Annotated in this window: 61 protein-coding genes (2 of these 61 running past the window's edge); 26 read left to right on the forward strand and 35 right to left on the reverse strand. The window is 46.3% G+C overall.

Translation table 11 applies throughout. The features are described 5' to 3' along the window. The 4 genes in view from MKQ70_RS32155 to MKQ70_RS32170 are tightly spaced (at most 35 nt apart) and all read right to left on the reverse strand, a layout consistent with a single transcriptional unit that may run on beyond the window. On the reverse strand, positions 1-883 hold the 5' portion of the coding sequence (locus tag MKQ70_RS32155) for a helix-hairpin-helix domain-containing protein (protein WP_248078939.1). 575 nt of this gene lie to the left of the window's left edge; the window shows 883 of its 1,458 coding nt (coding positions 1-883); the start codon lies at positions 881-883; its stop codon lies off the left edge, out of view. Beyond that, a complete protein-coding gene (locus tag MKQ70_RS32160) occupies positions 838-1,857 on the reverse strand; it encodes a DNA polymerase III subunit alpha (protein ID WP_248078942.1) in 1,020 nt (339 codons plus the stop codon). Before MKQ70_RS32160 ends, MKQ70_RS32155 begins: the two co-directional genes overlap by 46 nt. 10 nt (positions 1,858-1,867) lie before the next feature. Continuing rightward, positions 1,868-2,287, reverse strand: coding sequence for a PHP domain-containing protein (locus tag MKQ70_RS32165; RefSeq protein ID WP_248078944.1), 420 nt, complete (start codon positions 2,285-2,287; stop codon positions 1,868-1,870). A gap of 35 nt (positions 2,288-2,322) precedes the next feature. Beyond that, the gene (locus MKQ70_RS32170; RefSeq protein ID WP_248078946.1) at positions 2,323-3,471 is read right to left on the reverse strand and encodes a DNA polymerase Y family protein; all 1,149 of its coding nucleotides are present in this window, start codon (positions 3,469-3,471) and stop codon (positions 2,323-2,325) included. Between the two features lie 177 nt (positions 3,472-3,648). Between MKQ70_RS32170 and MKQ70_RS32175 the strand changes: the two genes are divergently transcribed. The 8 genes from MKQ70_RS32175 to MKQ70_RS32205 all read left to right on the forward strand — a co-directional run bounded on the left by MKQ70_RS32175 (position 3,649) and on the right by MKQ70_RS32205 (position 10,731). Then, positions 3,649-5,094 carry a hypothetical protein gene (locus MKQ70_RS32175; RefSeq protein WP_248078948.1) on the forward strand — a complete coding sequence of 482 codons (1,446 nt, stop codon included), beginning with the start codon at positions 3,649-3,651 and terminating at the stop codon, positions 5,092-5,094. A gap of 1,058 nt (positions 5,095-6,152) precedes the next feature. Continuing rightward, positions 6,153-6,716: an RteC domain-containing protein gene (locus MKQ70_RS40265; RefSeq protein WP_282456911.1), complete on the forward strand. Its 564-nt coding sequence runs from the start codon at positions 6,153-6,155 to the stop codon at positions 6,714-6,716. 8 nt (positions 6,717-6,724) lie between these two features. Further along, positions 6,725-6,943 carry an RteC domain-containing protein gene (locus MKQ70_RS40270; protein WP_308199578.1) on the forward strand — a complete coding sequence of 73 codons (219 nt, stop codon included), beginning with the start codon at positions 6,725-6,727 and terminating at the stop codon, positions 6,941-6,943. A 327-nt stretch (positions 6,944-7,270) separates the two neighbouring features. Beyond that, complete coding sequence (locus tag MKQ70_RS32185; protein ID WP_248078952.1) at positions 7,271-8,413, forward strand: caspase family protein; 1,143 nt, start codon at positions 7,271-7,273, stop codon at positions 8,411-8,413. After that, complete coding sequence (locus MKQ70_RS32190) at positions 8,410-9,657, forward strand: hypothetical protein (RefSeq protein ID WP_248078955.1); 1,248 nt, start codon at positions 8,410-8,412, stop codon at positions 9,655-9,657. The genes MKQ70_RS32185 and MKQ70_RS32190 overlap by 4 nt, the downstream gene beginning before the upstream one ends. Positions 9,658-9,674: 17 nt before the next feature. Next, positions 9,675-10,022, forward strand: a complete 348-nt coding sequence (locus MKQ70_RS32195; protein WP_248078958.1) for a ComEC/Rec2 family competence protein — start codon at positions 9,675-9,677, stop codon at positions 10,020-10,022. Between the two features lie 47 nt (positions 10,023-10,069). Next, positions 10,070-10,279: a hypothetical protein gene (locus MKQ70_RS32200; protein WP_248078961.1), complete on the forward strand. Its 210-nt coding sequence runs from the start codon at positions 10,070-10,072 to the stop codon at positions 10,277-10,279. After that, the gene (locus tag MKQ70_RS32205) at positions 10,267-10,731 is read left to right on the forward strand and encodes a ComEC/Rec2 family competence protein (RefSeq protein ID WP_248078963.1); all 465 of its coding nucleotides are present in this window, start codon (positions 10,267-10,269) and stop codon (positions 10,729-10,731) included. The genes MKQ70_RS32200 and MKQ70_RS32205 overlap by 13 nt, the downstream gene beginning before the upstream one ends. A gap of 69 nt (positions 10,732-10,800) precedes the next feature. On the opposite strand, the gene MKQ70_RS32210 is transcribed toward MKQ70_RS32205, so the two are convergent. The 5 genes from MKQ70_RS32210 to MKQ70_RS32230 are packed head-to-tail and all read right to left on the reverse strand — an operon-like array spanning position 10,801 to position 13,408. Then, complete coding sequence (locus MKQ70_RS32210) at positions 10,801-11,124, reverse strand: LytS family sensor histidine kinase (RefSeq protein ID WP_248078966.1); 324 nt, start codon at positions 11,122-11,124, stop codon at positions 10,801-10,803. Between the two features lie 8 nt (positions 11,125-11,132). Beyond that, entirely contained in the window at positions 11,133-12,050 is a 918-nt protein-coding gene (locus MKQ70_RS32215; protein WP_248078970.1) for a histidine kinase, read from the reverse strand. Then, positions 11,962-12,651 (reverse strand): tetratricopeptide repeat protein, encoded by a 690-nt coding sequence (locus MKQ70_RS32220; RefSeq protein ID WP_248078973.1) that lies wholly within the window; start codon positions 12,649-12,651, stop codon positions 11,962-11,964. Before MKQ70_RS32220 ends, MKQ70_RS32215 begins: the two co-directional genes overlap by 89 nt. Positions 12,652-12,659: 8 nt before the next feature. After that, entirely contained in the window at positions 12,660-12,962 is a 303-nt protein-coding gene (locus tag MKQ70_RS32225) for a LytTR family DNA-binding domain-containing protein (RefSeq protein ID WP_248078977.1), read from the reverse strand. A gap of 11 nt (positions 12,963-12,973) precedes the next feature. Then, positions 12,974-13,408 carry a LytR/AlgR family response regulator transcription factor gene (locus MKQ70_RS32230; protein ID WP_248078980.1) on the reverse strand — a complete coding sequence of 145 codons (435 nt, stop codon included), beginning with the start codon at positions 13,406-13,408 and terminating at the stop codon, positions 12,974-12,976. 553 nt (positions 13,409-13,961) lie between these two features. Between MKQ70_RS32230 and MKQ70_RS32235 the strand changes: the two genes are divergently transcribed. The 8 genes from MKQ70_RS32235 (at position 13,962) to MKQ70_RS32270 (ending at position 22,664) form a co-directional block, all read left to right on the forward strand. Further along, positions 13,962-14,588: an RNA polymerase sigma factor gene (locus MKQ70_RS32235; protein WP_248078982.1), complete on the forward strand. Its 627-nt coding sequence runs from the start codon at positions 13,962-13,964 to the stop codon at positions 14,586-14,588. An 84-nt stretch (positions 14,589-14,672) separates the two neighbouring features. Continuing rightward, entirely contained in the window at positions 14,673-15,026 is a 354-nt protein-coding gene (locus MKQ70_RS32240; RefSeq protein WP_248078985.1) for a hypothetical protein, read from the forward strand. 1,588 nt (positions 15,027-16,614) lie between these two features. Continuing rightward, complete coding sequence (locus tag MKQ70_RS32245; protein WP_248078988.1) at positions 16,615-18,273, forward strand: hypothetical protein; 1,659 nt, start codon at positions 16,615-16,617, stop codon at positions 18,271-18,273. A gap of 82 nt (positions 18,274-18,355) precedes the next feature. Beyond that, positions 18,356-18,835, forward strand: a complete 480-nt coding sequence (locus MKQ70_RS32250; protein ID WP_248078991.1) for a hypothetical protein — start codon at positions 18,356-18,358, stop codon at positions 18,833-18,835. Between the two features lie 126 nt (positions 18,836-18,961). Continuing rightward, the gene (locus tag MKQ70_RS32255; RefSeq protein WP_248078993.1) at positions 18,962-19,321 is read left to right on the forward strand and encodes a hypothetical protein; all 360 of its coding nucleotides are present in this window, start codon (positions 18,962-18,964) and stop codon (positions 19,319-19,321) included. Beyond that, positions 19,303-19,953 carry a hypothetical protein gene (locus MKQ70_RS32260; protein ID WP_248078996.1) on the forward strand — a complete coding sequence of 217 codons (651 nt, stop codon included), beginning with the start codon at positions 19,303-19,305 and terminating at the stop codon, positions 19,951-19,953. The genes MKQ70_RS32255 and MKQ70_RS32260 overlap by 19 nt, the downstream gene beginning before the upstream one ends. A gap of 88 nt (positions 19,954-20,041) precedes the next feature. Beyond that, positions 20,042-20,554, forward strand: a complete 513-nt coding sequence (locus tag MKQ70_RS32265; protein ID WP_248078999.1) for a hypothetical protein — start codon at positions 20,042-20,044, stop codon at positions 20,552-20,554. A 1,558-nt stretch (positions 20,555-22,112) separates the two neighbouring features. Then, entirely contained in the window at positions 22,113-22,664 is a 552-nt protein-coding gene (locus MKQ70_RS32270) for a hypothetical protein (protein ID WP_248079003.1), read from the forward strand. Positions 22,665-23,002: 338 nt separating this feature from the next. Here the strand turns inward: MKQ70_RS32270 and MKQ70_RS32275 are convergent, their stop codons facing one another. Then, complete coding sequence (locus tag MKQ70_RS32275) at positions 23,003-23,542, reverse strand: hypothetical protein (protein ID WP_248079006.1); 540 nt, start codon at positions 23,540-23,542, stop codon at positions 23,003-23,005. 389 nt (positions 23,543-23,931) lie between these two features. On the opposite strand from MKQ70_RS32275, the gene MKQ70_RS42980 reads away from it, so the two are divergent. The 7 genes from MKQ70_RS42980 (at position 23,932) to MKQ70_RS32305 (ending at position 27,417) form a co-directional block, all read left to right on the forward strand. Next, on the forward strand, positions 23,932-24,207 hold the full coding sequence (locus MKQ70_RS42980) for a DUF4365 domain-containing protein (RefSeq protein WP_372490050.1): 276 nt from the start codon (positions 23,932-23,934) through the stop codon (positions 24,205-24,207). Further along, positions 24,168-24,599, forward strand: a complete 432-nt coding sequence (locus tag MKQ70_RS40275; RefSeq protein WP_308199579.1) for a DUF4365 domain-containing protein — start codon at positions 24,168-24,170, stop codon at positions 24,597-24,599. The genes MKQ70_RS42980 and MKQ70_RS40275 overlap by 40 nt, the downstream gene beginning before the upstream one ends. Next, entirely contained in the window at positions 24,599-25,609 is a 1,011-nt protein-coding gene (locus MKQ70_RS32285) for a hypothetical protein (protein WP_248079019.1), read from the forward strand. The genes MKQ70_RS40275 and MKQ70_RS32285 overlap by 1 nt, the downstream gene beginning before the upstream one ends. Positions 25,610-25,627: 18 nt before the next feature. After that, a complete protein-coding gene (locus tag MKQ70_RS32290) occupies positions 25,628-26,224 on the forward strand; it encodes a hypothetical protein (protein WP_248079022.1) in 597 nt (198 codons plus the stop codon). A gap of 11 nt (positions 26,225-26,235) precedes the next feature. Next, positions 26,236-26,802: a hypothetical protein gene (locus MKQ70_RS32295; protein ID WP_248079024.1), complete on the forward strand. Its 567-nt coding sequence runs from the start codon at positions 26,236-26,238 to the stop codon at positions 26,800-26,802. Then, positions 26,796-27,191 (forward strand): uracil-DNA glycosylase family protein, encoded by a 396-nt coding sequence (locus MKQ70_RS32300; protein ID WP_248079027.1) that lies wholly within the window; start codon positions 26,796-26,798, stop codon positions 27,189-27,191. The genes MKQ70_RS32295 and MKQ70_RS32300 overlap by 7 nt, the downstream gene beginning before the upstream one ends. Positions 27,192-27,258: 67 nt before the next feature. Beyond that, positions 27,259-27,417 carry a hypothetical protein gene (locus MKQ70_RS32305; RefSeq protein ID WP_248079030.1) on the forward strand — a complete coding sequence of 53 codons (159 nt, stop codon included), beginning with the start codon at positions 27,259-27,261 and terminating at the stop codon, positions 27,415-27,417. Positions 27,418-27,587: 170 nt separating this feature from the next. Here the strand turns inward: MKQ70_RS32305 and MKQ70_RS32310 are convergent, their stop codons facing one another. From MKQ70_RS32310 to MKQ70_RS32320, 3 genes are all read right to left on the reverse strand, one after another. Further along, positions 27,588-29,261, reverse strand: a complete 1,674-nt coding sequence (locus MKQ70_RS32310; protein ID WP_282456917.1) for a DUF4365 domain-containing protein — start codon at positions 29,259-29,261, stop codon at positions 27,588-27,590. A gap of 156 nt (positions 29,262-29,417) precedes the next feature. Continuing rightward, positions 29,418-30,737, reverse strand: coding sequence for a HEPN/Toprim-associated domain-containing protein (locus tag MKQ70_RS32315; protein ID WP_248079036.1), 1,320 nt, complete (start codon positions 30,735-30,737; stop codon positions 29,418-29,420). A gap of 1,239 nt (positions 30,738-31,976) precedes the next feature. Beyond that, positions 31,977-32,582, reverse strand: coding sequence for a hypothetical protein (locus MKQ70_RS32320; RefSeq protein WP_248079039.1), 606 nt, complete (start codon positions 32,580-32,582; stop codon positions 31,977-31,979). Positions 32,583-32,740: 158 nt separating this feature from the next. Between MKQ70_RS32320 and MKQ70_RS32325 the strand changes: the two genes are divergently transcribed. The 3 genes from MKQ70_RS32325 (at position 32,741) to MKQ70_RS32335 (ending at position 35,585) form a co-directional block, all read left to right on the forward strand. Beyond that, a complete protein-coding gene (locus MKQ70_RS32325) occupies positions 32,741-33,283 on the forward strand; it encodes a hypothetical protein (protein ID WP_248079042.1) in 543 nt (180 codons plus the stop codon). Between the two features lie 8 nt (positions 33,284-33,291). Next, positions 33,292-33,957 (forward strand): protein NO VEIN domain-containing protein, encoded by a 666-nt coding sequence (locus MKQ70_RS32330; RefSeq protein ID WP_248079045.1) that lies wholly within the window; start codon positions 33,292-33,294, stop codon positions 33,955-33,957. A gap of 1,124 nt (positions 33,958-35,081) precedes the next feature. Then, positions 35,082-35,585 (forward strand): hypothetical protein, encoded by a 504-nt coding sequence (locus MKQ70_RS32335; RefSeq protein ID WP_248079047.1) that lies wholly within the window; start codon positions 35,082-35,084, stop codon positions 35,583-35,585. Positions 35,586-35,660: 75 nt separating this feature from the next. Here MKQ70_RS32335 and MKQ70_RS32340 read toward each other — a convergent pair whose 3' ends face one another. The 22 genes from MKQ70_RS32340 to MKQ70_RS32440 form a co-directional block, all read right to left on the reverse strand. Beyond that, the gene (locus MKQ70_RS32340) at positions 35,661-36,965 is read right to left on the reverse strand and encodes a hypothetical protein (protein ID WP_248079051.1); all 1,305 of its coding nucleotides are present in this window, start codon (positions 36,963-36,965) and stop codon (positions 35,661-35,663) included. 202 nt (positions 36,966-37,167) lie between these two features. Then, positions 37,168-37,356 carry a hypothetical protein gene (locus tag MKQ70_RS32345; protein ID WP_248079053.1) on the reverse strand — a complete coding sequence of 63 codons (189 nt, stop codon included), beginning with the start codon at positions 37,354-37,356 and terminating at the stop codon, positions 37,168-37,170. A 312-nt stretch (positions 37,357-37,668) separates the two neighbouring features. Further along, on the reverse strand, positions 37,669-38,490 hold the full coding sequence (locus tag MKQ70_RS32350; protein WP_248079056.1) for a DNA adenine methylase: 822 nt from the start codon (positions 38,488-38,490) through the stop codon (positions 37,669-37,671). Positions 38,491-38,653: 163 nt separating this feature from the next. Beyond that, on the reverse strand, positions 38,654-39,034 hold the full coding sequence (locus MKQ70_RS32355; RefSeq protein WP_248079059.1) for a hypothetical protein: 381 nt from the start codon (positions 39,032-39,034) through the stop codon (positions 38,654-38,656). After that, entirely contained in the window at positions 38,934-39,674 is a 741-nt protein-coding gene (locus MKQ70_RS32360; protein ID WP_248079061.1) for a hypothetical protein, read from the reverse strand. Before MKQ70_RS32360 ends, MKQ70_RS32355 begins: the two co-directional genes overlap by 101 nt. Positions 39,675-39,850: 176 nt before the next feature. After that, positions 39,851-40,369, reverse strand: a complete 519-nt coding sequence (locus MKQ70_RS32365; RefSeq protein WP_248079064.1) for a hypothetical protein — start codon at positions 40,367-40,369, stop codon at positions 39,851-39,853. 409 nt (positions 40,370-40,778) lie between these two features. Continuing rightward, positions 40,779-41,228, reverse strand: a complete 450-nt coding sequence (locus MKQ70_RS32370) for a hypothetical protein (protein WP_248079067.1) — start codon at positions 41,226-41,228, stop codon at positions 40,779-40,781. Between the two features lie 208 nt (positions 41,229-41,436). Then, positions 41,437-42,684, reverse strand: a complete 1,248-nt coding sequence (locus MKQ70_RS32375) for a hypothetical protein (protein ID WP_248079070.1) — start codon at positions 42,682-42,684, stop codon at positions 41,437-41,439. 177 nt (positions 42,685-42,861) lie between these two features. After that, a complete protein-coding gene (locus tag MKQ70_RS32380) occupies positions 42,862-43,728 on the reverse strand; it encodes a hypothetical protein (RefSeq protein WP_248079073.1) in 867 nt (288 codons plus the stop codon). A 100-nt stretch (positions 43,729-43,828) separates the two neighbouring features. Next, positions 43,829-44,203, reverse strand: a complete 375-nt coding sequence (locus MKQ70_RS32385) for a hypothetical protein (RefSeq protein WP_248079076.1) — start codon at positions 44,201-44,203, stop codon at positions 43,829-43,831. Next, positions 44,197-44,652 carry a hypothetical protein gene (locus MKQ70_RS32390; protein WP_248079081.1) on the reverse strand — a complete coding sequence of 152 codons (456 nt, stop codon included), beginning with the start codon at positions 44,650-44,652 and terminating at the stop codon, positions 44,197-44,199. The genes MKQ70_RS32385 and MKQ70_RS32390 overlap by 7 nt, the downstream gene beginning before the upstream one ends. 171 nt (positions 44,653-44,823) lie before the next feature. After that, positions 44,824-46,920, reverse strand: a complete 2,097-nt coding sequence (locus MKQ70_RS32395) for a hypothetical protein (RefSeq protein WP_248079084.1) — start codon at positions 46,918-46,920, stop codon at positions 44,824-44,826. A 1,918-nt stretch (positions 46,921-48,838) separates the two neighbouring features. Next, the gene (locus MKQ70_RS32400; RefSeq protein ID WP_248079087.1) at positions 48,839-49,672 is read right to left on the reverse strand and encodes a hypothetical protein; all 834 of its coding nucleotides are present in this window, start codon (positions 49,670-49,672) and stop codon (positions 48,839-48,841) included. After that, a complete protein-coding gene (locus tag MKQ70_RS32405) occupies positions 49,612-50,814 on the reverse strand; it encodes a hypothetical protein (protein ID WP_248079090.1) in 1,203 nt (400 codons plus the stop codon). Before MKQ70_RS32405 ends, MKQ70_RS32400 begins: the two co-directional genes overlap by 61 nt. 26 nt (positions 50,815-50,840) lie before the next feature. Continuing rightward, positions 50,841-52,442 carry a hypothetical protein gene (locus MKQ70_RS32410; RefSeq protein WP_248079093.1) on the reverse strand — a complete coding sequence of 534 codons (1,602 nt, stop codon included), beginning with the start codon at positions 52,440-52,442 and terminating at the stop codon, positions 50,841-50,843. Next, positions 52,439-52,795 carry a hypothetical protein gene (locus MKQ70_RS32415; protein WP_248079096.1) on the reverse strand — a complete coding sequence of 119 codons (357 nt, stop codon included), beginning with the start codon at positions 52,793-52,795 and terminating at the stop codon, positions 52,439-52,441. Before MKQ70_RS32415 ends, MKQ70_RS32410 begins: the two co-directional genes overlap by 4 nt. 438 nt (positions 52,796-53,233) lie before the next feature. After that, positions 53,234-54,310: a hypothetical protein gene (locus tag MKQ70_RS32420; RefSeq protein ID WP_248079099.1), complete on the reverse strand. Its 1,077-nt coding sequence runs from the start codon at positions 54,308-54,310 to the stop codon at positions 53,234-53,236. A gap of 104 nt (positions 54,311-54,414) precedes the next feature. Continuing rightward, positions 54,415-55,146: a hypothetical protein gene (locus MKQ70_RS32425; protein ID WP_248079102.1), complete on the reverse strand. Its 732-nt coding sequence runs from the start codon at positions 55,144-55,146 to the stop codon at positions 54,415-54,417. A gap of 47 nt (positions 55,147-55,193) precedes the next feature. After that, positions 55,194-55,748 carry a DUF4138 domain-containing protein gene (locus MKQ70_RS40280; RefSeq protein WP_308199580.1) on the reverse strand — a complete coding sequence of 185 codons (555 nt, stop codon included), beginning with the start codon at positions 55,746-55,748 and terminating at the stop codon, positions 55,194-55,196. After that, entirely contained in the window at positions 55,700-55,927 is a 228-nt protein-coding gene (locus MKQ70_RS40285; protein ID WP_308199293.1) for a DUF8473 domain-containing protein, read from the reverse strand. The genes MKQ70_RS40280 and MKQ70_RS40285 overlap by 49 nt, the downstream gene beginning before the upstream one ends. Next, a complete protein-coding gene (gene traM / locus MKQ70_RS32435) occupies positions 55,887-57,428 on the reverse strand; it encodes a conjugative transposon protein TraM (protein WP_248079104.1) in 1,542 nt (513 codons plus the stop codon). The genes MKQ70_RS40285 and traM overlap by 41 nt, the downstream gene beginning before the upstream one ends. Further along, positions 57,421-57,671, reverse strand: the 3' portion of a protein-coding gene (locus MKQ70_RS32440) for a hypothetical protein (protein ID WP_248079107.1). 247 nt of this gene lie beyond the right edge of the window; the window shows 251 of its 498 coding nt (coding positions 248-498); its start codon lies beyond the right edge, outside the window; it ends in the stop codon at positions 57,421-57,423. Before MKQ70_RS32440 ends, traM begins: the two co-directional genes overlap by 8 nt.

The following is a 57,671-nucleotide window of genomic DNA, read 5'->3' on the forward strand; positions in this document are numbered from 1 at the left end:
CGTTGTTAAGCCCGAGTATAAGGTCTGTTCCAAGATATAAAACGGAGTCTTTCACATTGGTATAATCAGTGCCATCGTTTATGCAGGGCAGTTGGATGGTGGCCCCCAGGCGCCGGGCCTCCTGAACATATACTTTCAAAGGATAAAATCCTCCCCGGTTATTGATCACGGCCGCCATGTATTCCAGCGGATAGTGGACTTTTAGATACATGCACTGCATCGATTCAACAGCAAAGGATGCCGAATGGGCTTTGGAGAAGCTGTATTGTGCGAAACTTTTGATCTGACGCCATATCTCTGAACTGACCGTCTCGGGATAACACTTGCTGCGGGCATGTCCATAGAACTGTTTTTCTATCGCATTCAGGCGGGTAGAACTCCGTTCTTTCCCACTCATGATCCTTCTTAGAAAGTCGGCGTCTGTGGGGCTTAGACCGCCGTAATGTATCCCGATGCGCAACACGTCCTCCTGATAGACCATGATGCCAAACGTTTCGGAGAGATGTTCGGCCATGACGGGATGGAGGTATTCAAATTTATCGGGGTTATGATAGCGCCAGATGTAAGCGTCCATCATGCCAGAAGACCCAACGCCTGGACGGATAATGGAACTGGCGGCAACCAGGGTAGGGAAGTCGCTACATTGCAGCTTGCTCAGGACTATTCTCATCGTGGGGCTTTCAACATAAAAACACCCCACTGTTTTACCCTCTCGTTGCATGTCTTTGCATCCCGGATCATCGATACAGCGACGGATATCGTTGATGTCTACCGTGATATTTCTGTTCTGCCGCAGCATCTGCAGGCAGGTCTGGATATTGGACATGCCCCGCTGGCTTAGTACATCCAGCTTTTCGAATCCTGCCGCTTCTGAGGTGTACATATCAAAGTGTGTAGTCCGAAAGCCCATAGGGGGAGGTCGCAGGCTGTGTAGTAGTTTACCGGGAGCTCGCTGATCAGCACTCCACCGGCGTGTACGCTGCGCTGATTGGGGAAGTCTGGAGGTACCCTGTCAAATGCACGCAGGATCTTTCCCACCTCCGGAATATTGAGGGATAACAATTCTCCGGGACTGGATATCAGCCGGTCTATGAGTGATTTGTCGAGCCCATAGATTTTGGCAAATTCCCGCAGCGTACTCCGGTCTTTAAAGGTGGAGCAGGTACCCAGCATGGCGGTGTGTTCACTGCCATACCTGGTAAAGAGGTATTTGAAAATATTTTCCCTGTGCAGGTGTGAGAAATCGATATCAAAATCCGGAGGTGTTTTACGTCCGGGATTGAGAAATCGCTCAAAGTACAGGTTCAGTTCAATGGGGCAGACGTTGGTGATGCCAAGACAATATGCCACGATGCTGTTGGCGCCGCTGCCCCTACCAACGTGAGGGTAGCCGTTGGTGGTGGCATATCTTACCATATCCTCTGTAATCAGGAAGTATGCTCCGAAATCGAGTTGCTCAATGATGGCGAGCTCTTTTTCCACTCGTTGCAGGGCCTCCTGGTGCCCCTTGCCATACCGTCTTTCAAGTCCCCGAAGGGCCAGTGTGCGCAGCTGCAAAGTGTCTTCGTATCTGGAGGCTCCAAAAATCCGTTTGTTTTTAGGTGCCGTAAAGTCGAAAGTGAAGCTGGAACCGGTCACAATAGATTCGGAGCGTGCGAGTAGCGCTGGATAGTACTGAAATTGTTGTCGTAATTGGTCTGGAGTAAAGGGCAGTTCATCCCTGCCTGCCGCCTGCTGCGGTGTCAGTTTCGACAGCAGTATGTTATGGGCGATGGCCCGCAGCTGGCAATGAAACAGAAAATCATCTTTACTGCTCATGGTAACCGGGCATAGCGCGACCATTCGTTCCTGGTCCACTTTTGGAACATTATAGAGCTGCGTCAGTTGGCTGGCGCGAACCCCAGTACTCAAAGCTACGCAACTGGCGTTGCTGCTTTTTGTCATAGGGGTATACGATAGTCACATTGGAAAACTCCGGCGCGGTTGCGGCAAATGGCTTTTTGCTGCATAAGTGAAGTGTGAGCAGTTTGTTGAGTTCATAAAATCCTTCGTTGTTGCGGGCAATACCGATGAAGCAAAGCTGGTCATCGTTTCGGAATTCTATCCCCACCAGACCATGAAAGTTTCTTTGCTGGCAGGCACGGATAAATTCGAGCGCCGCACTGGTATTGTTTATATCTGTCAGGACCGCAGCCTGATGGCCGTGATCGATCAGCAGGTCCAGTAGTTGTTCAATAGCAATGGTACCATAGCGCAGCGAATGGGCACTATGCACGTTTAATAACATTCTTCACAATTTTCTTTTACACAAAAGGTTGTCTTCTACAGTCGGGTGTCCAGGGCATCAAAGCCAAAGCGTTCCCGGACCTTGTCCAGTGACCGGTAGAGGGAGAAAGGAGATATGTCTTCCTCGAAAAGGCTGGTTTGGACGGCTCCGGGTGATAGCCGGGAGAGCCGCACTTCCACCATGCGAATGAGCAGTCGTCGGTTGTATAGTGCATCAAACAGCCGCAGGGCTGTCGCGGTCAATATGCTGTCCTGATTTTGTGGATGTAGGCGTGTCCCCTTGGTATAAGTGTCTTCATTGCCATAACGGATTTTTACGGTGATGGCTGCCGTTACCCATCGGCCGTGACGAAGTTCATACCCAAGGGCAGCCACCAGGCGCCGAATGGTGGTATGAAGTATGTTCATATCGGTAGTGTCAAGTGAAAACTGTTGGCTGCGGACAAGCTCCCGGGTGCGGCGATATGGAACGACCGGCGCGGGATCTATTGCACGGGCTTTCTTCCAGATGGCTAATCCTTCCTGGCCGTGGGCGTAGAGTAGCAACTGGTGCGGCAGATGCTGGAGCGTATCAATTTTCCTTACCCCTTTAAAGCAAAGTTGCCGGTAGAGCTCCCATTCAGTGCCGGGGATACGGATAACAGGCATCGGCGCAAGAAATGCCTTCTCCAGTCCTTTCTCAACGACAAAGCGTCCGCCGCCGCTGAATGCTTCATGTGTGGCAACTTTAGATATGGTCTTGTTGATGGACAGTCCGTAACTGGGAGGTAGACCGCTGTGTTGTTGCATCTTAAGTTGTAATTCCGTCACCCATTGCTGAATGCCGATATAACGGTCCATGCCGGTTACATCCAGATAAAATTCGGAGTTGGATGCCTTTTCAAATACCGGTGCTGATTCGGCAATGATATCGGTCAGCACGTCAGAAATGTTGTTATAATAGTCATTGTCGCCTTTGCGAACAGTTGCCTGCGGGCAATGCCGCAATGCCTCTCGTAAACTCATGTCTTTTACTACGCCAAACCGGCTCGCTTCCCGGCTACAGGATTGCACGGTCATTCTCCCGCTGGCGCCAACCAGTAACAACGGTTTGTGCTGAAGGCGCCTGTCGCGCAGCCGCTCACAGGCAATAGTATAGCGGTCCACGTCAATATTGACGATGGTCCTTTGGGTTTCAGATGTCATACATTTAGATTTTGCAAAAATGGAAGTTCGGCTGCTGAACTCGCGTGCAAATTACTAAGTTTTTAGCGTGGTGAAATTAGAATTTCCACATCGAGGTAGGATGTAGGGAATTGTGGATATCTCGGGGTGCTGATTTTGTGGTTATAACTATATTTAATATTTGAGGATTAATACAATATGCAGCAAGACAGTACTCACAAATACGTAAGCCACGCTATCTCCCGGATTACCGAACTGGAGACGGGCACCTTTCGGGGAGTGGTAACAAATAATGGAGAAAGGTTGGTGGGCGTGCTAAAGCGACGCCAAGATATCGGATATAATTTGTTTGTCTACCGTCGTGGCCCACAGGTAGTACCGGATATGGCATCTCCGTTGGTATTAGAAGGGCGCACCCAGGCCTTTGTTGCAGAAAGGTGGATGGAACTGCAGAAAAATACGCGCTTCAATAATGTCCGGCGTAAACATTTTTCCAGGTGGACAGGAGACATAGATATGTTTCGAATAGGTGAACCTACGCAGGAACTGCGTTATTTCAGGTCAATTATTCCATTGCCATCAAGTTTCCGGAGCAGCCATATTTTCGAAGATGATATTGTATCTAATGATCTCACCGGTCATACAAGAGGTCTTCTCAAACTTACCACTGGCGCTAATGTATTTCAGGTGTATGCGATCAATAAAAAAGGAAAGCATTATGTGCTTATCGATGCGTGTGATACAATGACAATAGACGCATTTCGACAGGCGTGTTGGATTATACATGTGGCCTTGGCCTTTTTTAACGGTCGCCTGGCACAAGGCGAGCAGTACCTGTTCGCCTACACAGAAGCGGATATGAAGGAGCCTGAGACAAGCTGGTACGAAGAGTTGCGCGGCAGTGTCAGCTCAATTTACACGGCTACGACTGCCAATGCGGCTTCTTGGATTAGAGAATGGCATAAAAATCAGGAGCCAGAGTTTAGAGAGAAGGTGGCACCGGTTTCTATGGAAATGGTCAGCCGGCTGTGCCAATGGATAAGCCGCAAAGATGCGTACCTGGCGGTGGTGTTGTTAATCATCGAGGCAAAACGGGCGTCACTGCTGATGCAGCCAGCCGGATTCGCTATCGCCCTGGAGGGCATGGCAACTATTTTTGAACAGCAGTATCCCGAGAAAGTTACGCCGGTGAGGGAGAAAGCAGTCGCCAGGGAAATCATTGGCAAGTTAAGGAACATCCTGACTGAATATGAAGGAAAAGAAGGCGTGGATGTTTCCGTTTTACAGAAGAAGATTGATGTGCTCAATAGCCCTACCAACCGCGACCGGCTAAAGATTCCCTTCCGTCTGCTCGGCATTCCATTAACTGATAATGATCTATTGGCGCTGGATTACCGTAATGCCCTGCTTCATGGTAATGTAACGTTGTCGCCATTGGAGAAGAAGGACTTTAAGATGGAGGAACTGGAATTGGGGTTACGGCTGCTGACACTGGCTAATGCTGTGGTGCTGAAAATAATCGGGTACAAAGGTTGGATCGTCAATCACGTTAAGACCCAGGAAAGGACCATCGGAAAAGATATTGACGAGCCATATTTCCGTGATATCGGAGACTACACAGATGAAATGGTGGTTATTGTGTAGTTAAAAGTCACCGGGCTTCATCTTGCTGAAATCGACATAGTTTTCTTTCTTACGCAGCTCGCAGTCAGGATCGCAGGTATTTCTGGGGTAACAGTCCTCGGTAGTTTCGTCTATTCTATACTCATAAGGGGGTGGGTATGAACCGAAAGAACGAGGTTTCCACGCGTAACGAGGCAGTGCCATTATGAATAGAACGAGTAAAGCAAACCATACTGGTTTAGGGATGACCTTTATTAGCCAGTCTGTTACTGCATCCACAACGTCCATAAAGGCAAACAGTAGGGAGAGTATCAAATCCATTACCACCTCAAATAATTTTTTGAGAAGTGACCAGGTTGCTTTGTATACCCCGACTATCCATTTCCATGAAACGCTCCTTATTAATTGCAGCTGGGAAAGGAGGATGGTTTGTGACTTGCGCGCATAAGCCCGTATTTGTTGGCGGTTAAGTAGCATGGTTCGGCGAATTTCGATTGTTTATTAATATAACGTGGGGTAAGGAGAGTTTAACCAGTGGGAGCGGACTTTTTCAAAAATACAGCTTTTGCTGCCAGGTAGAGGAAACAAAATACCCCCAAAATAGAAGTATTTCAGGGGCTTTCCCGGGCTTCTCATAACTCGTTGAGCGGAGCCACCTTATCTTACTAACGGCTCGTGCCATTAAGCGGCCGCAAAATATACATCTGCGTTTATACTACACGATAATTGGCCGGATTTTTCTTGGTGCGAGGAACTGCTGACTGACGTCATGCGGTATGGCCCGGATTTATTCAACGAAAAACCGGAAAACACCCACGATTTCCATTTGGCCCTGCCATCTACCCTCAACGGGTGTCCGCTTATCAACTTATAAAATACTTTTTCTACCTCAAAGTGGCCTTTGGTAGCGGATTGTAGCCGCTTTGGACGGCTTTTGCCTGGTTTACTAAAAAGCGAAACGCGCTTTGCTGGAATCTAATTTTACAACTGCGCACAATCAAAACAGTACTGTTCATTCTTTATCTGTAATCCGCACCCGAAAATGATTGACCAGTTTACCAAAGAGCTCCCTGGCAAAATTGCTGGATGACCTCGACCAAATCGCCATCGACCCCGACCAGGACCTTGCCTCAGTAAGAAGGTGTATAGGACTGATGGCCGATGCCACTGAGAAAATGGAAACGTTTTTATCAGATTATGCATTCCTAAGTGAAGAAGAACAAATTCATTTTTTTAAGTACCTAAAGCCTCAGCTTGACGGTCGCAGGATCTATTATACGCAGCTGCTACGGATATTTAACAGGGGACCTGTATGGAATGATGGGCAAAAGGTTGCCCATCTTAAAGCCCAGTTGCAGCAGATTGACGGCTACTACCAACGTAACAGCGAATTGTATCTATACCACAGGCTAGGTGAAAGCTATAATGACCGGTTATATTTTTTGCGAGGGCTCGATGACCTGATCCCTGATATTGATTATTATCCTGTCTTTCTCGACAAGCGTTATCATACCCGTAAGAGTTTCCAGTACGGGGTGTTTTTCGCCAATGAGATGTTGACCCGTTTTCTGCATCGTCAATTGGGGGCTGATACTGGAATAACTCCAATGGCTTTACCTGGACCGGGTCAAAAGCAGCACTGACGGAGCTGATCTATGCACTCAATGAGGCAAAGGTGATCGGTGGCAAGACCCATGACGTCAGCAAGCTGCGCGACCATTTCGCCAATATCTTTGGTGTCCAGGTTGCCAATATCTATGCTGCTCATGAGGATAACCGGTTACGCAAGAAGGCAAGGACTCCGTTTATGGACGAATTGAAGCGGGTATTGATCGATAAATACAATTACGACGACGAGCATGCGAAATAGGACATTCAGGCACTCGATATAGAATCATCATTAAGTTTCGGCCTACTTCATTTTTGTTCCGGGCCTTCTTTTGAATCCATTCGGTTACGTTTTCCTTCGTTGCTTCGGCCATCTTATACCTAATAGGAGAATTTTACTATATTTATAACGTAATCCCTTACTGTTATGATCCCCAATAATGACTACGCCCGCCAGATATAGTGTTGCCAGTTACAGTAGAAGTTATCCAGGATGTATTCGCGGTAGACGGACGACTATCAACTGAGTTATCGATAGTATGAAATGTACTACTAATAGTCTATATGTTATGAATAAAGTTTTAGCTCCATGCCTGTTTTAATTGATAGAACAACGTCCGATCCACAAACCCACATATTGATCATCGGTGTGGGTGGTTACCCTTATCTTAAAGGCGGTTTAAACTTTGACGCCGCAGCTGTCAAAGATAAATTTGGGGATCTTGATCAGCTGGCTCCTGCTACATTATCTGCGGTTGCGCTTTACAGAACGGTGATGGAGATTGATAGTCGTAATGGTTGGCAGCTGCCGTTGGGAAGTGTTGAGGTGCTGGCCAATGGACCCGGAGGAAATGACGTGGTAATCGATGGGGACGTCTGTGATCGGCCTACAAAAAAGCAAATTACAGGAGCATTTCATGATTGGTGGAATCGATGTGTGAAGAATGAGAAAAATTGTGCAATATTTTACTACTGTGGGCACGGCCTTCAGAAAGTAGATCAGTATTTGCTGACAGAGGATTTTATGGTGGAAAGAGAGCCTGACAGTTATGGAGCCTTTAACCTGAATGAGACTTACAGGGCATTTCATAGTCGAAAGACCGGGAATAAGCTGTTTTTAATTGATTCCTGCAGAGAAATTTCTGTTGAATTGCTTACAACTAATTTCGCCCCTGCTGGGTTAAGCCAGGATGACTTTGTTGGATATTATGGCTCGGATTCCTTTCTGCAACAATCTACATCTACTTCGCAGGCTGCTTTTGGAAAAGAGGATGACGCGACTCTATATACTAAGGCTCTTATCAGCGCCTTGAATGGACAATTGGCAACAAATCCCGGAAATAAAGGCTGGGTGTTGGAAAGCAAACAACTCGGTCTGCAAATGGATTTGTTGATTGCTCGCCAATACGCGCGGGGAGCGCCTCAGCAAATCTGTGAGCAGAGGTTTGTAGGCTCTTTTACATTAGTTAAATTCGATGGGCCGCCTATGGTCGATGTTGAAATTACCATCGACCCTGAAGTGCGTCACTCCGACACGACTCTAAGTTTCTTTCATGGAAAAACCCGAGCATTGGTTAAATATAGGGATCCTCATCCGGACGTCTGGCGGTTTCCCATTGAAGCAGGAGCTTACAGACTGGAGGCGAGATCAACCTCTGACCCGTTACGCATTGAAGAGGATTTAATATCGGCAACACCCCCATTGGCTCAACATCAAATATGTTTTTTATGACGGAGTTACCAGAAACCAAATCAGGGCTAAAAATCATAATTTCTTTAGACGCAGTTTTGGCTAACGAGTGGGTGTTGTATGAGTTGTATGATGCCAGAATGACTAAGGTTTATCAGGGGTGGTCCGATGAAAATACCTATTATTTTAATGGTGTCGAGCCGGCAATATATGTTATTAAGGTATCGAACAGCAGAGGCGTCAGTTTTGAAAAGGCAGTGGAAGTCGTGGGAGAAAAAACATCTACCGTTGTATTTAGAAGGGACAATAGCGCATTAATCAGGGAGATAAGAAACTCTGTTATCGCTTATAGCAGAGCGTCTGATAGTCCTGAGCCCACTCTGAAAGGAGGTTCGATATTAGACAAGGCTTTGGGCCAGTTTGGACGATTGCAATTTAATCACATCTTTTGGTCATTTAATCGGGGTACCTGGGAGGTGTTGCCGCGATTGGAGTTCAAGTATACTTCAAAAAAGGATTACCGATGGCAGGCAAATATGAAACTAAAGGATGGAGTTTACGGAATTGAATATGATGGAGTAGGTGTAAGCGGCGAAAAAGTTCGAAAATTTACTTTTATCCCTCCCGGAGAGGTCACGATATCCGTCTTAGATTATATAAGATACCATAAAGAACCACTAATAATTGGTACTAATAATGATGTGGCTGATACGCTCGGTAATCTTTTGCATAGTCAGGACATAGATAATGCTTTAGGCTTTTTGCCTGTTTATCAGTCTATAAACCTTATGAGCGAAAAGCGAAAAGACCATGCGGCGGCCGCTATTGGTGGTTACTATCTTGTTAAGACCGGTCATTTTGAAATGTTATACACTGACTGGGCTGAGAATCTCGCAAATTGGTTTCCCAAAATGTCTGATGGGCCTATTATCTTGGCGTGGAAGCTGATACGGGAGCATGAAAGTCCCAATGAAGCTGTGATTCGGGAATTTAGGAGCTTATTGTTAAGGGCTACTGAACGTGGGGTGCCCTATTTTACTGAAGGTTTAAAATTATTGTATGAAGGGCTATCGCAGATTTGGCGTGGCGGAAGAAGCGGTGATCTTATAGTTGAGGAAGCAAGACTAAAGGTTGGTGATTTTATGGATAAAGTAGATAAGAAGGCTTTTTACACTACGTTTAACAACTATGTTCCGATTGCTCAAACGGGCAAATGGAAGGTGTATGTCTATCCGGAAGATAGAAATTCATTGGCGGAGATGCCGGATTTGGTTCCCCAAACCTAACCTATAAAATAACAATCATGTTAGAAGTTACCTTTTATCCTGCTACTTATGGTGATTGCATTTGGATTACCTACGGTAACCCCTCCAAGCCACGACACATACTTATAGATGGTGGTACTGGAGGGACAAGTGTTTACATTGCCAATAGATTGAAAGAGCTGGAAGCGTCGGAGCAGCAATTGGAGTTGGTGGTTGTGAGTCATATTGATCGGGACCACATAGAAGGGCTTTTGCGGGTCTTTGAAAAATATGGTGGCGTATTTAATACAAAGGACTTTTGGTTCAATGGATGGAAACACCTGAAGAGCTATCAGGGTTTTGTTACTTTAGGTGCCCAACAGGGGAGAAGATTAGTAGTTATCTAAAAAAAACAAAAACACCTTGGAATTTTGCCTTTGATGAAAAGGCGGTTGTGATTGCTGATCCTGAAAAATTACCATTTGTTGATTTGCCAGATGGAATGAAGATTACCTTGCTCTCTCCCTATCACGAGCAACTTCAAAAATTGAAGCCCGTTTGGTTAAAGGAAGTCATTGAAGCTGGGTTGATGCCGGGAAATGTGGAGGTAGAATTGCCGGATGATTCCGCATGGGTTAGATTGGGCGGGGGATGCCCAAAGTAGAGGAGCTGGCCGCCGATCCGTTTGAAGAAGATGATACAGCAGCAAATGGAAGTAGTATTGCGCTGTTGCTGGAGTATGAGGGTAAAAGGTTGCTCCTGGCCGCTGACGCCCATCCCAGCGTAATTTTAAAGTCGCTTGATACGTACTCAAAGGTCCCGGTTGAGTTGGATCTGTTTAAAATATCCCATCATGGCTCTCATGGAAATACCAGTCGAGAGTTGTTTGAAAAGGCGCCCGCCGCTAATTATGTTATCTCCACGAGCGGTACCAGGTGGCCGCATCCCCACGGAGCAACGATTGCTCGATTACTTAAAAGTTCGGTTCAGGACAAAAAGCTATTCTTCAACTACCGGTCAGACGTTAACAAGGTATGGGATAACGCCATCCTTAAGAAAAAGTATAAATATTCAACCGACTATGGTGAGGATGGCTTGTTGTGTATTGAATTTTAACAGTTACAGGATCAAGCCCATCTTTCCCGCATTCATGGTGAGAAAGACGAGCTTTATTGGATAACATCCTTAACTGTTCACTAATCGAAACGGCAACGTTAATTCGACGCGTACGCCATGTGACTGGTGGTTCGCTTTGTCATCGATGGTTACCGCCCCTGCTGTACCAGTCTGTTTCTCCATTAGGTTAAGGCGTTCTGCCGTGATCAGCGTGGATAGGGAGGTTTTGCCTGGAATAGCCTGTTCCCGTGCTTGGAGTCCCTGGCCGTTATCTTCTATCACGCACCGGATCGTTTTTGCCTGTCGTGTAATGGTGATCCGAATGTTGCCATGATAATCCACTGGCCCGATTCCGTGGATAAATGCGTTTTCCACGAAAGGTTGTATCACCATTGGGGCGATCAGCAGCCCTTCATCCTGATACCCTCATAGATATCGAGATCAAAGCTGAATCGGTCCTCAAAGTTCAGCTGTTGCAGGGTCAGATAGCTCTGTAGCGCATCAATTTCCTTTTCCAGTGGAACGAAGCTCTCCCTGGCGTTGACCAGTGAGATCCGCAGCAGGCGGGAAAACTGGGTCAGGTATCGCAGGCTTTTTTCGGTGTTGTTGCTGAAGATGAGATGTTGTAGCTGGGTGAGGGCATTAAATATAAAATGAGGTTCCATCTGGGTGCGCAGTAGTCGCTGCTCCAGCTGGTACTCAGAAAGTAGCCTTTTTAGTTTTTGCCTCCTGAGTAACAATACCGCAATGATGGCACCGAGTGCCAGCGTGATGATGAGTCCTATGATAATGGTTACCCTTTTGGCATTGGTGGCCGTTTCCACCTGTAGCTGCTCGTCTTTTATTTGCACACCATATTGTGTCTCGATATCATGCATTTTTGCCAGCAGTGCGGCAGAATCCTGTCGGGCGTCATAAAGCAGGGCTGAATCCATCATTTGCATGGCGACAGGAAGTTGTTGGCTGGCCCGGTATACTTGGGCAGCGGCAGCGTAGAAGTCTTTTAGTACGTTGCCATTGTTGCGGCGTTTGGCCGTAGCGATGGCAGAATCATAGTATTTTTTTGACCGGTCAAGGTTTCCCGCCATAGCTGCGATTTCGGCGATATTGCTGTAACTCATCTCTGAGACCTCACCGATGCTGCGGTGAGCTTCCATTGCTATCTCGTAATCGGCCAGTGATTCCTGTACCCGGCCCACCTGCAATTTCATAAGGGCCATGTTTTCCAGATCAATAGCATGTCGGGATGGGTTCTGTGTGCTGTCCGTCAGTAACACCTGCTGGTATACCATTGCGCTGTCCAGTTTCCCCTGTTCCATAAAAAGGTTGACCGGTGGTTGAGCATAATGTTTTTATAGGGGCTGGGGGATTAAGAGACAGGCCTTCCTCGATCAGTCGTCTGCGTTTGGGGAATTCTTTTAGGACCGAGTAGGTATCCAGCAGCACTTTGATAGCAATAATCCGGTTACGCTTGTCGTGCTTTTGAGCCTGTTGATAGGATCTTTCAGCGTATACGATGGCGGTGTCGAATTGGTTCTGGTGCATGTAGTATTGCGCCCAGGCTGAATTAATACCGGACTGGTAGGGGATCGGGTCAGCGGCCCTGAGAACTTCCTTGTCGGCTTTCTGAAGGAAGTATACTGTGCTGTCATACTCATCTCCGCTCATTTTAACCACCCCTTTAAACCGGTACCAGAGTGCGAGCATGCCCGGATCTTCAGCCGCTTTGATGGAGGGGTAGAGGCTATCGAGTCGCCGGTTTTGGCTTTCCCAGCTGGTCATGTTGGAGGTAAGGCCGATAACATGGCTGAAAACTTCCGTTACAGAATCAATGTTTGATTTTTGGGTTGAAGGGGAAGGGGCGTTCCGTTGGCATGCGGCTAACATCAACACCATCCCCAGAAGGAGGTTACGTTTCATGGTAGGATTTATTTTTGAGTGGCAGATAAATACGCAAGGATTTTGGGCTTTCGGGCAACCGCTACTGGTATGGCCACGCCGTTGTTGAGCACGATCATCAGCGCTTCGGGGTCGAAATAGGCAACATGCTGAATGTTGACCATCCACGATGCATGCGTTCTGATGAAGAATGAGGAAGGCAGTAGGTCCTCGTATTCCTTCATAAATTTTGGGGCCTTTATGGACGCCTTATTATTGATGTAAAAGGTTGTTCCCTCATTGCCCTGCAGATGGGTAATGTCTGATAAAGGAACGATATGTAACCGCTGCATACTTTTAAGCGCTATCCGCCCAGTATGGCTGATCTGATAAAAATGCTCTGGCTAATTCGCAGTTGCTCCCGGGTTACGTTGGAAGACTGCACCACTTTGGCGAGTGCGGTTCGTAATTCCAGAGGGTCCAACGGTTTCAACAGATAGTCTAAGGCGCCAAATTTTATGGCAGTAAGCGCATACTCAGGAAAGTTAGATACGAAGATCACCTTAAAACTTAGGGGAGTGAGGGCATTGAGGATGTCAAAGGCATTGCCGTTGCCATATTCGATGTCCATTAAGACGAGATCGGGCAGACATCGCGGTATTAAGTCGATGGCGTCGTCGACTCCTGTGGCGGTGGCGATATAGATAAAGCCAGATTGTTGTTCCAGGTATGTCTTTAGTAGTTGAGCATCTTTGGGCTGATCTTCTACCAGCACCACTCTGTGAATGATTTGGTCCATAGGGTTCGCATGCGGTTTGGCGCTTCGGCGTACCGAAAAAATGTCATGATTACTGCATATTGCCGCGATTCCAGCTTTACGGGCGGGACGCATATTGGGCTTTAAGCATCAAATTAACTGTGGCCGTGTATTCTCATTCTCCATTCCTGGCCGGCTGGGTGCGCGGCAGTACAGTTTGTCTTAATTGTGTCTTCTAACTGAAACGGCTATGCGAATAAAATTATAAAAAGTTTTTTCAGAAAAAAGTTTGTTTTATGGAGATACTTATTGGTAGCGAGTTTTAGCGGTGTTGACTGCGAATTGGTGGCAGTGAAATCGTCGGGCAAATGCTGTTGGGCGAGTTATTTTATGAAAGATTAAACAGAGTTTAAAGTAGAGATTGCTATTCGTTAAGTTTAGGGCTGTTAATAAGCACAGGTATGGCAACGATGAATGCATGGGGCTGCAAAGTTGGGAAAAACTCTTTGCTGTGGCTAATTTCAGGTTTTTTATAAGAAGTATTTGTGTTATATTTGGCTACACCCAAGATGCAGGAATTTAAATAAAACCATTTATGAAAAGTCCTGTAAATCCACGTACTTCCGCCTCCGACCTAATGGTAAATATTAGAAAAGGAGACAAGATTTCTTTCACGCAATTATACAGTAAGATCGCTCCCGCATTTAAGATGTTTTGTTGTGGAATCGTTTGTGAATCAGACGTTGGGGAAAGGATATTTGAACGCGCGTTCAGTGAACTCTGGCCAATTAGACTTCACCTTACAAGTTTATATACCGTAAAGGGGCAGCTGTATGAAAGATGTGGCAAAATCTGCATGTATTTCAAGCAACTGATGGAGGAACGTGCAGTTTCGGTGACGGAGGTAGACTCTTTGCCCTGGCCCGATGATTACGCGCTATCGCCTGAGCAGCGCGTTGCCGTCGATATTAGAGTAGTTCACACAGAGACCATAAACAATTTAAGGGAGGGACTTGAGCGTATTTCTCCACTGCTGCGCAAAATTGTGCAATTGACCTGGAAGGGTGAGACTGACCAGGAAATTGCAAGAAGGTTAAAGATCCCGGAAGCAATGGTAAAAACGTTGTTAGCGGAGGCCCTTGCGGCAATGAATGATGCTGGACAGGCGGATCGCGCACCACTGGTATCTTTTCTTAAGGGCAGAAGGAACCCATACCAATAAATATTGAGCAAGAAAGTATGAAATCGTCTTTTAAAACTACAATTCATCTCAAGTTATCTGGAGGTACTTGCTGTACTTTGCACAATGAGCAGTAAGGAGTTTATTAAACGGAAGCTATACGATGGAAAGGTGATGGAGTTTGTTGACCTTTTTGAAGAAAACGGGCTGAGTCCCGAGATTGTATCTGCCCTTAGCGGTGTGGCGGATTGGGAAATAAGGAGGCTGATAACAAAGCCACGTGATACAACTTATCATGTGGTAAGAACCATCGCCGATTACCTGAATGTTGATCCATTTACCGTTTCAGCAATGATCACCCGCCAGGAGATACGCAGTGAGTTTACTTATTACAAGGATAAAGGCTGGTGGCCGGAGGCCGAAACCGTTATCGCCGGAAAGGTTTTACCCGATCTGTCTGGAGGCGTTCGATGGAATTGACACATTATCTGCATGTCGGCAGGAATTAAATCTTCCATTCTCAAACGTATATTCTGGCCCACTTCGGATTTGGGCCTGCCAATATCCCGTCTATTCTGTTACTTTATTTGCGTTGACGCTATGCTGGACCAGGGCTTCAATTCTTTGCTGTAGTTCCCGGCAAAACGGCGCGCCAAGGGCATCAAAAATTTTGCGATCCCAGGCGATATCCGCCGCAGTGGTGGTTTCGACACTTTTTGATCAGCAGTCTCGCTCATGTTTTTACTGTAATATCGGGAAAAACCGATAAACAGGAAACTGATTAATTCATATATTTCGACGTCTCAGAACATGATGGGATCACTTTGTCTAAACCGGTATCGTCATGTGGTTCTAAGTGCCGTCAAATAAGGAATGTCAGGTGTTCGTGTTGCACGAACGCTTATTTTTGCAACATGATTTCGGCGAATGATAAATGGGAGATGGTCTATTCTGGTGAAGGAGGCCTTTTTTACAAGGTGCCTGGCACCCATATAGCCATTAATACCTGTCTGGACAGGCGCTGATCGACTTTATAGAAATATGTCGCCAGGCTACAGGATCTCCGCAAGTTGTTCGCTCGGCAGTAAACGCGCTGCTGCAAAAAGGCGATACAATCGGGATATCAGTGTCGGTGCTTTCCCCACGCGGAATGGACTGGAAACAGGCTGCCATTACCATTGAGAGCTTTGTAAATCCGATAAATGCTGACGGGTTCGATTTTGTGCTGGAAATCGGTCGGCAGAATGACGTGCCTTACTCATCGCAAAGCTTGCGGCAGTTGGTAGGTGCGTGCCACTGGTGAGGTACTTTGACGCTCAGTTGCTCTAATCTATCAACCAAGACAATTTCCTATATAGCAGATTTTTTTTTTGTGATCTCGTTATCATTGCCCTGTGAAGTCCTTTCTGGCCATCGGCCAGAAAAGGCGTTTTACAGGAAAGTGGTATGCTTTGTAGCGCAGCCAATTTGCCTTTCAGCCGGGCGATTGGTGGCAGCGGGTATTTTCGCTTACCAAAGGGAGGGAGTAATCTCTCCCTTTTTTATTGAGTTACGAAAAAGAGCATATTGGCCTGCTACGGATATCAGGAAAACAATACTGCATTGTAGCTGCAGGTGGCTGAGGTAAATTAATTATATATTTTATGGACCTTAAATTTTAAGGTCTTTCGTTCTAAATGAATCAGGGCCTGGATTTGTCCAGGCCCTCTTTGTCAAGGGCAGGCGTTAGGAGAAGGAGACATTTATTCCATGACTGCGGTGTGGCAGCATTGCTTCAGCTTATATTGTCTACAGCACCTGAAGGGCAGGTGTAGATGAAATACAAAGTATAATCTTTTCAAAGGGGACCGGGCCTGGATTCTTCCAGGCCTTATTCATTGGTCATTTGCCAGTTCTCTGTTGTTTGCAGGCAATTCCGCTATAAGGTATTGGCAAGAAAGAAAAAATTGGTGCCTTAAAGGGAATTTTCGGATTTTAGTATGCTTGGTGGGCAAACGCCAAGATCTGCAAGAAGATTTTATATAAAACCTCAACGGCCGGTTACCCCTGGCTTATAAAATACGGATCGATGATCGATGATTTGCTTGATTTCTCAGTTTGGACGGCGCCAACTACTGAGCAAATCCTTAAAAATATGTCAGGCCAAAAGCCTAAGTCAGGACAAACCTCAATGAACAAACCAGCTGTCTGGCGGCATTTTAATAAAGAATTGTCGCCTTTGACAACCTATAAGTATCTCAAAGCCAGGTTTGGCGCCTCCAATGGGTTAACAATGTTGGGGAAAAGGCCGTCTATTGATAACTTAATCCACTGGCACTATGATATCCATTTACCAATGGGGCATATTAATTTTTACGGGCACAATAGTGGGCTTGAGATCATGGTATATCATAATGACTACCAGGTTGTTGATAAGGATCGGGAAAAGTTTGTAAATGCGTTGAAATCAAATTTCGGTGTCTATGGCAAACAGATGGGTGATTTGCCAAAAACATTTGAGACGTGGGAGTTGTTTATCAATCCCTTTGCCAGGTTAAGTGAGACGACTACATTGTTGTGGCAGGAACTCGAAGGGCTGGATCTCAACGAGGTGGCCAATATTACAGCTGGCGCAGATGCTGATGCGCAAACTATATATGATAGAAAGCTGAAGGGGTGGGCAGAATCTATTGAAAGAGCTGCTTCCTTGGGAATAACACTGCGGATGCTTTATCCTGTATTGTTAGAGTCATTTGTAAATTTTGTCATATATTATTTTCGGAGAGAGGACGTTGCTGCTGATGACAGGATGTACCAAACCGTGTTGCGTGCGCAGGTGGATATTCGCGTAAAATTTCTCCATATAAACTGTGAAAGTTTTACTGGTGCCATTGATGCGGAGGATGAGCGCTTTAAATCGTTTCAGACATTAATGAACGGTAGAAATGACTTTTTGCATGGAAACATCGATCCCCAGAGCAATAAGGTGGAGAAGTTTATTATAGACGATGGAAAGACCCCTGTTTTCAATGATGATGAAGGCATAATCAAGAAGATTATGAAAAAGTATGAGGTGGGGGTGACAAAAAAGGATGTGCTGTCGGATAAAAAAATTGTAGAGGAGTTTATTGAATTAATACTTGAAAAAATTGAAACGGAGAAGGCTACTAAATTTAAAAGATTAATGCTTGAACGGTTCCCGGGCATTAATAGTTCAAAACAGATAGAAGTGGTGCTGCCCGAGATGGTGGAAGGCAGGGTAGTTTTTAGCGGAGAGGAGTCTGATGACTCAGGATATAAATGGTTTGTGTCCGATGATGGCGCATTTGAATTGACTTTGCCGGTAAATTGGACGCATTGGTATGACCAGTATCATAAGTTTAAAGCCCGTGAACCCTACCGGTTTGAAAATATTACGTTTTCCCATCGGCAACTATCCAATAAGGAGAGAAAGGAAGAATTGAAATATTATAAAACGCTATACCCCCGAAAATTAGGAAACATTCAATATTATTTTGAAGTTGCATCGAATGACACAGAATTTGCATTTCGGTCCTATTTTGCAGTCAAGGAAAATACTCTGATCCATTTTACCTTTACCTATCCTAAAGATATGGCCAAAGATGTTGAAGGCCGGTCAACTGGCACACTTGTTCAAGAAGCAGAGAAGATTTTGGCGTCTATCAAATTGAATTCAAAGGATGAGGCTATAAAAGTGCTGGATACCTACAGGTTTGAGTCTTTTTAGGGGGATTGCGTCTGCACAACTGCTGCTATCCACAGCTTATGAGAATAATTCATTTTTCGAGGTGTTGGTCTTGTTGTCAAATATGATAGAGGCACTCCTTCGTATCTCGATTGTACTGAAATTGCAAACCCTCGGTGGCCATTCAAACATCGATCAGATATGGATATATCAGACTGAGTCGGAAGATGCAATTCCATTGGAGGTTGTTGTTACCAGTGCTATTGAGTGCGAAGTCATCGATAGGGAATTTGGGAAGGTGATACTACAATCCGAAAAGAAGAAGGAGTTCTATATCCGCAATTTCGTCCTGTCTCCGGTCTCGATCCCTGAAATCGAAAAATTTGCTTATTCACACTACAAGATAAGAGAAAAGCTGTCATTAATTCTGGAAGAGGTTGAAAAGGAGCAGATTGAAAAGCAAGTAGGCATGGTGAGAGTAGGAGCTATTAGCGACCCGGGATATTATGGCCGGTTTATAAAGGACAGGGTTGCCAATCATGCCCACTTTGAAGAGATAAGACTTCGGGCGCTTGAAAAGATTTCTCGATCTGAATCTCATTGAAACCACAATGTTCAATTTAACTAAATAATCATATACGAGCATGGTCATAGAATTATTGGACTTGGTTCGACGACTTACAAATCGATCTCTCCTTCTTCTTCTTCTCTTTTTTACGCCATTAATCTGGTGTCACCAATCGGGCTTCCGGATTGGGCGGGACTTGGAGCTGTGGAGAATAAGAAGGATTTTATGTTTAAGCTGCTCACAACAGCCGCCAGTTTTTTTGGCATCTTTCTAACTGTCATCACCATTGGGATCAATTTATACATTAAGTCGGCCAGGAGACAGGCCGTGTTAATCATGACCGAGAACCGTTGGATCAGAGCGATTTTTACCGTTGTTTTAGGAGTAACGCTCTATCTGCTGCTCGGTTTTATGATGATCGAGTCAGTCGGAATTATCAACCGGACGACTTTATTATATTCGAGTCTTGTATTGACCATTGTTCTTATCCGGCTATATTTCCAATGGCTATCCTTTCGGTGAAGGAGTCCATGTCAATAAAGTTTATTAGAAAAGTAATTAATAGGATCGACGATAGTGTTATCGATAATTATCCTAAACTTGATACAGTTACTGTTAGTCTTGAAGATATTGAACAGAACCCTCTAATGCTGGTTCGCAATATTGCAGTAGCAGCAGTCAATGATCGGGATTGGGCCTTACCACAACAAATTTTAGGGGATGTATTTGCAAAACTGGATTTGTCTGCACCAGCCTACAACCTTCATGATGAAAATGAGGTTCAGAAATTTGAAAAACGGTTCGAGTTGTGGATAATCATGGTAGATCGTGTTTACTATGAAGCAATAAAAGCCGGTGAGAATGGAATTATTGTTTCAATTATACAACGGGCACTACAGATAGACCTGAATATGCCTGTAGAAGGAGATGCCTACAGGGTAGTATCGACGGAGATGGCCTATCTAAGGCGGACCTTACTTCTTTATTTGCAAAACAAACCAATCGCAAAAGCCCAGGCTGATATTGTAGAAATTATTTACTACAATACGATAGAAAAGCTGAAAAGACTGCAGTATAAGGACGAAGAATTACAGTATGATTCTGATGCTCCAGAACGCAGGGGGCGGAGTTTAATTTTTATGTTGGAAATATAAGGGAGAATTTTACTGGTATTTTTATCATGCTATTCAAAATGACGTAGTCGGTATCTACACTGTTTTTAGGTTTAAATATCCGAAGCTGGTGGAGGATATATACAGGCTGGACAATCTTTCAGATTATCAAAAGTATCGGGTACATGAGATATTTATGGATGGTATCCCTGTATTGCTGGATGAGACAGCAAAAAAGAAGAAATCCCTTGAATTGTGGATAACCAACCCAATACGAATTGCAAGGAATTACATCCATAATCCCCTTGTGGCCGAAGGTGAATTGGGAATCTACAGGCAGCAAATACTGACGCTTGCTGATAATAGTCTTATGAAACAAGCCGATGCAATGGGGTTTTTCCAGGTACTCCTTGATCTACTACGTAGCAAAGAACCCGGAATGCCGAAACTTCGCATTGCCCAATACGTAATATTTTTTGCCCATAAATTGATCAATCACCCTAAAGTGGAAAATCATGAAAAATCAGATATACGAATTTTTCTGATTCGTTTTAAGGCTGACTTTATCAATAAAGACGACTCTATCTTTCCGGTGAGAGGGCCATTCATGAAGATGTTCGGGGACTTTATCAAAAAAGCGTAGTTAGTTGTCCCATACCAGTTGCAACATTATTCCTCCTATATAGCATAATGGATTTTTATTGGTAGGTAACATTGTCACGCAAACGATCATTCCTCCAGGTGACTGTTAGCGAAGTGTATCTATCACTTATAAAATCTAATAATGCCATGAAATCATTTAAGGCCGCTATGCTTTTGCTGTGCGTAGGCGCAGCATCATGCTCAAAAGACAGGATCGAGCCACGATTCCTGTCCGTAGTCACTGAACCCATTCCCAGGCCCCTCAGCAAGCCGGTTCGCACGCTGGTTGAAAGCCAGTCCAATCAAGTGACGCAGCTTATTTCCTCGGTGCCTATCAGCCAGGGGGCTCTGATAACAGTTGAGAGAGGATCTGAGCCCATTTTTTCTCCGATTAAGGAGGTGGTTCCTGCCATTATCAAATAACTGGTTGTTTTATAATGCATTATAAGAGGCGCTGGCTTCGTAGGATAATAGCATCTCAAAAGTTGTGTCACCAAGGACACAAGTACGGTACGTAACGGAGTGGCGCATTCGACTGTGCTACTCCTTTTTTATAGTTGTAGATGTTTAGACCTCGGATGGCGCCCGGGGAGGTGATAAATGTCAATGTGTCAAAATAACGCTAACGTTCAGGGTGTAGTACTTTATTCGATGTAACAAATAGATTGTCAATAATAAACGCTCACACTGATCGATAGTTGTTTAAGGTTGTAGATGATTTGCTGAAGTTATCTGCCACAAAGGGTTTTGCGGGAATTTTTGACGCCAATCTTAGTTTTTTTCAGTTTGGTTTATATATCTTCATTTCCAAGAGAAGAACCGCAATTGAATGCATATTGCATTTCGATTCGTTTAATCGGCAATGTTGTTGCCGATTGAAACTTTTAATCAACGTTAGTGTGCCTTTTGTAAAACAACGCCTACCTTTAGGAACCTTCATTAAAAGATCCCGCAATCTATGTACACAAGAGAAAAAGTTCGATATGAAGAGACGTCTATTGTTATGTTTGTTGGCATCCCACAGTTTATTATGCGGGCTATCATGTTGGAAGCCCAAGGAATTGATCGGAGGCATGCTGCCTGAAACGCCTTTAATCACCGAAAGGCTCAACAGCCGGGCAAATTATTTTGCCAATCAGAATTATGTAGGCGGATATGAAAGCGGCCGTAACTACTTTCTGATGACGTCGTTGGTAAATGTTGCCATTATTCCGGACAGTACTAAATATCGGGATACCTTGCTGAACCGGCATTTTAACCGATTTTATGAAGCGGTGCTTTTCGATCAGAGAAATAATGACGAGCTGTTAAACAGTGTACAACTCCGGTATTACATTGTTTATCATGATACTATTACAGGGAGGCAGTTGCATCGTGAGTATTTTTTTCCGCTTAATAAGTACCCTTTAAAGGAGAAATAGGGTTTCAGTACAGGTTGCTGGCAGGCTTTATTTATCAGCATTGTCTACTACTGCGTTTATCCATTTTGTGTAATTTTTACATTTATGCTTTTGGGTACGATGGACGGTCATGGCTGTCGGTTCAAAACAAACGTAAATATGAACGATAGAAACGGAATGGTAGCAATGCTTGGCGAGGATTTTCCAGTAGTGAGCCTGTATATTAAAATGATAAAGGAGCTGCGCAGTCTGGATAAAAATGCCAAAGGAATGCTGACCGGTCCTCAGCTTATACAAACCTGGCAGTACCGGCAACAACAAGCAGGCGAAGGCGCCTTGACAGAAGGATGGAACATCAGTGTCTGTGGCTTCAAACATCCGACCACCTCAGCGGCATATTTCACCATAGAGTCTCTGTCTGGTTCAGTTTCGGAACAGGGTTCATTGTTGTTGGCTGATACAAAAGGCAACGTTTTCTTCGTGGTCAGCCTGGGCCATATCCCTGGTCAGTTTCGTTGCGAGTATTACAACGCCTTAAAGGAAAAGCAGTTTGCAGAGGCGGTGTGTGCAATTGTCAAGGTCGCCGCTGCAAGAGAATTGAGTCTGATGGAGGTATTTACACACCAGCATTTCAATATCCCGAACTTAAAGAAGGTGCTCAGGCCCTACGACCTCAAACTCATCATAACAGGGGCGGTGGCGGAATGTTAGTTTACGCCGCCCTGCAATTTGCCGGGGCAGGATCTGCAATTGATTTCAGCCGTTAACCAATCCTTATCCGGCATCCCTGCCGCCCCAGCCCGGCAGGAAATTTTCGGACATCACGTCACCCTGTGACCGAATACAGTAAATATGTCTTATTTTTGGTTACTCTCCCTTTAGCTTTATATCCAGGGTTGCGACTTTGCAACCACCATGACAAATACCCATTTTTCCGGCTATTACATTTTTCCATCTGCAACCGCGTTATAAGCGCAACTGATAGATTTATTTGATGCTTCTATATTAAAGAACATGCCGGGTTATTACCCGGCATGCATTTTTTGCGGCTACAGGCGATAGCCCTGCGTGATTCTTGCACATACGGCAGTCCAGAAGTATTTTTGTTCCGCTGCAATATCTGCCTGAATGTACTGGATGCAGATCGCGTTTACGACTTTGGCCGCCTGGGCCGGGTCTTCAAGCCTGTAAAGTTGGTCATCCACTGAACTCCTTACGACCAGTGCCAGTATAAGCCGGCCGTCAGGAAAGGCATTGACCAGTTTCTGTCCCCATATTCCGATGACCATGTCTTTGGTCGCATCTGATTTTGCGGCTGCAACGATGTCGCCGTTGTTAGGGATGGATACGTCGATTGTACGGTTATGCGCTGCTACCTGGCCAAATCTTACATTGTCTTCATCGGGGAAGGGAAACCGAAAAACGAAAACGTTAGGTGCAAGGTATGACGCGGGAAAGGCATTGCCTTCTTCCCATTTAAGACGACCATAGCCGTATTCCTCTTTGTAACGTTGATAGGAAACATAATAAAGAAGTTCACAGGTACCGATCTTGACCGGTCTTCCTTTGTAATTCACGTACTCGCCCATGATGTTTAATTTTTAGAAGGTGAGAGAAAAAAGCAAAAACATTTCCCTCCCAGCGCCCCCTTCCGTGATGGCTTTCATTCCCGCCGCGATGCCGGCTACACCAGGCTTTGCCCAAAAAAATACGACCGCAGTCCATTGACAAATTATCATGGACGTGGTGGAGATTTTTTGGAGCAAACTTTAGCGGTTCATCGCCCCAGAGGGCGATGAACACGGCCTTGGTTAGCCCTGTGTGCCGGAGCTTTGCCAGCCACGAAAGGGGGCATGCTTTGCATCTATGGTCCTTAAGTAGTGTGTTGTAAAATGGGCAGTGCATAAATGATTCAGTTCTGTTGCCAGTGTAATGAGGTATTGGGTATGGCAATAGAAAAATTTATCTTTAGTTATCTATGGCATTATCTGATAGACCAAGGGTCGATACATTCGCCAATAACTCCGCTGAAAGCGTAAGGGCATTGACAGCGCTGTTTTACGAACCGAATGGTTACATATCAAGGGCGGATATTCCGGACAAGGGATGCGATTACTTTATAGAGGTGGTCCATGATGGCGATGCCAAAATGTGGAGGTTTCCTTTGCAGCTTAAAAGTGTACAGTCGCCGAAGTATGTCGATGGGGGCGTTTCATCTCCTACAATTTCGAATTGTCCCGACTGGGATATCTGATGGAGTATAAGCCAGTGGTCGGGATGGTGGTCTTTTACTCTGTGCCTGATGGAAAGTTATATTACGACTACGTAGATAACATTTACTTCCGGCTCAAAGATGCACACGAAGATGATAGTTGGGAGCAACAGGATAGTGTTAACATTCGGATTCCGGTTAAAAATGAATTAACGCATCAGTCTGTACAGCAGATACATGCGTACATGCGCAAAACCTTTACCAACTTTAACGACATGTACGCCCGGCATGCTTACGATCACGGATTACCGATTGCGCGTACTGGTCTTGAGAAGACGACGTATCTTCCTCCCCAGAATATACCCGAACGGGCGCTCAGGCAATACGGGATGTATTTTTACAAAGTGGCCAGCTCAAGAAGTTGTTTCAAATAGTGTCGGTAATTCCCAACATAACACTAACCGGTGATCCTTTATTGTCGATCACTGCGGGTATGGCCTACCATGAGATTGGGATGTACATTGACGCCCAGTACTATCTGGCCAAGGGGCTGTATAGACCAGAGATTGATCGCAATTTGAAATTATCTGCAGAATGGGCAACCGTAATAAATGATTATAACTTATACAGATATAACAGGCGGGAGTTTATTGATCATCTGATACGGTTGAGGACAGAATACTTTGACCTTGTTAAAGGTGATCTTGCCATTGACCTCTATATTCAGAAGTACAAAATATTGGAGGAGCCGGTAGAAGTACTTCAGGCGGAGAATACAGAGTTAACCATAGAGGAAAACGATCGGAAAATTGTGCGGAGCAAATTAAAAGCCGGCGAAAAATTGATGCTCCAGGTAATGAATGCGGAAAATTATGGGAGGTATCTTCAACGGTTGCGCGAACAGCAATGTATAGCGGCTGAAAATCAATTTGCCCTTGATGGAACACCAGATATTGAAAATTTATTGGCTCAATCTCACCTAATTGATACGAAGATGTCATCATTTCAGGGAAAGATTTTGTCATTGGGGCAACAGGCGAGTAAGTATAATAATGCTTTTGTTGAAGCGGAGTCTTATGCCATCCTTGGGGGAATCCACTTAAATATAGAATTGGCCCTGTTAGCGCTTGAGGGGTGGAACCATGCAATGCTGCATGATGATCATGAACAGATTATGGCAAATCATATAAATTTAATTAGTCGGGCCAGTATGCTATTTGCTCAGGAAGGCTACTTGGGAAGGTCTTATCAACAGATTTGTAATGCAATTGAGCTTATACATATTTCGGAATTCTATAAATTCAAACCAGTTTTCGACAAGCCAAGCCTTCGAGACGCTATGGTGGGGCTGGAGCAGAAATTACAGTTGCGGCCCTATACCTTTCAGGCAGTTGAATTGATCAAAGCAAGGAATAAAAACCGTGCTGTCTCTAATAATCCCTAAATCCAATATTGATATTCCATGTTATTTAATAAATTCCGGCTTTCGGGCAAAAGTGCCGGTGCTCGCCTCAAATTGTCCGGCGTTGCTGCCATTACCACCTGGGAGCAATATTACGAGTCCTATACTGATACGCTGAATGCTATCATGTCAGCAGGCATTGGTCAGGGGTATCCTTATAATTGCAATGCCAGGCCGATATTGTTTTTGATGCGACATTGTCTGGAGCTGCAATTAAAAGCCGAAGCTGCCAGGCAGGGGCTCCCGGTGCCGCTCAGCCATGACTTTAAGGATATGGCCGAGCCCTTTGGCGGAATCGCTGCGCTTCCTGAAAAGCTACAGACGCTTATCAGTACCATAGACAGGGATCCGGATGGATCCTGTTATCGGTATGCCCGTGACCCTACTACCGGGGAATTGTATTTTCCGGGAGGCAGCCAGGTAGAAACGAGTAAATTCTTTAAAGACCATGCTGACATGGTGGTAGCCGGGATCTATGGGGCAAGGTCCATTTCTCCCGCTATTGATTTTGACAACAAACACAGAGAGTGGGATCTGACATTTCACATGGGGAGAGCAATACCATGTGGAAAATTAGGAGCCAGTATAATGGGGTAATCGAAGTGCTTTTGGAGCAAATCCTTAGCGGTACTGTTCGACTGCAGCAGGTCTATGTTCCTTTGCTTTTCTTAATTCGTCATTCTCTGGAACTTGTTCTTAAGGCCAATGTCGCTGACGCAGAAAAATATCTGCCAGGAATTAATGACCCCAGACTTAAGCGGGAACATAAACTAACGCAGGTACTGCGGCATTTCAGCACATTCCTCGATAGTTTGGATTTACGTAAAATGCCAAGGCCGTTAAGGAAAAAACTGGCCAGGTTCAGGCGTATGTACAGTGATCTGAATACTACCCTCCATCAATTGGATATCCACTCCAGGGTATTTCGGTTCCCAACAGATAAGGAGGGGAATGTTCAGGCGATATCCACCAGTCGGATAAACATGCAAAAGATCATCGAGCTTTTATATTACACCGATAGCTTTCTAACGTTCACGGACTTGGTGCTGTTGGACCTTGGTATCATCGGACCTAAGCAGAAAACCAAATCCGTCAGGCTGGCAGACCGGCTGCTAATCGGTGCCGACCGACACCAGGGCCGTAAAGGACGTAACAATAAATTTTTTGCATGTTAAACAACGTGACGCATCATTCCACAGTTGAGGATCATCCATTTCTTCCGCACATTCCGGCTGGCGCCCGATCACTGATGCTCGGCACGTTCCCGCCGGTGATCAAAAGAAAGTTTGAATTTTTCTATCCTAATCGGCGGAATTCTTTTTGGGCGGTTGTTTCATCGATAGCCGGAGCGTCCTTGAATTCCTATGAAGGAGACAAGGCGGTGGAAGAGCGGAAGCGGATACTTGACCATTTGGGACTGGCCATTGCGGATATGGGAGGGCAGGTGTTGCGGATCTATCCCGGTTCTGCAGATACCAGCATTGCACCCGTTACCTACACCAATATCCCCGGAGCTGTTGGAGCGGACGCCTACCATTACCAATGTTATTTGCGGGTCCAGTAGTGGCCAAAGCAGTACAGCTTCCTGGTTGCAATATTACCTTGCCGGTAATGGGATAAGCGTCTCCTTGATGGGCCAGGGGCTTCCTCGTCGTTACCAGGTCAGGATGGCGGGCAGAGATATCACCATCCACGTGGTTTGTTCCACCTCCAGCCGCTTTCATTCTGACCTGCAGGTACTGATCGGGCAGTATGCTCAGGCAATAGCCTGGGAAGATGTGGTGAGGTAGGTTGTTGCATAATATGGGGGCTGGAGTTTTGCCCGCTCTGATAACAATAAAAAAAAATAAAGGGATCAATTGGAAGGGGAGGTAAATCGCTCAGTTCACTTATTTTAATGGAACTTGTAGAACTGCGCCTAAGGACTTGGACATGTTGTGACGTATGAAGGGCACGGGGCCTACTCCGTTTCAGGTACTGTTATATAGTCCTCAATTAATTTTATGGATGGCGGGATATAAGATGGCAAATCGAGATCATTACGTACTTTTTCATAAATTCTCGTTAAGCCTTCGTCATCTATCTCTATTTCCACTTGGTAGAATTGAACCAGGGCCTTAAGTTCAAGCATTAGGCATAAGGACCGATATGCCTGATGAATATAGTGAGACTTTACGAAATTTCGATATGCGATGTTGGCATTTTTAAGGCAATTTAATAATTGTGTTTTTCGCTCCTCCTGCGAAAAGGCAGATTTAGGAATTTTATTCACAAGCATAGCCCGTTGGAGAATTAAGCTCTTTTCTGCTATAAGATAGCTGGACTCTCCATCTAATATCTTCCAACCATTTTCTTGTGCGACCGACCGAACGTGCTCGGCTTCCTTAAGAAAACCATTTTGAAGATTAAGAATGTAATCTGCAGCTTCCTGTTTTATATGCGCTGGAACAATTTCTCCGTCTGCCTCTAATTTTCGATTAATTGCAAGAAAAAACGCATTCATCTTTAACATTAGGGTGCCGCGATTCTGCGCATTGAGAACTAATAAATGACATTTCTCTTGTTCATCAATTGTCAGATTTTGGATTCTTTTTGAAAACCGATCAAAACCTGATACAATGTCCACTGGAAATGCCATCTGGGGGACGACATCCTGAATTTTGCACGCTTCTAACGCCAATTCAATCATTATGGTGTTTTGAGGTAATCCTGATGACTCGTTTTCAAGAAGGGCTTCCATTTGCACGTAGTAGTCACTGCGGTTTATGTTGCCAAGCCTTGCTTTATTCTGCAGTTTAGTCCATTCCATAGCCGATGTTTGAACAGGCTGCAGATTTCGATGCCGGCTGAGCTTTCCAAGCATATATTCCGCATCAATGTCTAAATCGATCTCATTGTAAAGTTGTGCACAAAGAAGGCAGAGTTCAGCATCGTTGACGATTTGAGTTATTGGTAATGATTCGAGTCGACTCCGTAGCGTTCCTACATCTCTGCGAAGTAACAGTGAAATTCCATATTTTTTCAGGAATGTTACAGTGTCTTCTTTGGGTACATTACTCTCTGCTGAAGTTGATTGAGGCTCCAGAACAGGGAGTTCATAGTTCAATCCGTAGTCCTCATACATTGACTTGAGATTGGCAAACATCTTTGACAGATCGCAATGAATGGATTTGATGGCCGTCGCATCTAAGATGTTAGCGGTTGGAATGTGAAGTTTGACAGTTTCATTCATTTTCCACAAACCCTTAGGATCGTGATCTCTCAAACGCAGGTAAGCATCCTTAACATAGGTGTAATAGGAAATGTCATTTCCGGTGTCATACACAACAATTAATGCAGCATAAGGCCGGTGCGCCAAAAGGTAATTTAGGGTTGCTGTTTTAAAGGAGTAAGCTATGTATTTCCCCTTTCCAATTATTTTTGGGGTAGCGATACTTTTATGCTGAACTGGAAACTTGTTTCCGGTGCATTCCATATCTTCACATAACTCAACCATGTAGTCGCACCCAAAATCGGGCAACTCCTGTCGAGCTATAAAGCCGTTATTCATCGAGAAATGCTCCTTGAATCTGGTAAGGCCCTTATCAGAATTAACAGCAGATTTGTCATATTTGGGTCTATCAGAATAACTCATAAAGCGAATACACCTGGTCGTTAAATATACGGAAGGTTTTGGTGTTTACCATTAAGTATCGCGTTGATTATAGAAGGCAATACTTTGAAGGTCGCTACATTGATGAGAAGCCGAATGGTTTCTTTTTTAATTAAGGTTCATAAAATTGTCTTCGATTCATGCTTGGTCGTCCATTTCGGAGACTCCATTAAATTGAACTGAGTTATTTGATGATACGATAGATATGATGTGATCGAGGATTAGGCACATCCCTGTCCAGTCATGCTCGAGAGTTGATCCGCCCTTTTCCGCTACACTTAAAATGGTTCTAAATCTATCCTGAATAAGAGACTTTTGCTCAATTTCACCCTGATAACTTTGAGATCCCTTAACGAAACCTCCCCATCTTACCGGTATAAATGCACCGAAATCATCTTTTAGAATATTGGTGCCCAAGTAGAGCTCAATGGAGCAGGCGCGGCCATTGATGTCTCCATCTGTCGTGCCATTTGGTCCAATCGTTGGATATGTGCGGGCAAAGTCCAAATCGGGTAAAATGGTGACGTTTATGTTTGTTGGAAGACTTAACTTTTGAAGCGCCAGTACAGAATTTTGCCCAGCAGAGTCGTTGTCAAACACGGCTACAATGTTGTTGGCAATTCCTGACGCCGCGAGCGTCTTGATAGTTCGTTCCAGACCAGATGTTCCCGCGTCTGGCTTGCTGGCGGTAATATCCAAAAACGAGAAATATTCAGACAAGTGGGGTCGCAAAAGCGCAAATGATCTTGATAGAAAGTTCAGGTCAGTTGTGCCCTCAGTTAAAATCAGCGTTTTCTGAAACGATTGTGACCGCCTCGCTTCGCCCATTGCCGTGTTGAGGCAAATAGGTTCATTTTTTTCGTAATGCCCGGAGTAAATAAGTGAGGTGACGTCTAAAACTAACTCGGAAGATTCTTCAACTGCTTCCAGTATTGCACGAAGGCCAAGGCCCAATTCGGCGGAAGGATAACTCAATACCCACTCTCCTATTACACCTTGATCGATTATAAAGGTAGCCAGATCATCATGGGCTCTGTTTCTGGTGTTATCAAGGTTTCTGTATTTCACTTCATTTTCAATGATAGAAGCTGTGATTGCAAGCCATGCCTTAAACCCTTGGTTTATAAGTTCTTTGATTTTTACCTGACCAAGCTCGAATGAGATATTTTCAAATGAGCTGAGCTTGTCTTTTAATAAATATTCATATTCCAGAATGGCTCGTTCCAGTTTGAACCCTAAAAGCTCTAACCTCTCCTTAACAATAGACGCCGTAGCGGCATACTCAATACAATCGACAAGCTCGCCATCTTCTATTGGGGAAGTATAATATTCGCTGAAATGCACACGTCTGATCCTCCTATTGCTTTCAGAAAAAATGAGAGCATAAAAGGGGTTTATGTAACTTTTAGAAGAATCAAACTCGTAACCGGCAATTTTAATACTGCAATAACTTCCCATATTTTTTTACCTGCGATTTAGCGTAACAGAACAACAACGTCTTTTAACGCTAAAATACCGCTAAATTATGTTTTGAGAAGTGTACGAATATGTTAACATGTTAGTATTTCGCCATGTGACCAGGAGCTTCTCCCTCAGAAACCTAAACAAACAATGTAAATCATATAGCCTTACGTGGTGTTTCTTCACAATCATCCGCTATTACTTAGACTTGCAGATATTTATCCATCAATACTCCCAAGCGATTTCCTGGCAACGTATAAGGAGGTAGAGATTTCATCAGGACGCTCTGGATCTCTGATGGTGTTCTTGTTTTGATAGCTTCTAAAAAGCAAGATGTCGACGTGTCCGTATTATTTTCTGAGCCGTACCACACTTGCATGCCCGGTATGTCCTTCGGTCCAAAAACATTACCTTTATTATATATCTCCAACAAATGAGTAAGCGTGTGGGGTTGGGTAAAAAAATGGGCATTATCCCGTCAGCTTCACCGGTAGCTTGCATGACAACGTGTACCTGCTGCATTTCATTCAGGATGTATTTGGCGAGAGCCGGTTTGTTCATCCTAATGTCAAGGGGCTGAATATAAAATAACTGTTCAACATCGTCTATTATGACCGTAAGTCCGGTTAAGAGCGAATCGGAATAAAAAGAAATGTCAACAATACTGAGGCCCGGATGCTTAAATAATAGATGGTCGAAGGCAATACAGAGCGCATAGAACCGGAAAAACTGTATCCTGTTAAGCAATAAGTTGTGGCACAGGTCTGCAAACTTATAACGGTCTTTCATGCAAAGCCGAAACAAGGCGGCATGGCAGAGGTCATCAAGTAAAGGTATGGCGTCTCTATAGTAGCGGTGCCGCAGTTTGTTGGCAAAGGCATAGTGAAAGTTTATGGTATCGTATCCCGAGTTATGTATTGGCGAGGAGTATAGCCATGCCGAAACTCCACGTCTGAAATAGTTGTCCCAGGTGGCATCTTTCACGTAATTGGTGATGATCTCGGCCAAAAAGGGCATTGATTTCTTAAACTCAGTGGTAAAATGGTACTCCCTGAATTTTTAACGCTGAAATCTCTGTGTAAGATATTGAGTCCCGGATATAACGGCTCATAATTTACCGAGTGTCCGTTGTGTTCAGAAGGGACAGTCAGATAGGAAATGGACTCAATTGGCAGGTCCCGCTGGGCCATTTCATGTTGTTCTGCCAGTCTTTCCAATACGGCCTCACTTCCCAGGCTACAGCGGCCAGTACTGGTTGGGGGCGGCAACATCTGTAACTTGGCCTTTTGATTGCAGCAAGAATACTGCCGCTTGGAAATGATAGTACGGCAGCTGTTGATCTGATGATAGAAATATGGAAAAGGGACGTATCGACGCGATAGGCTGGTTGGGTTTACTCATGGCGACCAGTACCGGATACTCTCCATTTAACCCGGGACAGAGCTTTATCCAATCGTCGCAGTATTGGTCGATGTGTTTTTGGGCGGCCAGCAGATAAGACAACAATTCATAGAATCCGCCTTGACTCCTGTAGATGTTTTCTAATATGATGGCTTTAACGGTTTCGCCATCCTGCGTTGAAAGATTCTCAAAAATATGATGGCCAGCGCAATCAAATAGTTTCAGGTAGCCAAGCTGGCGGGCGGTTTTCTGAGGTCTTAATAAAATACGCAGTAAAGACTCCTGCTGAAATTCGGTTTCGTTAAGTGCTGTGTCTTCTGTCAGGTCGGCAGTCGTTAACTGATCTTGTGTGGTCTTTAATAGAGCTGCATCCAGGTCGTCTTTTATGAACGGGAATAGCCTGGGAAGCTGCTCATCAACCTTTGTAAGGATGGCAGACATATAGCTAATGTTTGGTGTTGGACGAAACTGAAGGAGGGATATACTATTAAAACGGCGCGGATCAAAGAATTAACCAACCGAACGGCTACTTTTTTAAAATATTTCCAATAAGTTCGATTTGCCTAAAAGGCCAGATGCCTCACCTTAATTCACCTAAGATGATCAACTTTGCCATTCTTGATAATATTATACAAAAGTATAAAGCGAATTTTAGTGCTATCTCCAACGCCGAAATTTACAAATGGGCGGCTGTAAAGTGTTTTCAGGACAATTTCAACCCGAAAGCACCCGACTTCAAAGATATGTTGCTTAACAGTCTTTCCGGGACGCGATGGTTGATGGACACGCAGCAATACTTTCCCAAAAGAATGATCACTGAATATATGAACAGGGATGTAGCAGCGGTGCGGACGTTGTTTCATTCGCTATTTAACGAACAGGAGCCTTTGGTAGATCGGCTTGCCGAGTTCTGCGAAGGAATGAGAGCGCTGCATTCATTGTGTATACCTGACAGGAAGCAGTCCTTTCAGGATACCCGTGCCTGTATGGTCTATCTGAGCCTCCGTTATCCGGAAAAATACTTCTTGTACAAATATGAAATGTTCAGGGGTTTGCCGCGCGGGTTGGCTTCCCGGCGCACGTTAGTAAACGTAATGTGTACACCAATGTGGAAATGTATATTGGTTTATGTGAAATTGTAAGGGAATGGGTGATCAAAGATGACGAGCTGTTAAAATTGCACCACGGCAGGCTGGGCGCAGACCACTACGCGGATCCTGCCTACCATCTGCTTACCCAGGATATTATCTATGCGACGGTTGACAACGAATGGCAAATGGAGCCGGTAGAAGAGGAGCCGTTTGATATTAAAGTGATGGACGACGAGGGAATAGAGGTCGTAGTGCCGCCACCATATAGTGGTAAAGCCATAAAAACTGATTTTTTAAAACTTGCGGTTTCCCAAAAGGTCTTGGGCAATTTAGGCGAACAAGCGGTCCTTGACTATGAACGGCGCAAGCTGTATGAACTTCAGCCTGAGCTTCATCCCGTCTGGACCGCTAAAGAGAAAGGCGACGGGTTGGGCTATGATATCGACAGCTTTGATTTGGATGGCACCCCCATTGTTATAGAAGTGAAAACGACCAGGACAGCGCAGGCCCCCTTTTATATTTCCGATCGGGAACTTGAGGCCAGTAAAAGTTACGGGGAGCGGTATTGTCTATACCGGCTCTTTGACTTTGATGAACATACGCGCCGTTGTAAAATGATTATTCATAGGGGCTCTCTCGAGTGTTTTTGCACCCATCCGGTATCCTATAAAGTAAATTATAAACGCAGCCCGATCAACCAGCATGTAAAAAAGGTCTCATATTGATGTTTTTTAAACTGACATTTTGAGAATTTGACTTGTAATCATTTATTGCGTTGATGCATTAACGTGAATCTTTTTGTAAATTAGTTCGTAAATAATTGACGATTCCCCATGTATCGGACAGTTAATTGATTATCTCCATTACTCCACTTTTCTTAAGCCTCTGATCAGGAGTTTCATACAGCTCCTGCATATTGTCGTGTGTTGATTTTTTATCCTATTATCAAATTTCATGTAAAATTCACCCGAATACCATTCTGAGGATACTATTTATTAGGGGACGATTCGCCCTAATGAAAATAAACACGGAAGACATTACCGGACCTAACCCTGTAGTTAGAACCCTTAAGTCTAAGTGCCACTATCCTTCGGATATAACAAACTTTTTTCTCCTGGGTTGATGTATTTCATAGCCCTCCCTTTTAAATAAAGGAGGGCGCCAACTGGAGCCACCAGCTTTATTCCCCGCTCTGTTGCGGGGGATCAGGCAGTCTATGTGTGGTGCTTTCTCCAAAAAGAGGCAATGGTGATCTGTGGTAAATGCATCAGAAAAATTGATGATTTATTCTAAAAATTCAACGCTTATGATTCAACGTGGCCCTCCGGGCAACTTTCAGGACTGCCGTCGCACCCATCGACGGGCAGCAACCTTAACTTTTAACATGGCTATATTCTATGGGAGTAGTAAAAGTGGAGAAATCCATATTTCGTGTTTTTAAATCAAAAGTATGAGCAACATTAAAAACCAGATACGCGATCTGATGCCTGGGGCAGCAAAGCCCACTACACTTCGGGCGTATTGTCAGTCATTCTATATGGCTTTAGAATACTGGCGGTTATCACCTTGGTAATGGGAGATCAGAGCCATATTAAATGGTGCTGGACGCTGCTTGCGGACCGTCCGATGCCGGGGATATCTCCGTTTTAGGTGTAATAAGCATCCCATTCATGTTTGTTCAAAACAAGGGCAGCCGGTCAAACGGCTGCCTGATTTTTTAACCACTCCCCAGTTTCAAATTTGTTTCTCCTATATAGCATATAGCCTTCGCGGCCATCGGTAATATTATACTCCCACACACTGATATCCGGCATCCCTTGCCGGCTTTTCCTCATTCAATAGTTCATTTATGAAAAAGATTGTGTTGTGGGCAGCTGCCGTGCTGTTGATTACCGGTTGCTCAAAAGATTTCGGGCCTATAAAGCCCGCTCCTGTGATCCCGCTTGTGCCTGTTCCAATCTGGCCGTGGCTACCCAAAAATATCACGCTTGCCGCTATGTGCGTCAATAGTTACCAGGACGCTACCACGTTGCTGGGAACAACGCCGCTGCCTGCGGTCAGCGTGGAGCTGGAATCGGGTTTAGTGATCAGCATCGATGCAACAATTCTATCTATTAACTACATGCCGGTCGGGGGACCGGTAGGTAATTCGCTTTTTACTTCCCGGTTGGTCGTAACATTCAATGTCTGGGGATATGAACAGTTCTACACCTCCGATGTCTGGAGTCTCGGATGTGAATTGCCGTCTCCTGGCGGCGTGTTGACCAACGTTAGAAAAGGGGGATTGAATATACGGTCAATACCTGTTTTATCTGGTCGGTGCCTCAAACCGCCGGGCAGGGTGAGAGGATAAGATATATAAACCTTCCATGACCAAAGTTTAGCGATGAGTGACACCAAAGCGGGGTGGCAATGCCACCCCGCTTTATTATTGGCAAAAGAAGGTATTCTGAGGCGCATGCCCTTTGGTGGTGTTTACGTCTGGTTCCTTTCGAAGGTCTTCGCCGAGACTGGCGGGATTTCTTCCCCTTCCTACCAGCCACCATGCAGTGGTACGAGGCAGCTGTCTGCCCGCAGCTTCCATTACGTCCAGTGCGAAATCGGTACAATTATACTGTTCAAGGTCATAAGTACTTCGGTAGTGCTCAATAATAGCAAGTGCATTGCCGAATTGCTCCGCATCTGCCGGGATGGATAAAGCAACATCATAAGGCAGGCCCGCATCTGCGGCCAGCGCTGAAGGAGCGGTAGTCTGAGAAGTTGGGTAAACTTTTTGCGCCGGGTGGAATCCCAGCATCCGTCTGACAAAAACACCAGCTATATCCTGCTCGAGCCCGATAAAGACATGCCCCATTTTTCCTGTCAGGGTAAAGGGATTATCCGATCCGGCCAGTGGCTGATTGACATAAAGGGTAATGGTACCTGGTTGGGAGCGATCAAAACATCGCAGATAAATCGCCAGGTCTTTGATCAGATTATCCGGAGGTGATACGACAATGGAGGGTGTTGCGGTGCTGGTGGGGCCGCTTCCACCACCAATACCGGCCCCTCCGCCGCCTATGCCTGTTATTTTAGTTTGTCCAGGCCAGAAATTATCGTCAATCCATCCGGTGCCGCTGACGCATTCGGTATGAACGTAGATGTTGCCGATGCAGTTGCCCTTGCCATCTCCCGTACAGGTAATCCACTGATAACATATTTCGAGCGGAATTATTCTCGCCTGCTGGTTAGCCGGTGAAAGGAAGTCGGCAGATAAGGGCAACGACGCGGCTGGGGACCGTTGCGGGAATTTGAAATGGTAGCCGCCAAACTGGGGAGAATCATTGATCCAGGCTTGGAAGAATGCAAAATTTCGCCGCAGTGTTTCTTGGGAAATAGCTGGGTTGTTGCTGGGGAGCGGAGGCCGATCATATACCCGGTATTTGGCGAAGGCGCCATATTCGATGGCAAGGAGCGCGACTACGGAATCTTTTTCCGGGGTGCAAATCGGCACCAGATAGGTCAGTTGCCCGGCCGTTGTCCCCACCAGGTAGTAGGGCCAGTTAATAGGGCCATAACTGTTTTGCAATCTGGTCAAAAAGTACTGGTCTGCCTTACCGGCCGCCAGGGCATCTAAAAAAATGTTACCGGTAACGATCGTGCTGTCTTTTTTTAGTGAAGTGGCTAAAGGGCCTGCCTTGTGGCATTTAGAGAGCATGAAAAGCAATGTAAATGAGAAGACGGCGATGGCCATAGGCCCTGTTCCAATGGCTACCCTTTTGGAAGCCCCTGGTGAGTTTGCACATAGATGATGGTTTTAGTTAATAAACAATGGTAAAGTCGGGTCAACGGTATTTATGGTCTTGGCCCTTTGGGGCGATGTTTGGGTTCGGCTATCTTTTTAAACTGTGTGTCATGAAATGTGATCTTGCCATCCTTTCGCTGCGCCAGCGATTTCACCTGGGGGACTCCGGGTCGCCGAAGGCGTCAATGTGATCCAATAGAGAGGTGATGTTGGAGGGGGCAGCATACAGGAACAGGTAATCGCTTTTGTTATCCAGTTCCATCGTACTGAGCGTTTGGTAGGCAAGGCCCGAATCGGTGGTGACAAGTTTTTGCGTCAGACCGAATCCTTCCACGTGCATCGAGATATAATGTGCCTGGAGGATAAAGTAGTTTTGGGCTGAGGATCGTTTTTCATTGGGTGTACTTTAGTGGTTCAGAAAAGGCCCGAAGCAGGAATGCTTCGGGCTAAACGGAAATATCCGTACTTGGTTGACTTAGCACTTGACGGGTCGCACTCCTGCGTTGCCCTCTCCACTTCAGCCAACAACTTTCCAAATTATCACATGGTGTTTTGCAGCAATAGACTATAAAGTTCGAGGTCGTAAACAGTGCAATGTGCTATGTAGGAATAATTTTCACCTGTACTTACCAGTTATAGCTTGATTGTATGCTCAGGTGCCGAATAAATCCATTTGTGGGATGCGGCCAACGAGCGGGTAGTTGGCGGTGAGCACCTCAATTTTAGGTTTCCCCTTGCCTGATTTAAGGTTTACGGAGACAATTTGTTCTACCTGGTGCTGGGCCCAACCGAATTTTGCAACATAGGTATCCAATATTTTTGAAGGGTAAGAGCTGAGCAGAAATTTGCCTTTGATAGCAGTCAGCACGTCTAAGAGTTCAGTGAAGTCACGCTTCGTATATCCTTTATAGTGGCCCATGTCGCTGTTGAAATATGGAGGGTCGCAATAAAAGAAGGAGTCAGGGGTGTCCCTGCTGGTGATCATATATAAAGCGTCCTTGCATTCGAGCTGGACATGTTCCAGTCTTTTGGCGTATCGGACGGTAAATTCCTCCCGGCTGTTGATAACCTTTTTGGAGGTAGTGTCGGAGCTTACATCAAATCCCCAGGAGCCATCCAGTCTGGAGGCAAAACTTTGGGTAGCCAGCACCCATACGGCCCATGCCCGCTGAACGGGGGTAAATAATTCGGGGTAGAGGTACATGATCCAGGCGTGCTGGTGTATCTGCCGGGAGTGTAACGTCACCGAAAGCATGGCCTGTAACTCATGATATTGGTTTTGGACGACCCGGTAGAAATTGATCAGTTCTCCATTTATGTCGTTGAGTATCTCGACTTCCGAAGGGCGTTTATACCAGAAATAAGCCGCGCCACCTGCAAATGGTTCCTCGTATAAGACGTGCGGTACGATGAAGGTATCGATAATGGGCGCCATTTTCTGTTTCCCGCCATAATAAGTTAGAAGGCTTTTCATGACAAGCTGTTTAAAGGTTATCTTTTAGTGGGCTTACCTGCGTAGCACTTATTAAATCGGGTGGGTGGATTGTGCAGTGGGATGTCTCAAGGTTGCTGACCGGGGCCGGAATGGGACCGGCGCCGCTGTGATGCTGAATAGCAAAATGATTTAAATATCATCTCTATATTTTTTCAAGACCGAGCGTAAAAGAATCAAATGTCCAGACCAGTGAGTCGTAACCTGCTTTGTATACCTGGCATATTGCCTGGCGGTCTGCAGCAAGCAGGGTCACGCTATTGAGCCGCAGGCTGTGCTTTGTTAAATCCTGGAGGTTATTGTAGGCCCAATCCCGACTGAGTCGCTGGACTGTTTGGAGGCAGTCTGCCATTCGGGCGAAGCCAACATCGCAGGAAAAATAAGAGATCACCAGTTCGGGAGATTTTTTGAGGGTCCAACTCAGTTCAAGGTAACAGGTATCGCCGGTCCTGGTGGCAGGTGCGCCATGAGCAATGATCTCCGGGCGCATTTCCATCTGTGAGCGCAGGTAATACATCCCCAGCATGTGGACAAATTTGGAGTAGCCATTCGTGGTAAGCAGCGCATCCTCGGTGGTATACGCCAATCTGGGTGTACAGCAGGTCTCCCTGACGCAGCATGTAGATGGGCGATAGCTGGCTGAGTTGGAAGATAAATAGTGGGTCGATCTGGGGATGCAAAAGCAGGTTGGGATGGATGGCCATAAATATCCCGGGTTGCTCATTGGGATGAATAGTCATTTTTTCAATAGCGAAAACCTTTTGCTTATTAGCGTCCAGCACCTGGGCTGTGGATAAAAACGGCTCCTGTCGCTGATCAGCAAATGTTTTGTCGAAGTTGAACAAAGGATGCATCGTTAGTTCGTAGAGGGCGGTTAGCAGGTCATTGGTGTGTAGATGAATTTCGCGGTCTGGATCTGCGGCACTATTCTCAGACGACTGATATAGGTGTGCGGTCTTAATGGTCTCGAAGTTCTTTCCAATCCCCAGGAGTTTGTCTGTCGCCTGGCAGCGAACAACCAGGTTGGCAATTTGCGGGCATGGGCGGAGAAGATCGGTTTTGAGGTCGGTATCAAAGAGCTTGATAAATAGTGTCGAATCTGTCTGGTCGTCAGGTTCAATGCCGAGTTGGGCCAGCTCCTGCTGTATTTTAGGACTTGCCAGCAAATATAGCCCCCGCTCTTGTGGGGACGTAATGTCAGGTATACCAGGGGAGGGGATCATCTCGGTACTGACAAGGGCAATGCTGTTTTCCAGATCGGTAAGTTCTGCGGATTGAAACAGGTATTTGTCTGCGTTGTCTGTCTGCTCGTCAAAGAGTGCAGGGTCAGTGGACAGCAGCTTTATAATGGCATCATTGGCGGTTTTAAAAAGATGGTGCTGAATGATCGGAGGATAGGCAATGGCGTCGTTTTTACGACCGATCCACTGAGCCGAATGCCCATGTAAGAGGCTGAATAGAGGGCATCCACCAGGTGGATGTCTTCTTTGACCAACCCTTGGTTGACCACCTGGTAGAAAAGCGCATAACCGGTGGTAGGAATAAGGATGCCGGGATCCGGCAGATACTCGAACAGTTCAAGGGTAAATTTCTCTGCCGGCCGGAAAAGAAAATGTTCGGCCAGGCCGCTGAAAAGTCCCGATACATCTGCACGTAGCGCCTGCAGCCTGATAATATCGTCAGTTGTGCCTTCGGCGGTGCATAATCTGAACAATGCGTCCCCATTTTTTAAATCATATACCATCGCCTCCTGTATGTAATGATGAACACCGATAGACGAAGCCGCTCTTTTGTCGAAATAGTCGGGTGCCAGTAGCAGGAACTCCTTGAGTACGTCAAAAATATTTGCGCTGACAGTCACATGCGCTTTTTTCGGGGAGTAGGGTTGGCGCCATCTACGGGCTGGTATTTGAAGTATGCAATAAATTGTATCGGGAGTTTCTTTTCTTCCATGATAAAACCATTTAAAAGGACTTAGCACTGTGGGATGCCGATAGCAATAATGAAAGTCTGATGGTGGGTGCTGTTGATTGCGGCCATGTGCGTCTTTCCATATAATCTTTCGGTGGAAGTTGGTGTTTACGCGGTGGCTACGCTGTTAAGTAACAGCATTTGAATGGGGTAAAGTCCTATATAGCACTTATATAATGGAGAATGAGCACTACACAGTTGCAGGAATTGAAGCCGTGATCAAATGTATTACCGCTTCACAATGGGGTGGTATTGGTTAAAGGTGCGCCTCCACTATACTGATGGAGGCGCCGATGCGATTACTTGCGTCTTTTGCCTGGATTTTGGGTATCCAGGTTCCTTTCCCTTTTCCTGTTTTGTTTTGGTGCCTGATCGTCTTGTTTAATATTGAGGACGTGGATTGCGGCCAAACGAACGTCTGCTTCCAAGGCCGGGCTTTCATGAAGGCGGTAGATGATTTTCTTCTCGCTCTCTGACCAGGATCCGGAAACAAGGGTAGAGAGATTTGCGGCATCCAATATGCGGGCTTCTCTTATCTGCAAACTGAGGTCAGCATGCGCGATGTCAAGTCGTTGGAAATATGCAGGGTTTATATCTGATAGTGAATGTAGGGCGTCCCTTATGCCCGAAAATGGTAGTCTGACATAACTAATAAAATTGTCAGACAGGTTTTGGCTATGGCTTGCAGAGCAGCCAAATTCCATAATGTAAGGTTTGCTGACATCGTTTTTTAGGGACAAATCACGCATATAGCCCGGGTTTTGTTCCGATAGTTCTTTAAAAAATGAAGCAGTTTGTTGATGAAAAAATTGCGGTAGGCATCTGACGTTAAAGTACCCTCAACTTCCCTGCTGCCAACCAATATGTAGGTATTGCCATCAGCATCTTTTCGCGGGCTGGCAGCCAATGAGATCAGGGCGCCGATGCCGGGCAACTCCATAGCCTGCGGGGAGGCGATCAGATAAATTCTGGAAACGGTGTCTGATCTGTTAATAGATCATTGGAGAACATTAATGTTAATAGTTGTTGTTTTTGTTGATGGTCGAGGATTTTCACTGAATCGATGAACATGCCGTTGTCTGTCATTGCGGAACGGTCAAAAAGGGGAAGGGCGTACTTGATGGCATGATAAATGGCGTCAAGCGGGGAGTCGGTATGGTAGTTGGTGCGACGGAAATAGAGATTTTGCGCTGATGGGTAATTGGAAGAAATTCCTTCCCGGTGATTGGAATGAACTTGTACTTCGTAATTGCATCTGCTGGCCAGATGCCAGCCTTCAGCATGTTGGTCGGCTATTGATCTCATAGCAGGAGTATATTCGGCAGAAAACACATTGTAGTCGGCGATATGAACCGGTCGGGCATTACCCTGCCGATCCACTTTGACGTTTGTCAGGCCAAGTCCGGCCAGCGGGCCGTGCATCATCGCGTGGAAATCCAAATAAACGCCCCTTTGGTCATTGTCGTGCTGAACAAATTGTCTTAGCACGGGATACATGGAGATTTTTGCAAGGATGGCCTGCTGGAAATCCTCATCAAAAAGGATAGCGGATTTTATAGTCGGATCGTTTCCGTGAGAATGGGAAAAGGCCGTGAAGTATTGTGATGGGGCAATGGAGAGCATGGCTGCCAGGGGCTGGAACAGGTTGGGGTAGTAATCATTTTGGGTGTAGGGCACTCCTTGATGTTGATCGTGCATGATTCTGCTGGTCTCCAGTCGAAAGGACGTTGTCGGCCAAGGTACATCGGAAACCAGCCACTGTTTTGTGTTTGCTGTAAAGAGTTGCGCGTATCCGGCTCCCACGCAAGCCGATTTGTTCTTGCTGTTATACCAAAGGAAGTCAAGGGAATAATTGCTGTCTTTCAACGCATCTGAAAAGTCTTTGAATGAAATAGTTGAAAGCCACCACTTCATTGCCCTGGAATCTATATCGAGCGAAACGGTTTGGTTTTCAAAAACTGCCCTGGTCTTGCATGCCACATCGCCTTTTGACAAATCGATGATGGAAACAGATTTTATATATTGGTTATGGCCCTTTTGCTGGCTGCTGGCGTAAAAGAATTCAGCAGGATCTATTTCGAACAGCTTTTTGAGACCCATATCTAAGGTAGCAACAGGCTGCATCACATTGGGACGCATTTCGGCCTGCGGGGCTATCGTCTCGTAGGCGATATGGAACAGATAACGATTAGTATTGTTTTGCATGGCATTCATTTTACACGTAAATGGTTTATAATTTCGGCTGTAAGCCTTCGTCCGCGTCTTTGGACCTGGATCTGGGGCGTTCTTGCTGCTGTGTCCAGGGAAAGGGTTGTGACTTGAGAACGGAGAAAATGGAATCTTTGTCCTGTGGCTGGGAGAACATATAGGCGATGGCCAGTTTCAAATCGTCCTTGGCGTCAGGGGTAATTTCATATTTGGGCTGAGCCCTGCGGTCGACGATAATCCTAAATACGGGCTGTTTGGTGTCAATGGAGAAGATGAATATTTCTTCCAGCAGCATGGGGGTTTTTGTTCTGCCATGAATATGCCATAAAACAAATCTTCCCGCAGGTGTTTTAAGCTGGCGAGTGCCTGTTCTGCATCGGGGTAGCCGGTTGATTGCAGGAATGGATCTTTCTGGAAGGGTACCCGCCAGGCCATATTTACAAGGTATTGGTCACCTTCTGCATATAGCGGCGGGTCCGGGATTCGGCATTCCGGACGAAGGGCCGCCTGGCTTACCAAAAAGTTCTGTCCATAGTAGATCAGCCAAAGGTCGAATCCGTCTGTACTTTGAATCCGACCTTCCAGCTGATGGGCGATAGGGGTGTGTAACATGTCGTTTCTTACCTGGAGGTATTCGGTCTGGTTATAGGAAAGGGTTTTTAACGGAAAATCCTGCAGCGCTGGGTGGGATGCCATGTCAGGTGCTATCTGCAGGTATAGCGTATCTGCCTGTTCTCCCAAATTTGAGGCGTGCGTAATGCGAATTAGTGGCCTGCTGTGTCTGTCCATTAATACCGCTTCATGGACGATAATGTTTTCACCGTCTCTGCTAAGGGCATTTGGGAAATACTTTTCCACGGGCGTAAGTATCAGGTAGTGCAGTACAGATTTAAAGTCGCCATGAATATAGTTATCTGAAGTGCCGGGAAATCTTACGTATCCCGTTCCTGACTTATAGCGGATGACGCCCTGATAGTCAAAATCCGGGTCTTCGTTAATTTTGATGTCAAGAAATTTGGCGATGGACGCAATTTCGGGCATCGGTTCCGGTACTGGCGGTTGCCATCAGTATAGGCGTCCAGCCTTATGGCCTGAATACTATTGGAATTATTCACTGCAATATTGCGCATGCCAAGCCTTGTCAGCAGGTACAGGTATAACGGATCGCCCACGATGAAACGTCCCTGGGCGGCGGGGGCAATATTTCGCTTGGTGATGTTGGCGTATTGAGCAAAATCACACCCAGCGGTGGGCGGTCAGCGCCAAAGTGGCCGAAGCTCCCATGTTCCCAGTAGTATTGCGCGTTTTTTTCAATGGCGAGCTCCTTATCAAACAGGTGTCCTGGTATTGTTGCCAGTGTCAGTCCTGCTATGATCGGCCTCAGAAATAGATGCCTTTCTGTTTTTATAGGGAGGCTGAACCCGTCGTCGCCAACAAAGCCACCATCAAGGTGATAGCCCTTTAGTTCCACGCTATACTGCTGCGGAAGCACAAATGCATCCTTTCTGATCAGCACACCATTGATATTATCCAGAACTTTAGCAGGTCTCGGGTTACCTGTATGGTAGGGTCCTTATCTGTATAGTAGAGAATCGGTAGAAAACCAGGGATATCGATATTATCTCGCCTGACGATTGGCATTTTAAGTCGATTGTGATCAAAACCTTGTTCGGCTACCAGGTAAATGTAATGAAGCGGTTCCTTGGTCCCTCCATCATCATAGAGTGATACAAGTTGCTGGCCGGTTTTCAGATCCAAAATATTCATCCGCTCAACGTAAAAAAGATAGCCGGCAGCGGCGGCGACTGCCTTGCTAAATTGATGCATGGACAATGCCATCGCTGCACACATGGCATTTTCGAGGGTAGGGAAAGGTTGGGCTAAGTTCGTGGGATGATCGTGGATGGTCAGATCGAAGACCGGCGCGTATTTTACATAGAGAAGGTAATTTTGGTTTGTGTCCATATAACAGAATTCAGGATAATCAATGGGTTTGGCTGGTGACGGCTAATGGCCAGGGCGAATTTTTTTTTCAATGTTGGTTCCCCGAGCCGGATGCGCTGTTGGGTGGTGAGTTGACCCGTTTTGAGTTGTTGGCCGATAAATTCAAGGGCACTGCCGGGAGTTGCTTTATAATTATTTATAAGGCTGGGCAGGTCCAGTTTTGAGGAGAACGGCAGGATTGCAAGTTTTCCTCCTGGTTCCCCTGGAGATTTTGGCCAATACATCCTTTGTAGTGGCGTCCAGTACATCGATGCCTACAAGTCTGAGCGGTGGCTGCTCAGCTCCGATATGGCCTGTGATCTGTGTTGCTTTAAGCCAGTCGAGCCGAAATAGTAAATGTTGCTCGTTTATCAGTCCATGTGTATGGCTGCTTGGCTGAGTGGCGCCAGGCGTCAGCCAGTGGAGCTGGGCCAGCAGCTTATGGTCGGGTACAATGGAAGGAGTAATCCTGACCTGGTCGATGTTGGGTACCGACAATCGGTTGGTTATATGAGCGGCCAACAGGGAATAAACAAATTTTTCGTAGCCGTAGGTAAAGTGTTGCGAACCATTTTCGATCCGGCTAATTTGAGCATAAAACTTCCCCTGGTGTACGCAGTGGTGGTCGCAGTCGTCAAGAAGCTGTTTGGGCGGGACCTTTGAAAAAATTGGGTGTTCGGATTGCAGGTCAGTGTCAAACCCAATATAGAACGAGGTTTTTATGCCGTCGGGTAATTTTGTTCCTGGTACCAGCGTCATTATTACCCTTTCAGCGGAATCGAAAATTCTTGCATCCTTGAGCTGGAAGCTGTGTGTCGGGGTTTCCGCATCTGTGGCCGGAATGCTTTTAAGTGAGTCAAAGCACATTTCATATAAGATTTGCGTGAAATCCTTTGACTGATAGTGGCGGGTAACAGAACTGCCCTTTGCTGCCTTAATGTGTTGGGACGTTGGCGCCAATTCTACCTTAAGGTGGTAGGCATTGATAAAGTAGCTATCAGTAGCCATTCGAAGCATGAGTTTGGATAAATCGAGCGACGCTATTTCACTTAACAGGTTTCCGTTTGACGGTTCCCAGTTATTGAGCTTGATAAACTTTGATGTCGCATCATCTCCGCTGGTTATTACCGGGAAATGCATGCGCTCAGACATGTCGGTCATTGCTTCGTGAATTTTGATATATCGCCCCGGCTCCAGAGAGGGAAATGCCTTGTTTTGCTCTCCTGGTTCTATCAACAGGGATTGAGCGATTGGGATATCGGGAATGAGCCGATTGCTGATGGTAGCATTAATAAAATGATGGCCTTCCTTTCCGGGAACATTGATGGAATCGAATACTGCTGCCGGAAGATGAACAAGGTTTCTGTAAGCTGGCAGATGGTTTTCAAAGAAATGTTCAACGGTAAAAATGTGGTCGCTGTGTGATAAATCTTTGACAGGTCTGTCATCGTGGTGCAACCCTGTAAGGTCCAGGCTAACAACTAATGGGCTCAGTACTTTTTGGTTTTCTACTGTGTTGTCCATGACAGCCTGAAGGACTTGCAGATAAGTATCTCCCAATTGCATGTACCCGTCCTGGTTTTGGAGCACCCATTCCAGCATAACCGGCATGTCAGGCGAGTCTCTGTAAGGAGTGATGAAATTGGATAGCTTCAATGCGGAAAAGTCTGTGTAAGGCTCCACGACAAGAAATACGTGGCTGTTCTCTGCGCCTTCCTCGCCTCGTGGAAGGATGTATGTCGAAAGCGCTTTTCTTCCGTCTGTCAGGTCAATAATGGCGGCCTCACTGACAAAATCCTTATATCCCTGATATTGGGCGGTGTTGGGATGAAACTGATCTACCGGAATTTCATACAGGTCTTTTAGTGCCAGATGAAGGCTTGCCGAATTTTTGGTGATGATGGGCTGTGTGGCTGGCTGTGCATTGTCTACAGCATTAAAATGTATCATGAGAAGGTAGCGATCCATAAAAAAGCGGATAAGCGTCATTGTGATAAATGATGCGGCGGGTGGTCGGCGCTTTTCTATTACGTTATAAATTGAACCTGTACAGTTGAGGGGCTTGCAATTCCTAAACATATAACTGAATTCAGGATGATTGAATTGGTTTTTCGTGGCCGGGCTATTGGCCCGGGCCAAAGTTTTTCTGAATGTCGGTCCCGCCGAGTCGGAGGCGTTGTTGTGGTGAAAGCTGATGTGACATAAGCTGCTGTTGAATATATTCAAGTACGCTGCCGGGAGTTTTTTCATAATTGTATATCAGACTGGGGAGGTCCAGTTTTGAAAATGAAGGCAGTATCGTCAGTTTACCACCTGGTTCTCTGTTGATTTTTGCCACGATGTCTTTGGAGTCGGCATCCATCACGTCTATCCCAATGAGCAGCAGTGGAGGGCGATCGGCGCCAATGGAGCCAATGATGTTGGTGGCCTTCAGCCAGTCAAGTCGTAGCAGCAGATGCTGTTCATTGATGACGCCGAATGTATGGCTGTTGGACTGGGTGGCGCCGGGGGCCAACCAGTCGAGCTTAACGAGCAGCTTATGGTCCGGGATAATGGACGGCGTTACCCGTACCTGGGAGACATCGGGCAATGCCAGCCGGCTGGAGGTATGGGCTGCAAATAAGTTGTAGACGAATTTTACATAGCCCTCGGTAAACTGGCGAGTGCCATTTACTTCCCGGCTGACCTGCGCGAAAAGTCTTCCCTGGTGAGCAACATGATGATCGCAATCATCTAATAGCTGGCGGTGACCGATAGGGCCAAGAAGTGAATGCTGACCTCCCAGATCGGTGTCAATGCCAAGGTAGGTGGAGGTTTTGATGCCAGCAGGCAGGTCCGTGCCAGGTACCAGCGAAAAGATTTCCCGGTCTGAAGGAGTATAAATGTGGGCATTCCGGAGGTGAAATTGGGTGCCATTTTCTGGTACACTTGCCGTCTGCAGCGTGTCAAAGGTCATGGTATAAAGCAGCTGTATCAAATCCTTCGACTGATAGAAACGGGTGACGGCGGCACCCAATTCCGCCCTTAAATGGTCCGTGGCAGGAGAGAGTTCAACCTTGAGTTCATAGGATTTTAACTGGTCATTGCTAACCGACTTTAACAGGTGTTTGGGCGCTTCGATTCCCTGTACTGCGGTGAGCTGGCTAGTGGTTGGCTCCCAATTGTCCATCATGAGAAATTTGGTTTCGGTTTTCGGATCAGATGGATGGTCGATTATTTTAAACCCAAATTGCGCGGCAAGACCGGCCATTGACTCATGCAGTTTGAGAAACCGTCCTTCAGGAAGGAACGGCAATGCATGGTCTTTTTGACCAGGTTCTACCAATACAGAGCGGGCAATGGCAAAGTCAGGGGCTTCCCGGCTTCTGATAGCCGCGTCAACGAAATGGAACCCGGCTTTTGCCGGAATGTTGATGGAGTCAAAAAGTGCGGCAGGTAATTGTACAAGGTGATTGAAGGCAGGTACAGGGTTATCGAAGAAATGTTCGATAGTAAAAAAATGGTTGCTTTCAGACAGGTCCTTGACAGGCTTGTCATCATGGACGAAACCTAACAGGTCTACGCTGTAAACCATCGGGTTGAGTACTTTGTAGTTGTGAATGGTGTTGTCCAGCACTGACTGAAAGGTTTGAAAATAGGCATGCCCCAGTTCCATGTATCCTTCGGGGTTTTGCATTACCCATTCCAGCATAATAGGAATGTCCATTGATTCCCTGTGCGGGGTAATGAAATTGGGCAGCTTCAAGGCAGAAAAGGGCGTGTATGGTTCAACCACCAAAAATACGCTGCTGTTCTCGTGGCCTTCCTCACCACGGGGTCGGATAAATGTGGAAAGAGCCTTTCTTCCTTCCAAAAGGTCAACGATGGTCGCCTCCCTGACAAAGTCCTTGTGGCCCTGGTGGCGCGCGGTGTTCGGGTGAAACTGATCTACCGGTATTTGGTGTAAATCTTTGAGCGCCAGATGAAGGCTTGCCGAATTTTTGGTAAGTACCGGTTGTGATGCTGGCTTATTATTGTCTACTGAGTTAAATATTACCATCAAAAGATAGCGGTCCATAAAAGCGGTTTGGCGTCATTGTGATAAATGATGCGGCGGGTGGTCGGCGCTTTTGCAGTATGTGATGAACTAAAGCCTGTATGGTAGTGGGGGAAGGCTTACGGTAAAGCGTTATCCACCGGGGCGGCGCTTTTTATTGTTTGTTTTCTGTGCTGGCTCACTTCTTTTTCTCTCCCGGTGGGTATTTGATTTGCCCCTACTTTCCGGCCGTTTCGGCTTGATTGCTTCAGCCTGAAAATCGCGGAGCTTTTGACATTCCTTTTTTATAGCCTCGTGAGCACGAAGGTCAATCTGATGCCATAGTATCTGGTAATCTACAGGCCCCTTTGAGGCATCCTGGGTCCTGTGAGCGATTATTTTACTATCCTGGAACAGGCGTATGTCGGTCATGCGGAGCGGTAACTTGTGGCTATCTGCTACCAGTTTTGTAAAGACTTGATCGGGAAAACGATCCAGCATTCTAAATGCCGCTTCCGGGGTCTTAAAACCTATAAAAGAATAAAACTGAGGAGCGTCATCTGTAGATCCGTGTTTGGGATCTTCATAACTAAAACTGAGAACGAAGCGGTCCTTTGCAGATACTCTGGACTGGGTAGGTTCCATGTCGCCACATTCTGTTGTCCATATATTAAGTATCAGGTCATCCCGAACTTCTGAGGAAAAGCGTTTATATCCGGCGGTTGTGTTTAACTGGCCGTTTTCATAAGCTGCTACCTGCGTGTATAATATTTTGCCCTGTTGCTGCTCAAAGACTGCTGCCCCTGAACTAAGCACTCCCCATTTTACATATTTGCCCTCATCATCACTAAGCAGTTCAGCAGCTACTCCAAGATATACCCCTGGCGCCTTAAAACGGCTTCCTTCCTTATCCAGTAAAAGTTCCATCAAAGGGGCGCCATCAGCATTGGTAATGCGGGCATAGAGTGTTTGGTGATCAAGTGCCATCTTTTTACCAGTGCTTCGTCCATACTGGCCGGCAGGGTCTGCATAAAGTTAGTCTTGGCCATCGCAAAGGAGTCGGTATGGTAGTGGTGGATGGTGTCGTGGATCTGGTCTTCAGAGACTGGCTTTAATACATCAGGGTTGGGTGACTGTCTGGTTTCTACATTATAGGTAAAGGTTTGCTGCTGGAAACCAGCTTGCAGTCTGATAAGTGGCAGTTCGGGTTTAAGGCTGTATAACTTCGTTTCCAGATGAGTATCAATTTTGTGCCATTGTTCCTGTCTTTCCCCGCGAAGTAATGGTCTTATGTCCACGCCCGTAAGATTTTTAAAAGCATCAGGGTGCTGTAGTGGTGTCAGATACCTGCCAGCGGGGATTTTGGGGTGGTCGTATGTGGTCATGATCTTGGCCAGCGGTTGCGGGAAATCGGTGTTGATAACAAGTGCCGCAGTATGGTATATAACTGGCAATTGTTGTTTCTGTACTGCTACGCGGTCAAAATAAGTGCTGGGGGTTGATAGGAAGTGCTCGGTGGCATGCCGGAGATATTGAAAGCTGTGTTGCTCTACGATCCGGGCGCCGTCAGTTGGATTATTGGTAGGCGAATTGTTTATAAATGAGCGGCCTATCAGGTGGCTTTCAAACTCATTGCGATTGAGTTTGGCGTCTTTACTGAGGATCATTTCTACTATTCTTTGATGCAGGGCATTGAATTCAGCGGTCGGCAGCATGTTTTTGCGCTGTTGATCGAAATTGAAAATAGGAATGAGCATTTCACCGGTTATGCCGTTGTGTTGAACTACGTTGTCCAATATGGGTTCTAGGATGCTGGCCCGGGCGCCGGCGTGTTGCTTAAGGTATATGGCGGCCCCTGGTTGCTCACCAGCTTCTGGACGATAGATAGACAGCAGTGTTCTGGAAGTGGCGAGGTCGACTATGCCAGCATGCTCGAGGTAAAAGTCGGAATTATTAGCCTTGGCCGTAGTCGGATGAAAACGCTCGATGTCTTTGTAAAACATAAACCAAAGCGCATGATGGAGGCCGGTCTTTTGCTCGAGGTTAAATTTGTCTTCACTTGGAATGTTTCTGCCGTCCACAGGGACAGCAGCAGTATAAATCAAATAATTTTCCGGATAATGAGTCATGTGTTGCAGTTTGGGCAGGATGTTTATCAGACCCTGTAGTGATAAATGAATAAATGAGCTGGCGGCGGGTACTGTTTTAATAAAATCTCCTTATTTGGGAGGAGATTTACCTTTCCCACTGTCCTTTCGGGGGCTCTTGTGTGCGGCTTATTGGCCCGTTGGTCTTTTGGATGGGATGGATTGATTTGCTGGTCAAAGGGTTTTTTTGCTGTGATCATGGCATACCAGGCGGTTTTAAGCCGTTCATCTAACTCATGGACCTCGTAGTGATAACTGGGAGTAGGATCGTGGGCATTTTCTTTATATCTGCCGATGAGTACTTGCTGCGGATTCTGGGTGGTGATGTTAACGCTATAGACTCTCCAGCCTACATCCTGGTTGGGTGCATCCAGCCGGGTATAGGCTTGCATGGGAACCGCTTCCATCGCTTTCAATGCGCTTACAGGGTCGTTAAAGCTGACGGCCGACCATAAATATTTTTCATGATCGCTTGCCGCCCCTTCTGCTGGAATCCATATTACTGTGGCCACATAAGGGTGTTCCGGATTTACGCGGTCAATGGCCGCAAACTTGATCTCCGGGCGCAATTTTGTTTGTTCCCTGTAGGTCAGGTACGATACCTCGTCAAAAAATTTAAGGACGCCTGGTGTTACCTGAAGTCCGCTATCTATATAGGCGCCGATCTGGCTGTACAGCATGTCGCCGATTGGCTGTCTGTGTACAGCGGCACCTTGTGCCAGAACGTCCATGCGTAGGTTGGCAAGGTCAGGGTTATCCATAAGGTTTTTGTGCCATCCGAGATAAACACCTGGCAGACCGAATTTCTGTCCTTGCTTATCCAGGGAGATATCGAGCAGGCATTCTCCCATACTGTTCATGACCTTCAACTCTGAGTAATGGTGATCTGCGCCAACTTTGGCCACGATGTCGGGATCTACCAGTTCTGTTCTCAGGTTTAACAGGTACAAAAAGGGGAATAGTGGTGTTTTGCTGTACTGATAGTCTATGTTATCTGCCACAACAGCATTTTGGCTATTGAAGATTTGGTCGGGATTGGGCCTTGATCTTACCAGCGCATAGTACCGGTATGCCTGTTTAACGCGCTCATATTCTGCTTCAAATCCATTAAGGATGGCATTAAAGGCGGGTGTCGGCTTCAGGTTGGACTGACTGGTTTCCCGCCAGTAATCAAGTTTAAGGGTAGTTTCTCCTTCCCAATTGCTCTCTAACTGGCGCACAAGAAATCCGGTGTGTTTTTCAAATTTGTCAACCCCTTCTAAAAAATGCAAAAATCTTCCAGCCTGTGCTTTTGATAATGCATCTTCCATAGGAGCCAGTGTTATAGTGGCTAACTGGGAAGTCGGAGAGGAGTAGCCCATGAATGCTCTGTAATAGTGAACAGGGAGGTCTTGCTGATAGCCTGCCAGTTGATCAAAATAGGCTGAAGGGGTCAGCAGCAGTTTGGCAACGGCATCCATTGGCGTCGGATAGTGATGTCGGACGAAAACGTAGGGAGTATCTACGTTTTTTCCGGCAACAAAGGATTCGTCCAGCTTGGCGCCGACAAATGAGGCAGCATAGCTATTGGGGTTGATGTTCTCCGGTCGCTGCATCAACAGCGTGGTCATGGTGGTGCGTAATGGAAAAAACTCTGCGGAATGCAACAAAATATTATGTCGGGGGCAAGCAGGTAGAGGGGGACAAGGATTTCTCCTGTGTTGTCGTCCTTTCTGGCATGCTGTGTAATGGCACCGAGTTCATGAATGTAAGTGTACTTGGGATTTATAGAGAGGTTGATGGTGGTCAGGTTGTCCTGGGTAGGGTCACTATGAAGGGTCTTTAACCAGACTATCGGTTCTGCGGTCATCATACTGCAGATGGACGCGGCTTCGATGTAGACGGGTAGATTACATTTTCTGGCGCTTACAGGGTGGTAGTTGTCGGCAACAAATCCAAGAATTTCCTGCAACGCGTCTCCCACTGTAGCGTAGGTGATGAGACTATTGGGGAATTTTTGGTGTGGTTTACGGGTAATACTATCGTTAAAATTTATGCAGGTCAGAAATTGATGATTGTCCATGTTAGCGTATTGTTAGTGGTCAAAGGGACGGCTATGCGAAATGCGATTATCCATGCCTGATATCTTTAGTGAGTTGAATTAATGGCCATGACCACGCCGCGACTTGTGATCCGGGATTATAGTCCTTTCGGTGGACCGGTGGTGTATGGGCCCGTGAGGGCCACCTGATGCTGAAGCGTGGCATCAGGTGGGTTTTTGGCCCTGGCTTGGTCGTTCATTACTCCTGATCCTGGGATGGTTCTGGTCGTTTTTTTAACAGGTCGTTATCCAGATCGTCGATGGCATTGGGCCTGCCGACTTTCTGCGAATTGGCTTGACGCTGTTCGCGGGCCTGCTGGGTTAAAAACAGGTCGTGATCCTGGTAGACGCCTTTATCATTGATGATATGAATGGTTTTTGCTTCAGGATTTGCATAAATAAAGATATCCCCCACGTTGGGCACGTTGTGTGGCATCTGAACATAGTTGCCTTTCTCCAGCAGTTTGGCAATGGCTTCAATTTGATCTTCTGTTTTAAGGTTGGGGAAATCAAAGCGACGGAGTACTTCACGGAGATCGAACTCGCCCTTTTGATGTAGTATCGGTTGCCATAATCATCAAATAGTTTTTCTCCCTTTTCCGGATTGTAACCCTCTTTGAGTTCCGGGTAATTAAATCTTAGCCAGTTGGACTTCGTTTGCGAAGTTTGGGTTTCACCCTGGAAGGGGGCCGATGCCAGTGCAATTGCATGTTCTTCCGCCTGTGCATTTCCGGCAGGTTGCAGGTTGGCATGATTGTCATTTACAAAGTAGGTTTTAAACACAGCCCTTGGCCTGCTGACACTGTCCATCAGGTTATAGGCTTCTACTTTGGTGATGTTCAGATCGGCCGGGAACCGTTGTTTTCTTATCTGGTAGGAGTCGTAGAAAGTCTGAATGGCGGCGTCCACTCTTTCTCTGTCCTCGGGTCGGATAAGGGGATCGAACGTTTCTTTGTAGAGCACGGCCAGACGGTAGAAGATATTTTTATCAATCTTATATAAGTTGGTTAAATCGTTACGCAGGTCATCTTCATACCGCTGTTTGGCGGCAGCGAATGCTTCCGGATCTGGGGTCTTGCTATTATATATCCGTGGAGGAGTTGCAAGCCTGAGTTCCAGTTCAACCAGATCGATGCCGTCTGCTACGAAGGCAGGCGGCATGCCCTTTATGATGACAACGTCCATTCCGTTATAAAACCCTGCTTTCTCCCCAATTTTGGTATTGAGGGTATATTTCATGCGGGTGTGGTCGTGTTGCTCTCGTACAATAATTTGAGGCTCGGTAATGCCCGCTGCTACTTGTTCACGCAGCTGTTTGGCCGCGTCGGTGCGATCGAAGCCGGCGTACTTATATGCCTTTTCCAAATATTGCAGTATACTATCGGTGTAATTTTCCATGATGTAAAAGTTTTCTGGTGAATTAATGCCTGCGGGAAAGGTTACGGTCTCCCGGGTCAGGAAGTCTGGTATTGGTTCTTGGCGCTTCTGGCTGAATAGATCCGTTAGTCAGGTCTATATGCCGGGATTGTGTTGGTGGGAGTTGCTGATGTCCCTGGTTGATTAGGCGGTATCCCTTGTTGCTGCTGGTTGTTGGACTGCTGGTTAGCATTGGTAGGGGTACTGCCTTGTGACTGGTTGTTTGATAGGCTCGGATCGGTGGATTGCTTTCGGTTCTGGCTCTGTCCAGTACCTATTTGTTGCTGGGTTCCTGGAGGCACTTTGGGGATAAGGCTGTCGCTTCCAGGAGTGGGAGCGGTGACCATATCATAACCTTTGTGCAGCACGTTGCCGGCAGTTACTAAGACCATCCCCGTCACAGCGCTTGCTAATCGGATCACAGCAATGGGCAGTTTAAAAATTAACGGCATGCCTTCCATTGCGCCTCTCAGGGTGTCATTAAGGTCCTTGTTCAGAAATTTTCCCACGGATTGTGGTGCTTTGTATACTGACTTTCCAGCTATTTCGGCAGCTCCTTTTAACACTTTACGACCAATGCCCAGATCATCGTATGCTTTCTGATATTTCCTTCTGTCCACCTCCATCAGGTACAATGTGGCCTGTTCGCCTTTATTGAGCGTTGCAGGATTGAAACTGTTGAGGACCTCATCGTACTGGCTGACAAGGTTCTTGAGGTATTTGCGATCTTTAACAATCTGCGGATTATGTAAAGTGTTCTGATAGTGGCGCAAGGCTATTGCGTCCAGTTCCAATTTGACTTTGTTTGTATGATCCATGATTAGATTGTTTAATAGTTCAATTATCAGCCAGGGTAGATGTGGGCCTATCTGGCCAGCAGCAGGGGACGTGCTTTGAGGATGTCAGTTCCTTTGATCTTAAGGCTCATGTGGCGGTCGCCATTTTTCTCAAATAGCTCGATCATGAAATATTTGCTGTCTGAGATGGTGAACTTTTCAAAAGCAAATACAATGGGAATGGCGCCGGATAATTCCTTTACTCCAAGGCCTGGTTGTACGTTGGTCTGCAGAGGCGTGATTTCTTTTTCCAGTCGGGAAGTACGTTTGGATTGGCGGCGATCGCGCTGATAGCAACGGGCAAAGTCCACCTCGTAAGCTACCGGGGAGTCGTTGGTTACTTCCAGTTTAAAGAACAGGACACCGTCTGAAAGAAATACGCCCCGGTTACGCAGTTGCATGCCGCCAGCCTTTTTGCTTGCAGGCTTGCGGCGCAGCGGTTTGAGACTGGCTACGTGGTTCAGACCGGCGGTGATTGTGGCCTCGTTGAGCCTGCGTACGGTAAAGTGGACGCCATCGCTGGCAGCTCGTTCGCTCAGATCGGTAAAGTCCGGAAGTCGTCTTTGGTGATGGCATCGAAGTATACATCGAACCGGTACACCCGACCATCGGTGGTAAAAACAGTCAGGTTGGTGGAGATGGCGGAATCCTGTGCGGCTTTTACTTTCAGGACATTGTTAACACCATCGGCGGTTTTGGCAAGTATCCAGTTATTGCCCCTGTCAACGCCGTTGGCACAGATGGGGGCTGCAAAGACGATCACCGTGGTGCGCTGCGTGGAAATGGGCAGGCGGGTGGTGATGATCTGGCTGGCGTTGGTGGTCAGCGGAGCCTGGCTTCTGGCGGGTGTGACAATGGTGAGGCTTAAAAATATAGTAGCAAGTGTGCAGGAAAAAAGTATGTTGCGATTCATGATTAATTGGCTTTTGAAGAATTGATAATTGTCGGCTATTTGCCGTCGTTAGCGTCTTTGAGCAGAATGGGGTAATCTGATTTGATGGTGACCTTGACCAGGCGAATTTTTTTGTCAACAGGCTCTTGGCTGTTTCAAGTCCGACAGCGGTGGCCTGTGCGGTCAGCGACGGGTCCATTGTAGCCAGTCCGATAGATTGAATGGCCTGGTTGGTGCCCTGCTTGGCCGCATCGCGGGTCATGGATCCGGGAATTCTGATACCCGGAAGTCCATCCAGTCCGTATGCGGTAAGTGATACCGGATAGATCGTTTGTTGATATCGCACCGTGGTGAATGCGACCTGCAGGCGTTCGCCGCTAAGGCTAACGTTGCCAAACACGAAGGTGCCTTTAGGAATAAGTTTGTCCCGGATGTAGATGTCCTGCTCGATACGAACTTTGATAGTGGCCCCGCTGACAAGTATCTGGTCATCGTGGACAACAGCGGCTATGGTGGGACTGAGGTCAGGATCGTCTGCCGATCCGGTTGACAGGTCAAAGAATCCATCGGAAGCATTCGGTTTTGTCCGGACTGGCAGGGCGGTGCTGTTTTTGGAACCCAGTACGGGCTCTATGATCAATGCATCTGTCTTAGGGGCTACGCGCAGTCCCTTTTTGGCATTCAGTGTCTGCTTTTCATCCAGTCGTTCCCGGACTCTTTCGGGGTGTTGTATGTCCAGAATTTTATCCAGCATGCCGCTCATGTGGGTGAGTTCCTGGCTGGCGGCGCCGTCGCCGCTTACTGAGGCTTGTTTGACTGCTGCCATAGCGGATTCCAGATCGGCAAATACCTGTTGGTCAGGGGCAGGTGCCTCAGTGCGGTTATTGAGGGCGCGGTCGGATGTTTCCTCCGAATCTTTGAGTGCTCTCTGGAGGGCGGTAAGTTTGGTCTCCAGTTCATCGACAGGTGGTTTAGAGCGTGACGAACGGATTTTGGTACTGTGCGGTGTTGGCTTATTGGAGAACGGCTCTGCTACCGCGCCGTCCACCTGGTCTTCCGTGGCCGGTTCGTCGGTATCGAAATTGAACTGGTTGTCATCGAACAGGTTCATTCTTTTACGTTGCTTGAGCAGCGTAGCGGAATCCTTGTCATCCTGTTTGTACAGGCTGAGTTTATCGGGTGTTTTGTTTGATAGTTGCGGGCTGGGCAAAAAAGCGTTGAGCCCTTTGCGTTGTTCGGTGGAGGTTTGTGCATTGGCATTCTTGCCACCTCCCAGCAGGTAAAAAAACAAAGCAAGGAACGGCACGGCAGCTGTTCCCATGACCAGATGAATGGTCAGTCGCTTTTTGGGATCGATCGCTGGCTTATTCATTTTCATTTACGTTTAATGGTGATAAATCGTAGGGCTGCGCCTGTGGGAAAATGGCGCGCTCGGCGGTGTAGATCGAGTCCAGAAGTCCTGGCCGTAGCTGTATGTCGGCTCGTATTCTGGCTCTGCCCTCCTGTGTGGATAGGAGGTGGTTAAGGTTTTTGCGGAATGCGACAAAGACCGCCGAGTCCTGGTGGTTATAAGGGATCGGGTCTGCACTCCATTTTCTGGGCAATACAACATGGG

This window comes from Chitinophaga sedimenti (genome assembly GCF_023156195.1).
GTDB classification, from domain to species: domain Bacteria; phylum Bacteroidota; class Bacteroidia; order Chitinophagales; family Chitinophagaceae; genus Chitinophaga; species Chitinophaga sedimenti.

Excerpts from the sequence above, each read along its gene's own strand:
- MKQ70_RS32165 (WP_248078944.1), bottom strand. The coding sequence starts at position 2,287 with ATGTTATTAAACGTGCATAGTGCCCATTCGCTGCGCTATGGTACCATT.
- MKQ70_RS32170 (WP_248078946.1), bottom strand. The coding sequence starts at position 3,471 with ATGACATCTGAAACCCAAAGGACCATCGTCAATATTGACGTGGACCGC.
- MKQ70_RS32175 (WP_248078948.1), top strand. The coding sequence starts at position 3,649 with ATGCAGCAAGACAGTACTCACAAATACGTAAGCCACGCTATCTCCCGG.
- MKQ70_RS32185 (WP_248078952.1), top strand. The coding sequence starts at position 7,271 with ATGCCTGTTTTAATTGATAGAACAACGTCCGATCCACAAACCCACATA.
- MKQ70_RS32190 (WP_248078955.1), top strand. The coding sequence starts at position 8,410 with ATGACGGAGTTACCAGAAACCAAATCAGGGCTAAAAATCATAATTTCT.
- MKQ70_RS32195 (WP_248078958.1), top strand. The coding sequence starts at position 9,675 with ATGTTAGAAGTTACCTTTTATCCTGCTACTTATGGTGATTGCATTTGG.
- MKQ70_RS32205 (WP_248078963.1), top strand. The coding sequence starts at position 10,267 with ATGCCCAAAGTAGAGGAGCTGGCCGCCGATCCGTTTGAAGAAGATGAT.
- MKQ70_RS32210 (WP_248078966.1), bottom strand. The coding sequence starts at position 11,124 with ATGGTGATACAACCTTTCGTGGAAAACGCATTTATCCACGGAATCGGG.
- MKQ70_RS32215 (WP_248078970.1), bottom strand. The coding sequence starts at position 12,050 with ATGGAACAGGGGAAACTGGACAGCGCAATGGTATACCAGCAGGTGTTA.
- MKQ70_RS32220 (WP_248078973.1), bottom strand. The coding sequence starts at position 12,651 with ATGAAACGTAACCTCCTTCTGGGGATGGTGTTGATGTTAGCCGCATGC.
- MKQ70_RS32225 (WP_248078977.1), bottom strand. The coding sequence starts at position 12,962 with ATGCAGCGGTTACATATCGTTCCTTTATCAGACATTACCCATCTGCAG.
- MKQ70_RS32230 (WP_248078980.1), bottom strand. The coding sequence starts at position 13,408 with ATGGACCAAATCATTCACAGAGTGGTGCTGGTAGAAGATCAGCCCAAA.
- MKQ70_RS32235 (WP_248078982.1), top strand. The coding sequence starts at position 13,962 with ATGAAAAGTCCTGTAAATCCACGTACTTCCGCCTCCGACCTAATGGTA.
- MKQ70_RS32240 (WP_248078985.1), top strand. The coding sequence starts at position 14,673 with ATGAGCAGTAAGGAGTTTATTAAACGGAAGCTATACGATGGAAAGGTG.
- MKQ70_RS32245 (WP_248078988.1), top strand. The coding sequence starts at position 16,615 with ATGATCGATGATTTGCTTGATTTCTCAGTTTGGACGGCGCCAACTACT.
- MKQ70_RS32250 (WP_248078991.1), top strand. The coding sequence starts at position 18,356 with ATGATAGAGGCACTCCTTCGTATCTCGATTGTACTGAAATTGCAAACC.
- MKQ70_RS32260 (WP_248078996.1), top strand. The coding sequence starts at position 19,303 with ATGGCTATCCTTTCGGTGAAGGAGTCCATGTCAATAAAGTTTATTAGA.
- MKQ70_RS32270 (WP_248079003.1), top strand. The coding sequence starts at position 22,113 with ATGAACGATAGAAACGGAATGGTAGCAATGCTTGGCGAGGATTTTCCA.
- MKQ70_RS32275 (WP_248079006.1), bottom strand. The coding sequence starts at position 23,542 with ATGGGCGAGTACGTGAATTACAAAGGAAGACCGGTCAAGATCGGTACC.
- MKQ70_RS42980 (WP_372490050.1), top strand. The coding sequence starts at position 23,932 with ATGGCATTATCTGATAGACCAAGGGTCGATACATTCGCCAATAACTCC.
- MKQ70_RS32290 (WP_248079022.1), top strand. The coding sequence starts at position 25,628 with ATGTTATTTAATAAATTCCGGCTTTCGGGCAAAAGTGCCGGTGCTCGC.
- MKQ70_RS32300 (WP_248079027.1), top strand. The coding sequence starts at position 26,796 with ATGTTAAACAACGTGACGCATCATTCCACAGTTGAGGATCATCCATTT.
- MKQ70_RS32305 (WP_248079030.1), top strand. The coding sequence starts at position 27,259 with ATGGGCCAGGGGCTTCCTCGTCGTTACCAGGTCAGGATGGCGGGCAGA.
- MKQ70_RS32310 (WP_282456917.1), bottom strand. The coding sequence starts at position 29,261 with ATGAGTTATTCTGATAGACCCAAATATGACAAATCTGCTGTTAATTCT.
- MKQ70_RS32315 (WP_248079036.1), bottom strand. The coding sequence starts at position 30,737 with ATGGGAAGTTATTGCAGTATTAAAATTGCCGGTTACGAGTTTGATTCT.
- MKQ70_RS32320 (WP_248079039.1), bottom strand. The coding sequence starts at position 32,582 with ATGTCTGCCATCCTTACAAAGGTTGATGAGCAGCTTCCCAGGCTATTC.
- MKQ70_RS32325 (WP_248079042.1), top strand. The coding sequence starts at position 32,741 with ATGATCAACTTTGCCATTCTTGATAATATTATACAAAAGTATAAAGCG.
- MKQ70_RS32335 (WP_248079047.1), top strand. The coding sequence starts at position 35,082 with ATGAAAAAGATTGTGTTGTGGGCAGCTGCCGTGCTGTTGATTACCGGT.
- MKQ70_RS32340 (WP_248079051.1), bottom strand. The coding sequence starts at position 36,965 with ATGGCCATCGCCGTCTTCTCATTTACATTGCTTTTCATGCTCTCTAAA.
- MKQ70_RS32345 (WP_248079053.1), bottom strand. The coding sequence starts at position 37,356 with ATGCACGTGGAAGGATTCGGTCTGACGCAAAAACTTGTCACCACCGAT.
- MKQ70_RS32350 (WP_248079056.1), bottom strand. The coding sequence starts at position 38,490 with ATGAAAAGCCTTCTAACTTATTATGGCGGGAAACAGAAAATGGCGCCC.
- MKQ70_RS32355 (WP_248079059.1), bottom strand. The coding sequence starts at position 39,034 with ATGCTGGGGATGTATTACCTGCGCTCACAGATGGAAATGCGCCCGGAG.
- MKQ70_RS32370 (WP_248079067.1), bottom strand. The coding sequence starts at position 41,228 with ATGCGTGATTTGTCCCTAAAAAACGATGTCAGCAAACCTTACATTATG.
- MKQ70_RS32375 (WP_248079070.1), bottom strand. The coding sequence starts at position 42,684 with ATGCAAAACAATACTAATCGTTATCTGTTCCATATCGCCTACGAGACG.
- MKQ70_RS32380 (WP_248079073.1), bottom strand. The coding sequence starts at position 43,728 with ATGCCCGAAATTGCGTCCATCGCCAAATTTCTTGACATCAAAATTAAC.
- MKQ70_RS32390 (WP_248079081.1), bottom strand. The coding sequence starts at position 44,652 with ATGGACACAAACCAAAATTACCTTCTCTATGTAAAATACGCGCCGGTC.
- MKQ70_RS32395 (WP_248079084.1), bottom strand. The coding sequence starts at position 46,920 with ATGAAAAAACTCCCGGCAGCGTACTTGAATATATTCAACAGCAGCTTA.
- MKQ70_RS32400 (WP_248079087.1), bottom strand. The coding sequence starts at position 49,672 with ATGGCACTTGATCACCAAACACTCTATGCCCGCATTACCAATGCTGAT.
- MKQ70_RS32405 (WP_248079090.1), bottom strand. The coding sequence starts at position 50,814 with ATGACTCATTATCCGGAAAATTATTTGATTTATACTGCTGCTGTCCCT.
- MKQ70_RS32410 (WP_248079093.1), bottom strand. The coding sequence starts at position 52,442 with ATGACCACGCTGTTGATGCAGCGACCGGAGAACATCAACCCCAATAGC.
- MKQ70_RS32420 (WP_248079099.1), bottom strand. The coding sequence starts at position 54,310 with ATGGAAAATTACACCGATAGTATACTGCAATATTTGGAAAAGGCATAT.
- MKQ70_RS32425 (WP_248079102.1), bottom strand. The coding sequence starts at position 55,146 with ATGGATCATACAAACAAAGTCAAATTGGAACTGGACGCAATAGCCTTG.
- traM (WP_248079104.1), bottom strand. The coding sequence starts at position 57,428 with ATGAATAAGCCAGCGATCGATCCCAAAAAGCGACTGACCATTCATCTG.